The organism is Dongia sp., from assembly GCF_041906375.1.
Lineage (GTDB): Bacteria > Pseudomonadota > Alphaproteobacteria > Dongiales > Dongiaceae > Dongia.
In genome coordinates this window covers 167770-223554 of sequence record NZ_JAYRJJ010000005.1, presented here as the reverse complement: position 1 = coordinate 223554, position 55785 = coordinate 167770, and the positions used below count along the sequence as shown (strand labels likewise).

53 protein-coding genes and 1 other RNA gene (2 of these 54 cut by a window edge) are annotated in these 55785 nt (G+C 61.0%); 33 read left to right on the top strand and 21 right to left on the bottom strand.

Annotated features, from left to right (window positions below):
- The 3 genes from ACE3OA_RS16700 to ACE3OA_RS16690 all read left to right on the top strand — a co-directional run.
- Positions 1–1246, top strand: the 3' portion of a protein-coding gene (locus ACE3OA_RS16700; RefSeq protein ID WP_374312757.1) for a hypothetical protein. It extends 2 nt beyond the left edge of the window; 1246 of the gene's 1248 nt are visible here — the last part of the coding sequence; the start codon is cut by the window's left edge — 1 of its three bases falls inside, at position 1; its stop codon occupies positions 1244–1246.
- A gap of 60 nt (positions 1247–1306) precedes the next feature.
- Positions 1307–2173 carry an amino acid ABC transporter substrate-binding protein gene (locus ACE3OA_RS16695; RefSeq protein WP_374312755.1) on the top strand — a complete coding sequence of 289 codons (867 nt, stop codon included), beginning with the start codon at positions 1307–1309 and terminating at the stop codon, positions 2171–2173.
- A gap of 92 nt (positions 2174–2265) precedes the next feature.
- Entirely contained in the window at positions 2266–2991 is a 726-nt protein-coding gene (locus ACE3OA_RS16690) for a DUF4410 domain-containing protein (protein WP_374312752.1), read from the top strand.
- Positions 2992–3107: 116 nt separating this feature from the next.
- Here ACE3OA_RS16690 and ACE3OA_RS16685 read toward each other — a convergent pair whose 3' ends face one another.
- Entirely contained in the window at positions 3108–3506 is a 399-nt protein-coding gene (locus ACE3OA_RS16685; protein WP_374312749.1) for a hypothetical protein, read from the bottom strand.
- Positions 3507–3878: 372 nt separating this feature from the next.
- Between ACE3OA_RS16685 and ACE3OA_RS16680 the strand changes: the two genes are divergently transcribed.
- The 3 genes from ACE3OA_RS16680 to cysK all read left to right on the top strand — a co-directional run bounded on the left by ACE3OA_RS16680 (position 3879) and on the right by cysK (position 6762).
- Positions 3879–4727 (top strand): alpha/beta fold hydrolase, encoded by an 849-nt coding sequence (locus ACE3OA_RS16680; RefSeq protein ID WP_374312747.1) that lies wholly within the window; start codon positions 3879–3881, stop codon positions 4725–4727.
- A 63-nt stretch (positions 4728–4790) separates the two neighbouring features.
- Positions 4791–5222: a GFA family protein gene (locus ACE3OA_RS16675; RefSeq protein WP_374312745.1), complete on the top strand. Its 432-nt coding sequence runs from the start codon at positions 4791–4793 to the stop codon at positions 5220–5222.
- A gap of 43 nt (positions 5223–5265) precedes the next feature.
- Positions 5266–6762, top strand: a complete 1497-nt coding sequence (gene cysK, locus ACE3OA_RS16670) for a cysteine synthase A (RefSeq protein WP_374312743.1) — start codon at positions 5266–5268, stop codon at positions 6760–6762.
- Positions 6763–6850: 88 nt separating this feature from the next.
- Here cysK and ACE3OA_RS16665 read toward each other — a convergent pair whose 3' ends face one another.
- A complete protein-coding gene (locus tag ACE3OA_RS16665; RefSeq protein WP_374312741.1) occupies positions 6851–7219 on the bottom strand; it encodes a hypothetical protein in 369 nt (122 codons plus the stop codon).
- Between the two features lie 188 nt (positions 7220–7407).
- On the opposite strand from ACE3OA_RS16665, the gene ACE3OA_RS16660 reads away from it, so the two are divergent.
- A complete protein-coding gene (locus tag ACE3OA_RS16660) occupies positions 7408–8658 on the top strand; it encodes an Hsp70 family protein (RefSeq protein ID WP_374312739.1) in 1251 nt (416 codons plus the stop codon).
- Positions 8659–8669: 11 nt separating this feature from the next.
- On the opposite strand, the gene ACE3OA_RS16655 is transcribed toward ACE3OA_RS16660, so the two are convergent.
- Positions 8670–9413 (bottom strand): SDR family NAD(P)-dependent oxidoreductase, encoded by a 744-nt coding sequence (locus ACE3OA_RS16655; protein ID WP_374312738.1) that lies wholly within the window; start codon positions 9411–9413, stop codon positions 8670–8672.
- A gap of 134 nt (positions 9414–9547) precedes the next feature.
- Between ACE3OA_RS16655 and ACE3OA_RS16650 the strand changes: the two genes are divergently transcribed.
- The 3 genes from ACE3OA_RS16650 to ACE3OA_RS16640 all read left to right on the top strand — a co-directional run bounded on the left by ACE3OA_RS16650 (position 9548) and on the right by ACE3OA_RS16640 (position 13179).
- Complete coding sequence (locus ACE3OA_RS16650) at positions 9548–10447, top strand: AraC family transcriptional regulator N-terminal domain-containing protein (RefSeq protein WP_374312736.1); 900 nt, start codon at positions 9548–9550, stop codon at positions 10445–10447.
- A 60-nt stretch (positions 10448–10507) separates the two neighbouring features.
- Positions 10508–11623: a class I SAM-dependent RNA methyltransferase gene (locus ACE3OA_RS16645; RefSeq protein WP_374312734.1), complete on the top strand. Its 1116-nt coding sequence runs from the start codon at positions 10508–10510 to the stop codon at positions 11621–11623.
- Positions 11624–11796: 173 nt separating this feature from the next.
- A complete protein-coding gene (locus tag ACE3OA_RS16640) occupies positions 11797–13179 on the top strand; it encodes an L-serine ammonia-lyase (RefSeq protein ID WP_374312732.1) in 1383 nt (460 codons plus the stop codon).
- 481 nt (positions 13180–13660) lie between these two features.
- Here the strand turns inward: ACE3OA_RS16640 and ACE3OA_RS16635 are convergent, their stop codons facing one another.
- The 3 genes from ACE3OA_RS16635 to ACE3OA_RS16625 form a co-directional block, all read right to left on the bottom strand.
- Positions 13661–14674 (bottom strand): ornithine cyclodeaminase family protein, encoded by a 1014-nt coding sequence (locus tag ACE3OA_RS16635; protein ID WP_374312730.1) that lies wholly within the window; start codon positions 14672–14674, stop codon positions 13661–13663.
- Between the two features lie 4 nt (positions 14675–14678).
- Entirely contained in the window at positions 14679–17027 is a 2349-nt protein-coding gene (locus tag ACE3OA_RS16630; RefSeq protein WP_374312728.1) for a caspase family protein, read from the bottom strand.
- A gap of 97 nt (positions 17028–17124) precedes the next feature.
- On the bottom strand, positions 17125–18078 hold the full coding sequence (locus tag ACE3OA_RS16625) for an autotransporter outer membrane beta-barrel domain-containing protein (RefSeq protein WP_374312726.1): 954 nt from the start codon (positions 18076–18078) through the stop codon (positions 17125–17127).
- Between the two features lie 230 nt (positions 18079–18308).
- Between ACE3OA_RS16625 and ACE3OA_RS16620 the strand changes: the two genes are divergently transcribed.
- From ACE3OA_RS16620 to ACE3OA_RS16610, 3 genes are read left to right on the top strand one after another with little or no spacing between them, the layout of a single operon-like run.
- Positions 18309–18962: a hypothetical protein gene (locus ACE3OA_RS16620; RefSeq protein ID WP_374312724.1), complete on the top strand. Its 654-nt coding sequence runs from the start codon at positions 18309–18311 to the stop codon at positions 18960–18962.
- Positions 18963–19006: 44 nt separating this feature from the next.
- On the top strand, positions 19007–21103 hold the full coding sequence (locus ACE3OA_RS16615) for an adenylate/guanylate cyclase domain-containing protein (protein WP_374312722.1): 2097 nt from the start codon (positions 19007–19009) through the stop codon (positions 21101–21103).
- A 9-nt stretch (positions 21104–21112) separates the two neighbouring features.
- The gene (locus ACE3OA_RS16610) at positions 21113–21862 is read left to right on the top strand and encodes an SDR family NAD(P)-dependent oxidoreductase (protein ID WP_374312720.1); all 750 of its coding nucleotides are present in this window, start codon (positions 21113–21115) and stop codon (positions 21860–21862) included.
- Here ACE3OA_RS16610 and ACE3OA_RS16605 read toward each other — a convergent pair.
- Genes ACE3OA_RS16605 through ACE3OA_RS16585 form a run of 5 tightly spaced genes read right to left on the bottom strand, consistent with a single transcriptional unit; the run spans position 21859 to position 27995 of the window.
- A complete protein-coding gene (locus ACE3OA_RS16605) occupies positions 21859–23040 on the bottom strand; it encodes a Gfo/Idh/MocA family protein (protein ID WP_374312718.1) in 1182 nt (393 codons plus the stop codon). The two genes, ACE3OA_RS16610 and ACE3OA_RS16605, sit on opposite strands and share 4 nt — an antisense overlap.
- Positions 23041–23052: 12 nt before the next feature.
- Positions 23053–24105, bottom strand: a complete 1053-nt coding sequence (locus tag ACE3OA_RS16600; RefSeq protein WP_374313046.1) for a sugar phosphate isomerase/epimerase family protein — start codon at positions 24103–24105, stop codon at positions 23053–23055.
- Positions 24106–24161: 56 nt separating this feature from the next.
- Entirely contained in the window at positions 24162–25487 is a 1326-nt protein-coding gene (gene xylA, locus ACE3OA_RS16595; protein WP_374312716.1) for a xylose isomerase, read from the bottom strand.
- Positions 25484–26941 carry a xylulokinase gene (gene xylB / locus ACE3OA_RS16590; RefSeq protein ID WP_374312714.1) on the bottom strand — a complete coding sequence of 486 codons (1458 nt, stop codon included), beginning with the start codon at positions 26939–26941 and terminating at the stop codon, positions 25484–25486. Before xylB ends, xylA begins: the two co-directional genes overlap by 4 nt.
- A 16-nt stretch (positions 26942–26957) precedes the next feature.
- Positions 26958–27995: a LacI family DNA-binding transcriptional regulator gene (locus tag ACE3OA_RS16585; protein ID WP_374312712.1), complete on the bottom strand. Its 1038-nt coding sequence runs from the start codon at positions 27993–27995 to the stop codon at positions 26958–26960.
- 438 nt (positions 27996–28433) lie between these two features.
- Between ACE3OA_RS16585 and ACE3OA_RS16580 the strand changes: the two genes are divergently transcribed.
- From ACE3OA_RS16580 to dhaK, 12 genes are all read left to right on the top strand, one after another.
- Positions 28434–29750 carry an ABC transporter substrate-binding protein gene (locus ACE3OA_RS16580; RefSeq protein WP_374312710.1) on the top strand — a complete coding sequence of 439 codons (1317 nt, stop codon included), beginning with the start codon at positions 28434–28436 and terminating at the stop codon, positions 29748–29750.
- A 69-nt stretch (positions 29751–29819) separates the two neighbouring features.
- Positions 29820–30773 (top strand): carbohydrate ABC transporter permease, encoded by a 954-nt coding sequence (locus tag ACE3OA_RS16575; RefSeq protein WP_374312708.1) that lies wholly within the window; start codon positions 29820–29822, stop codon positions 30771–30773.
- Positions 30770–31726: a carbohydrate ABC transporter permease gene (locus ACE3OA_RS16570; protein WP_374312706.1), complete on the top strand. Its 957-nt coding sequence runs from the start codon at positions 30770–30772 to the stop codon at positions 31724–31726. Before ACE3OA_RS16575 ends, ACE3OA_RS16570 begins: the two co-directional genes overlap by 4 nt.
- Positions 31723–31941: a hypothetical protein gene (locus tag ACE3OA_RS16565; RefSeq protein ID WP_374312704.1), complete on the top strand. Its 219-nt coding sequence runs from the start codon at positions 31723–31725 to the stop codon at positions 31939–31941. Before ACE3OA_RS16570 ends, ACE3OA_RS16565 begins: the two co-directional genes overlap by 4 nt.
- 3 nt (positions 31942–31944) lie before the next feature.
- Positions 31945–33042: an ABC transporter ATP-binding protein gene (locus ACE3OA_RS16560; RefSeq protein ID WP_374312702.1), complete on the top strand. Its 1098-nt coding sequence runs from the start codon at positions 31945–31947 to the stop codon at positions 33040–33042.
- Positions 33035–34054, top strand: a complete 1020-nt coding sequence (locus ACE3OA_RS16555; RefSeq protein WP_374312700.1) for an ABC transporter ATP-binding protein — start codon at positions 33035–33037, stop codon at positions 34052–34054. Before ACE3OA_RS16560 ends, ACE3OA_RS16555 begins: the two co-directional genes overlap by 8 nt.
- A gap of 38 nt (positions 34055–34092) precedes the next feature.
- The gene (dhaL, locus tag ACE3OA_RS16550) at positions 34093–34704 is read left to right on the top strand and encodes a dihydroxyacetone kinase subunit DhaL (protein ID WP_374312698.1); all 612 of its coding nucleotides are present in this window, start codon (positions 34093–34095) and stop codon (positions 34702–34704) included.
- Entirely contained in the window at positions 34701–35090 is a 390-nt protein-coding gene (dhaM, locus tag ACE3OA_RS16545; protein ID WP_374312696.1) for a dihydroxyacetone kinase phosphoryl donor subunit DhaM, read from the top strand. Before dhaL ends, dhaM begins: the two co-directional genes overlap by 4 nt.
- 36 nt (positions 35091–35126) lie before the next feature.
- Entirely contained in the window at positions 35127–35453 is a 327-nt protein-coding gene (locus ACE3OA_RS16540; RefSeq protein WP_374312694.1) for an HPr family phosphocarrier protein, read from the top strand.
- On the top strand, positions 35341–37044 hold the full coding sequence (gene ptsP / locus ACE3OA_RS16535) for a phosphoenolpyruvate--protein phosphotransferase (protein ID WP_374312692.1): 1704 nt from the start codon (positions 35341–35343) through the stop codon (positions 37042–37044). The genes ACE3OA_RS16540 and ptsP overlap by 113 nt, the downstream gene beginning before the upstream one ends.
- Positions 37041–37466 carry a hypothetical protein gene (locus tag ACE3OA_RS16530; protein WP_374312690.1) on the top strand — a complete coding sequence of 142 codons (426 nt, stop codon included), beginning with the start codon at positions 37041–37043 and terminating at the stop codon, positions 37464–37466. The genes ptsP and ACE3OA_RS16530 overlap by 4 nt, the downstream gene beginning before the upstream one ends.
- A gap of 30 nt (positions 37467–37496) precedes the next feature.
- A complete protein-coding gene (gene dhaK / locus ACE3OA_RS16525; protein ID WP_374312688.1) occupies positions 37497–38498 on the top strand; it encodes a dihydroxyacetone kinase subunit DhaK in 1002 nt (333 codons plus the stop codon).
- Between the two features lies 1 nt (position 38499).
- Here dhaK and ACE3OA_RS16520 read toward each other — a convergent pair whose 3' ends face one another.
- Genes ACE3OA_RS16520 through ACE3OA_RS16500 form a run of 5 tightly spaced genes read right to left on the bottom strand, consistent with a single transcriptional unit; the run spans position 38500 to position 43486 of the window.
- Positions 38500–39420 (bottom strand): carbohydrate kinase family protein, encoded by a 921-nt coding sequence (locus tag ACE3OA_RS16520; protein WP_374312686.1) that lies wholly within the window; start codon positions 39418–39420, stop codon positions 38500–38502.
- Positions 39413–40426, bottom strand: coding sequence for an SIS domain-containing protein (locus tag ACE3OA_RS16515; RefSeq protein ID WP_374312684.1), 1014 nt, complete (start codon positions 40424–40426; stop codon positions 39413–39415). Before ACE3OA_RS16515 ends, ACE3OA_RS16520 begins: the two co-directional genes overlap by 8 nt.
- 4 nt (positions 40427–40430) lie before the next feature.
- Complete coding sequence (locus ACE3OA_RS16510; protein ID WP_374312682.1) at positions 40431–41279, bottom strand: carbohydrate ABC transporter permease; 849 nt, start codon at positions 41277–41279, stop codon at positions 40431–40433.
- Between the two features lies 1 nt (position 41280).
- The gene (locus ACE3OA_RS16505; protein WP_374312680.1) at positions 41281–42165 is read right to left on the bottom strand and encodes a carbohydrate ABC transporter permease; all 885 of its coding nucleotides are present in this window, start codon (positions 42163–42165) and stop codon (positions 41281–41283) included.
- Positions 42166–42220: 55 nt separating this feature from the next.
- The gene (locus ACE3OA_RS16500) at positions 42221–43486 is read right to left on the bottom strand and encodes an extracellular solute-binding protein (protein ID WP_374312678.1); all 1266 of its coding nucleotides are present in this window, start codon (positions 43484–43486) and stop codon (positions 42221–42223) included.
- A gap of 194 nt (positions 43487–43680) precedes the next feature.
- Between ACE3OA_RS16500 and ACE3OA_RS16495 the strand changes: the two genes are divergently transcribed.
- Complete coding sequence (locus ACE3OA_RS16495; RefSeq protein ID WP_374312676.1) at positions 43681–44937, top strand: ROK family protein; 1257 nt, start codon at positions 43681–43683, stop codon at positions 44935–44937.
- Between the two features lie 12 nt (positions 44938–44949).
- On the opposite strand, the gene ACE3OA_RS16490 is transcribed toward ACE3OA_RS16495, so the two are convergent.
- The gene (locus ACE3OA_RS16490; RefSeq protein ID WP_374312674.1) at positions 44950–46068 is read right to left on the bottom strand and encodes a PotD/PotF family extracellular solute-binding protein; all 1119 of its coding nucleotides are present in this window, start codon (positions 46066–46068) and stop codon (positions 44950–44952) included.
- Positions 46069–46339: 271 nt separating this feature from the next.
- Between ACE3OA_RS16490 and ACE3OA_RS16485 the strand changes: the two genes are divergently transcribed.
- From ACE3OA_RS16485 to ACE3OA_RS16475, 3 genes are read left to right on the top strand one after another with little or no spacing between them, the layout of a single operon-like run.
- Positions 46340–47323 (top strand): ABC transporter permease, encoded by a 984-nt coding sequence (locus tag ACE3OA_RS16485; RefSeq protein WP_374312672.1) that lies wholly within the window; start codon positions 46340–46342, stop codon positions 47321–47323.
- Positions 47324–47326: 3 nt separating this feature from the next.
- On the top strand, positions 47327–48130 hold the full coding sequence (locus tag ACE3OA_RS16480) for an ABC transporter permease (protein WP_374312670.1): 804 nt from the start codon (positions 47327–47329) through the stop codon (positions 48128–48130).
- Between the two features lie 4 nt (positions 48131–48134).
- On the top strand, positions 48135–49235 hold the full coding sequence (locus tag ACE3OA_RS16475) for an ABC transporter ATP-binding protein (protein WP_374312668.1): 1101 nt from the start codon (positions 48135–48137) through the stop codon (positions 49233–49235).
- A gap of 4 nt (positions 49236–49239) precedes the next feature.
- Here ACE3OA_RS16475 and ACE3OA_RS16470 read toward each other — a convergent pair whose 3' ends face one another.
- From ACE3OA_RS16470 to tkt, 4 genes are all read right to left on the bottom strand, one after another.
- Positions 49240–50436, bottom strand: coding sequence for a serine hydrolase domain-containing protein (locus ACE3OA_RS16470; RefSeq protein ID WP_374312666.1), 1197 nt, complete (start codon positions 50434–50436; stop codon positions 49240–49242).
- A gap of 179 nt (positions 50437–50615) precedes the next feature.
- Positions 50616–51014 (bottom strand): MAPEG family protein, encoded by a 399-nt coding sequence (locus ACE3OA_RS16465; protein WP_374312664.1) that lies wholly within the window; start codon positions 51012–51014, stop codon positions 50616–50618.
- A 158-nt stretch (positions 51015–51172) separates the two neighbouring features.
- Positions 51173–52180, bottom strand: a complete 1008-nt coding sequence (gene gap / locus ACE3OA_RS16460) for a type I glyceraldehyde-3-phosphate dehydrogenase (protein WP_374312662.1) — start codon at positions 52178–52180, stop codon at positions 51173–51175.
- Between the two features lie 25 nt (positions 52181–52205).
- Complete coding sequence (tkt, locus tag ACE3OA_RS16455) at positions 52206–54203, bottom strand: transketolase (RefSeq protein ID WP_374312660.1); 1998 nt, start codon at positions 54201–54203, stop codon at positions 52206–52208.
- 312 nt (positions 54204–54515) lie between these two features.
- Between tkt and ACE3OA_RS16450 the strand changes: the two genes are divergently transcribed.
- From ACE3OA_RS16450 to ACE3OA_RS16435, 4 genes are all read left to right on the top strand, one after another.
- Positions 54516–54743: a hypothetical protein gene (locus tag ACE3OA_RS16450; RefSeq protein WP_374312658.1), complete on the top strand. Its 228-nt coding sequence runs from the start codon at positions 54516–54518 to the stop codon at positions 54741–54743.
- Position 54744: 1 nt separating this feature from the next.
- A complete protein-coding gene (locus tag ACE3OA_RS16445) occupies positions 54745–55074 on the top strand; it encodes a cell division protein ZapA (RefSeq protein WP_374312656.1) in 330 nt (109 codons plus the stop codon).
- Positions 55075–55087: 13 nt separating this feature from the next.
- Positions 55088–55245: non-coding RNA, 6S RNA (gene ssrS, locus ACE3OA_RS16440), on the top strand.
- Between the two features lie 85 nt (positions 55246–55330).
- A protein-coding gene (locus tag ACE3OA_RS16435; protein WP_374312654.1) for a 5-formyltetrahydrofolate cyclo-ligase crosses the window boundary here: on the top strand, positions 55331–55785 show its 5' portion. Its footprint extends 142 nt past the window's final position; 455 of the gene's 597 nt are visible here — the first part of the coding sequence; the start codon lies at positions 55331–55333; the stop codon falls past the right edge of the window.

Sequence of the window (55785 nt, the reverse complement as noted above, 5' to 3'; positions counted from 1 at the left end):
GTCAAAGCACCGTTTCGAACAAATCGTCATTTGTTTGGCCATGGCGATGTTCATGATAAGCCCCGCGGCGGCAGACGGATATGAAGTAGGCACGAATGTGACCGCGAGCCAGGTTCTGCCCGCCGATGTTCTTTCCGGCCCCCATTACCGTATTGGCGATAAAGTCGTCAGCGACGGATTTCTGTACCGCTACACCGTCGAATCCGATTACGGCACGTTCAGGCCGATTGGCACTTATGCGCTGCAAAAAATTCTGACAGAGATCCAAGTCATTACGGCTCTCAAAGACATTAGTCGCACCGAGGCGTTTGCCGATGCCGTCCTTCATGCAGCGAAGTCGCCGCTACGCTTTGGCGAAAGCATGATCACGGATCCGGTCGATACCATCACCGGAATCCCGCGCGGCCTCTTTGCCATTTTCGAGAATGTTGCCGAGAGCGTGACCACTGATGCCAATCCAAGCGAAGATGGCAGGATGAAGCAGGCGTTGATGGTGTCGTCCTGGAAGCGCGAGTACTGCGCCGATATGGGATGCGACGTCTATTCCAGCAACAAGACGCTGCAGGAAGAACTCAACCGAATCGGTTGGGCGGCGGCGATTGGCGGCCTTACGGTCTCCGGCGCCACGACTGTTGCCTCGGGTGGTGCGGTGATGGCCTTCAGCCTGGTCCGTACCTCTGATCAGCTCAATGAGGCATTGCGTTCCGAGCCCCCCTCGCGCCTACGGATTGAAAACGAAAAGAAACTGGCGGAACTTGGCATCAACGACGAAATCGCGCAGCGCTTCCTGGATGACCCGGCTTTCACACCTCGTCAGGCCACATTAATTGTCGCAGCGCTTCATGACATGAAGGGTGTGAAGGGCCTGGACCGTTTTCTGGAATTGTCCATCCGTGCGCAGGACGAAGTGGGTGCCAATTTCTACCAGAACACCGCAGAAATACTGCGCGGCTATCATACCAAGAACGCGCGCTTGGTGGAACTCATCCCGGTCCTGGGTGTCGCATCGGCGAGTGCAACGAATGGGCGTGTGGTGCTTGCAGTAGCCTGGGACAACGGGGTCTACGATTCTGCGATCGCCAAGCGCATCGATTATGGCCGTGCGCAGTTCGAGAAGGCCGGCTTCAAGAAGGGTATCGACATCTGGACGACAGGGACGGCCAGTCCGCGTCTCAAGGAAGAACTGGCCAAACGGAATTTCACATTGACTGAAAACATTGAACGCAAGGTGCCCATTACGCAGTGAGGCGGAGCCAAGCGCAATTCGCTGTCCAAGAACAACGCGCGGCCACACAGGGAGCCAGATATGAGTCGTTTGACGCACCTCGTCGGATTGATCACGCTACTACAAACCACGCTTCTTGTTTCACTGACCACACCGTCCTTCGCCGATACTCTCGGCAGTATTAAGGAGTCGAAGGTGCTGCGCTTGGCAGTCCGCGAAGACGCGCCGCCATTCTCCTCCAAGAATGCCGACGGCAGGTATGTCGGATATTCTGTGGCGCTTTGCCAGGCGATAGCTAATGCCTTGAAGAAGCAATTGAGCATCGCCGATTTGAAGATCGAGTACGTTCCTGTTACGGCAAGCGACCGGTTCGACATAATGACCGGGCATAAAGCCGATATCTTGTGTGAAGCTACGTCTGCAACCCTGACACGGCGCGAGGCAATCGATTTCTCCATTCCCACCTTCGTGAGTGGCACTGGTCTGGTCATCCGCGAAGGCGGGCCAATGGATATGAAGAGTCTGACCGGTAAGAAGTTGGGGGTACTGGGCGGCACGACAGCTGAAGAGGCGCTCCGCCGGACTTTGAAAGACCAGAAGATCAGCGCGACCATCGTGCCGGCCGTTTCGCATGAAGAGGGGATGTCGGCATTGGAAAAGCAGGAAGTGGAAGCGTACTTCGCCGATCGCACGATCTTGCAATATTGGTTGGCGACAAGGAATTCTCCGCAAAAGTTTTTGCTTGCAGAAGAATACCTGACGATTGAACCCTACGCTCTTGGTCTGCCAGGAAATGATCCGACCTTCAGATTGGCCGTCGACCGGGAACTCAGTCGAATGTATCGGTCCGGCGGGGTCATCAAGCTATTTCGAGGTGCGTTTGGGGAAAAGGCCAAGCCCACCAACTTGCTTAAAGCGCTCTACACAATCTCAGGTCTGCCTGAGTAATGGATTTGCCTCCTGTTTCGGCAGCGCGGCGACATGTGCGGGAGAAAGCGCGATCATCACCAGTCCGGATGATGTTTCAAAGGAGCACGATCATGCGCCGCGTTCTTGTCAGTCTTTGCCTGGGAATGCTGGTCGGTACCCTCGCCGCATGCGGTTCGGATACTGATTCGGAAATTACGAACAAGATGTCGAAGAAAGACCGGGAATCGCTTCCACAACCGACGCAGATTCTCGTTTACGATTTCGCCGTCTCACCTGGCGAGGTTTCCGCAGATAGCGCTGTGGCGGGACGGCTCCAAGGCGCGGGTGATGATCCGAACAGTAACGCTGCCCGCTCATCGCTGGAGCATCAGATCGCCGCAATCGTGGCCGAGAAACTGGTTGAAGAACTTCGGGATCTGGGTCTACCGGCGAGACGCTGGAATGGTCCTGCGACTGCAGGCGCAGGCGTCTATACAATCGAAGGGCAGTTCGTCACGCTCGACGAAGGCAATGCCGCAATGCGCCTGATCATCGGCTTTGGCGTGGGCGGGACTGAGATGGAGACCCTTGTCCAAGCTTATGCCGCCGAGCCAACCGGCAAGCGACTGCTGGCAGAAGCAACGGTCAGTTCGGAGAGTTCCAATATGCCGGGCCTTGCGGCGACGTTGCCGGCTGGTGCGGCCATCTCCGGTATCGGCGTCGCGACTGCGATAAGCACCGGTGTTGGCGTTATTCGGGAGATCAACACCGATGTTCGCGAAGGCGCCGAAGAAACCGCCGAGGCGATCGTGGAGTTGATGGAGCCGCGCTTTGAAAAGCTCGGTTGGATTGATTAATGGTTTTTGGGCAGGAGCGGGGTACTTGTCACTCTGTCCGATGCGTGGCCCGGCCGGTCTTCAAGGCAATGATATTTCGCTGATACTCAGGCCATTGTAATCGCTTGATCGGCGGTTCAAATCCGTCCGGTGCTACCATTTCTCTTTGCAACTGCGGCCCCCTTTTTTATCTGCCCGGCTAATTTCCTAATTCGACGCATCTCAGTCGAGAGCTTAGCTTTGCCGAATACTGGAGCGTGCCAGTAGGCTTCGGTGTTTTGCGCAAACCAATCGGCATTTCTGGCAGTCTTCAATGCTGCCAACGGCTTCATGTCCATCTGATATCGATAGAGGAGTGCGATTAACTCTCTCAGATCAGTGGCACTAGGCGGGCGTTTCAAACGAATGTGAAGGTCAGTCAACTGACCACTGACACTCTCTACACATGAGATCGATTGAAGCCAGTGAAAGAATGAACCCTCGTCACGAGGTGAGAAGTAAGTGGGGCCGGTCACTATCAGTAATTTTCCGCCCATGATTCCCGCTTCCTATTCGAGAGAATTTAGTACCAAAGCCTCTAGCAAGGCGTGTAACGGCTACATTCCGGCTGTAGCGGCGTCAAGTCATTCGGCTCGTCTTGGCTGTCGGGACGCATGCCTCGGCACATTGTCCACCTTCTGTCACCCGCGTACGAAGCACATGATTTTCCGAGCGAAAATCGCACCGTCATAACCACTTGATCGGTGCCTCAAACGGGCCCCTTTCCCTATATCTGCCCGCGATCCGCCCAAAGCGCCTCCCTTGCCAAAAATAGGGAGGACTCCCGATGTGCCCCATAGGCCGTCCGCTTAATTTGCCGCCCGGATGCCGGAGGAGAGGGCATCCGCGAAATTTGGCGGAGAGTGGCGATGGTGGCGAGTTATGCCATTGATAGAATTGAGGGTACGGGGCCGGCTGCGGCCACGGTCATTGCCTTGCCGTGCTCGGGTGCCGGCGGGGCTATGTGGCAGGCTTTGCGCGCTGCGTTAGGTGGCGATTTTAACCTGCTGACACCGGAGTTTTATGGCGCGGCAAGCGGCCCGGTCTGGCCAGGCGCGCGCGCCTTCACCTTGGAGGATGAGGCGGCACCGATCGTCGGGCTGATCGATGCAGCCGAGGAGGCCGTTCATCTGGTCGGCCATTCCTACGGTGCCGCCGTCGCTTTGCAGGTGGCGCTGGCGCGGTCCGAGCGGGTTGCGGGTTTGACACTCTTTGAGCCCGCCGCCTTCCAGCTGTTGCAGCCGATTGACGGCATTGAATATGCCGAGATCACCGCGCTCGCGCGCGATGTCGAGGCGACGCTCGCCCGCGGTGACGCGCGTGGGGCGATGCGGCGCTTCGTGAACTATTGGGGCGGTGCCGGCGCCTGGGACCAGATGACGGAAGAGGCGCAACGCGCCCTGATGCGCTGGGCGCCTAAGGCGCCACTCGATTTCCGCGCCCTGCTGGGCCGGCCGGTGCGGGCCTCGCGCTATGAAGATCTCGGGATGCCGTGCCGGATTATTTCCGGCGACCGCTCACCCGATCCGGTGCGTGAGATCGCCGGCATCCTCTGTGAACTGATGCCGCGTTGCTCGCTCCAGAAGATGGCCGGTGTCGGCCACATGGCGCCGTTCACGCATGGCGTCGAGGCGGCGGATCTCATCGCCGACCATGTCCGATCGCTTCGTCCGCGGGCGACGCCCGATGTCGCGCGATTGGTGCGGGCAGGGCGCTGATCGGCACAACGGAAATTCAAGACGCGCTTAGACAACATCAACAACCAAATGAGGAATGAAACCATGACCAACTCTGTTCAATCCGGGAAATGTTTTTGCGGTTCGGTGGAGATCGAGGTAACGGGCGAGCCCGCGGCGATGGGGTACTGCCATTGCGCCTCGTGCCGCGAATGGTCGGCCTCGCCGGTCAACGCCTTCACGCTGTGGCAGCCGGCCTCGGTCAAGGTGACCAAGGGCGACAAGCAGCTCGCCAGCTACAACAAGACCCCGGGCAGCACGCGGAAGTTCTGCACCAAATGCGGTGGCCATGTGATGACCGATCATCCGGGCCTCGGCCTTGTCGACGTCTTCTCGGCCATGCTGCCCAATCTCGCGTTCAAGCCGGGCGTGCATGTGAATTACGGCGAGACCGTTCTGCGCATGAAGGACGGCCTGCCCAAGCTGAAGGATTTCCCGAAGGAATTCGGCGGATCGGGAGACATGGTCGCTGAATAAGCGGCGCGTGACATCGCCGGCCTCGTTGCGGAAGGGAACTGACATGGGTGGGAAGTACCAGAACATCACCGAGACCATCGGCCGGACGCCGGTCGTGAGGCTGTCGCGCCTCGCGCTGGTGGGGGTCGAGATCTTCGTCAAGGTAGAGGCCTTCAACCCGATGGGTTCGGTCAAGGACAGGTTCGCTTTGGCCGCCATCGAGGATGCGGAGCGGAAAGGCCTGCTGAAACCCGGCCAGACGGTGATCGAGGCCACCAGCGGCAATACCGGCATCAGCCTCGCCATGGTCTGCGCGCAGCGGGGCTATCCCTTTGTTGCGGTGATGGCGGAGAATTTCAGCGTCGAGCGTCGGAAGCTGATGCGCTTCCTCGGCGCGAAGGTGGTGCTGACGCCGGCCGCCGAGCGCGGCAGCGGCATGCTGGCCAAGGCCGTGGAACTCGCCGCCACCCATGGCTGGTTCCTGACCCGGCAGTTCGACAACGAAGCGAATGCGGAAATGCACTCGCGGACGACGGCGCAGGAGATCCTTGCCGATTTCGCGGGCGAGCGGCTGGATTTCTGGGTCACCGGCTATGGCACCGGCGGCACACTGAAGGGTGTTGCCCGCACCCTGAAGCAGGCGCGCCCGGAGACCCGGATCGTCGTCGCGGAACCGGACAATTCGCCCTTGCTGGGTAGCGGAATCCGCTCGCAGCGGAACGCCGACGGCAGCGAGGCCGGGGCGCATCCCGCCTTCCGGCCGCATCTCATGCAAGGGTGGACGCCGGATTTCATCAGCCAGCTGGTCGAGGACGCGGTCGATCTCAACCTCATCGACGAGGTCGTGGGGGTCGCCGGCAATGATGCGCTGAAGACGGCCCAGGACCTTGCGCGGCTTGAGGGCATCTTTGCCGGAACGACGGCCGGGGCGACCTTGGCCGGTGCCATTACCGTGGCACGGCGGGCACCAAAGGGCAGCCGGATCCTCTGCATGCTGCCCGATACCGGCGAGCGTTATCTCAGCACGCCGCTCTTTGCCGATGTTCCGGTCGACATGACGGACGAAGAAAAGGCGATTTCACGTTCGACCCCGTTCGCCCGGTTCGACAATGCCGGTGGCACCCCGCCGAAACCGGCCACGGCGCCGGTCGAGCCGCCACCGGTCACGCCGGAAGCAGCGGCCTTCGTTGCGGCGGCACTGCAGGACCCGGCCAATCCCGTGGTGATGTTCGCGCTGGAATGGTGCGAATTCTGCTGGTCGGTGCGCAAGATGTTCAAGCATCACAGCATTCCCTACCGCTCGATCGATCTCGATTCCGTGGCCTACCAGAAAGACGATTGGGGCGGGAAGATCCGTGTGGCACTGAATGCCCAGACCGGCATGCGGACGATTCCGCAGATCTTCATCCGGGGCCAGCATATCGGCGGCTGCACCGACCTGTTCGACGGCTGGAAAGCCGGCCGCCTGCAGGGCCAGATGAAAGCGGCCGGCGTCGCTTTCGGCGGCGACATGGTCGATCCCTATGGCTTCCTGCCGACCTGGCTGCATGCCAGGGGGTGATTGTTGGGCGAAATAGACGGAGTAACAGCCGTCGGCGATCTGGTGGGTTCGTCGTCAGGACGGCGCATAGTCAATGTGCGCGGCGTCATCACTGCGCGCCGAACCTTTGCTCACAAAGACCCACGGCGCGCTTGGCTTTGTCGAGGAAGGGGGCCTCGCCGATGGCTTCCATCATCTCGCTTTCGCTGAGGTCGCTGAACTGTGGCAATTCCTTCAGGATGGAATCAGCGGCGCAATCGCAGACCTTATAGAGCTTGGCCCTTGCACTGTTGTCGACCAGGTAGCCGGCAGCGGTGGCAGTATTTTCGGCGCTGGCGACGCATTGGTGGATGAAGCGTCCTCTGTATTCGGTGGAACTGGCCAGTTTCAACATATCTGCCTTGTCTTGTTCCCTAATCATAAACCCGATCGCTGCCAACACGATCAGCCCACTCACCGCCCAAATTCCCCAATCCATCTAGGTCCTCTATTCCGTTCAAGAAGAGGAGAGCAGCTTATAATAGCAAAAAGCAAATATCAATATATGGATGGTTGTTGCTAAAGTCTTTGATTACCCTGGTCAAGCCGGCAGACCGGCTTTATTAAGGCGCCCAACATAAAGGGAAAAAATGGCGCATCTAGCGTGCGCCAGCTGAGAGTTCGGTCATGACACATTTCTGCGGTCTCGATTTCGGCACGTCGAATTCGACGTTGGGCCTGAGTTCCGGCAATGGTGTTGCACTCTGCCCGCTGGAGGGCGAGAGCGTCACGCTGCCCAGCGCCATCTTCTTCGATTACGAAGATCACAAGGTGCGCTTCGGGCGCGATGGCATCGGCGCCTATATCGAGGGGACGGAAGGCCGGCTGATGCGGGCGCTGAAAAGCGTCCTCGGCTCGAGCCTCATCGACGACACGACGCTGGTCCAGCGCAAGCGCGTGGCGATGCGCGACGTCATCGGCATGTTCATGCGGCATCTGAAGGCCCAGGCCGAGCGCAAGCAGGGTCATGATATCGACCACGTGGTGTTAGGGCGCCCGGTGCGTTTCGTCGACGATGATGATATGGCGGACCGGCGCGCGGAAGCGGAACTGATCGGCATCGCCAAGGCGCAGGGTTTTCGTCATGTCGAAATGCAGTTCGAGCCGGTGGCAGCGGCGCTTGCCTATGAACAGTCTTTGACCCGGGAAGAACTGGCGCTGATCGTCGATCTGGGCGGCGGCACGTCGGATTTTGCCGTGGCACGCCTGTCCCCGGAAAGATCTCTACAGCATGACCGGTCGGCCGACATTCTGGGTCGCAGCGGCGTTCATATCGGCGGTACCGATTTCGACCGGCGCCTCAGCATCCATCACGTCATGCCGCATCTCGGCTATGATGCGCTGATCGGGCCGAAGAAGCTGCCGATGCCGAGTCATCTCTATCACGACCTCGCCACCTGGCATCGGATACCGACACTCTACACGCCGCAGAATATCAATTACCTGCGCTCGATCCTCTCCCAACTCGACCGGCCGGATCTGGTCGAACGCTTGATCAAGGTGTTTGCCGAGCGCAAGGGCCACCGCATCGCCGCCGAAGTGGAAGCCGCCAAGATTGCCCTCTCGGAACAGGCTGAAGTGGTCTTGCACATTCCGCTCGATCCGGAGGTGGAGACGGTCCTGCATCAGGGCGACCTCGACCATGCGGTCTATGACGATGCGGTGCGGATTGTGCACGCCATCGATTTGTGCCTGGGGGCGGCGGGGGTAGGGCGGGCCGATATCCAATCGGTGTTCCTGACCGGCGGCTCGACGGCGGTGCCGGAAATCCGACGCCAGGTCCTTGGCCATCTGCCGAACGCGGCGCCGGTTTCCGGCGACATGTTCGGCAGCGTCGGGCTGGGCCTGGCCATGGATGCGGCCCGCAAATTCGCCTAAGCGAATGCGCGTCAGATGAAGTAACCGCCGGCGACTTCGATCGACTGGGCGTTGATCCAACGATTGTCATCCGAGAGAAGCCTGGCGATGACGCCGCCAACTTCGTCCGGTTCGCCGATGCGCCCCAATGCGGTCTGCGAGGCCAGCAACTTTTCGAATTCTCCGCTAAGTCCGCCGCCGAGATCGGTTCGGATCGCGCCGGGAGAAACGGCGTTGGCGCGGATGCGGCGCTCACCGAATTCCTTGGCCATGTAGCGCGTCAGCACCTCAAGCCCGCCTTTGAACGCCGCGTAAGGAGCGACGCCGGCCGTGGCGACGCGCGTCGTCGCACTGGTGAGGTTCACGATCTGGCCGCCGTCCGCCATCAGGGGCAACAGGGCCTGGGTGAGGAAGAAGGGGCCTTTCAGATGCACGTTGCAGAGGCCGTCAAATTCCGCCTCCGTCACCGTGGCGATCGGGTTGAAGCGCCCATAGCCGGCATTGTTCATCAGGAAGTCGAAGGTTGACCGTGCCCAGGTCTTCTGCATTTCCGCGCGGACGGCCTGTGCGAAGATCGGAAATGTCGCCGTGGCCGTAACGTCGAGCTTGAGGGCGACGGCTTTGCCGCCTTGGGAAGCAATATTGTTCACGACCTCAGCAGCGGCCTGCGGATGGTTGTTGTAGGTGATGATGACACCCATGCCGGCCTCGGCACATTTCCGGGCCGTGCTGGCGCCGATGCCGCGGCTGCCGCCGGTGATGATGACGATTTTCATGGCTTCTCCTGTGCGTGACATGAGCCGAGGTGATAGGGCGAACAGGTTCGCCGCCGCGCGCCCGATCCTCCCTGAAACTTGCCTATTTCTGCTTTTGACTTGTGCGGGGGAGGTTGCTCTGGCAATGCTCCGGCATGGACGAACAGCTGCAAGAACTGCGGAAGCTGGCGGCGCGGGCCGAGAACCGGAAGACCGAGACGGGTATCCCGCGCGTCGCCATGGTCCAGGGCGCCATCCCGGCGCACCGGCTTGCCGCCATCTATGATCCCATGGTCAATCTGATCCTGACCGGCGGCAAGACGATGACGGTGGGCGAGCGGACGTTCCACTACGATCCGGCGACCTATTTCGTGATGTCGGTCGACCTGCCGGCCATCGGGTCCGTTCACCCGGCTGCCAGCGGCGAACCCTATCTGGCGGTCAGCCTGACGCTGGAGCCGGCGATCGTCGCCAGCCTGCTTGCGGACCTGCCCAAACCTGCCGGCGGCGGGCTTTATGAGTTGGGCTTCTCGGTGGCCCCGGCCACGGAGGAATTGCTCGATGCCTGGGTGCGCATGATGCGCCTGATGGACCGGCCCGCAGAGGTCGCGGCGCTGGCACCAGCCTATGAACGGGAGATCCTGTTCCGTGTGCTGCAGGGTCCGCATGGCTGGATGCTGCGGGACATCGCGACGCCCGGCACGGCACTCTCGCGCATCAGCGCTACTATTCACTGGATCCGGCGGCATTTCGACAAACCGCTGCGGGTGGAGGCGCTGGCGGAGATGGCGGCATTGAGCGTTTCCGCCTTCCACCGGCATTTCAAGGCGGTGACGGCGCTCAGTCCGCTGCAATACCAGAAGCGCATCCGGCTCCTGCAGGCACGCGCGCAGCTGCTGGCGGGGGCGGGGAATGCGACGACCGTCGCCTTTGCGGTCGGCTATGAAAGCCCAACCCAGTTCAGCCGGGAATATGCGCGCCTCTTCGGCCTGCCGCCCTCGAAGGACGTGGCGCGCATCGCCCGGAACCTGCGGGTGGGGTCGCCAAGGGCGTAGGATCCTGGCCCTTTCCAGAAACTTGTCGAAGTCCAGGGGCCCAGGCGATATACACACGGCATGACTAAAGACAGCGATTTCGAGATCTTCCTGGTGGCCGCACCCGGCTTCGAATCCGTGCTTTGCGCAGAGGCGCTGGAGAAGGGTTTCGTCGACCCGAAGGAAGCGACGGGCGGGGTCACGATCCAAGGCGGTTGGCCGGAGGTATGGCGGGCCAATCTGAAGCTGCGCGGCGCCAGCAGCGTCTTCGCGCGCATTGGCGCATTCCCTGTCTTCCATCTGGCGCAACTCGACAAGCGGGCGCGAAAGATGGCCTGGGGCTCGGTCCTGCGCAAAGACGTGCCGTTCCGTGTCGAGGCCAGCTGCAAACATTCGAAGATCTATCATTCGGGGGCGGCGAAGCAGCGCGTCGAGACGGCAATCGTGGAAACGCTGGGTGCGCCGATATCTGCCGAGGCGGAGGTCTGCGTGAAGGTGCGGATCGAGGACGATCTCTGTACCATCAGCATCGATACGTCCGGTGAATCGCTGCACAAGCGCGGCCACAAGGAAGCTGTCAACAAGGCACCCATGCGCGAGACGCTGGCGTCGCTCTTCCTGCGTCAATGCGGCTTCGACGGTACCGAGCCGGTGCTGGACCCGATGTGCGGGTCCGGCACGTTCGTCATCGAGGCGGCTGAAATCGCGGCGCATCTTGACCCCGGCCGGTCGCGAAGCTTTGCCTTCGAGAAGCTCGCGGGTTTCGACGCGGCGGCATCGGCGAAGATGCGTGGCGGCAGCGTCGGCAGCAAGCCGGCGGTCAAATTCTATGGCTGCGACCGGGATGCCGGTGCCATCACCATGAGCCGCGCCAATGCCGAGCGAGCGGGTGTCACCGAATTTACCTCGTTCCGCCATTGCGCCATGAGTGCAGCGACCGCGCCGAACGGGCCGCCGGGCCTGGTCATCGTCAATCCACCCTATGGCCAACGCCTTGGCGACAAGAAGCGGCTCTATCAGCTCTATGGCGCGCTCGGCCAGACGATGCGGTCACGCTTTGCCGGTTGGCGCGTGGCGGTGGTGACGAACGACATGTCGCTCGCCAAAGCCTGCGGCCTGCCGTTCGGGCCACCGCAGGGGCCGGTTTCCCATGGCGGACAGCGCGTGTCGCTGTACCTGACCGACCGTTTGCCGTGAGCGCTTCGCGAACTCTGCCGGGTGGGGCTGGGGAGGCGCGGGATGGTTGGCGCTGACCAGTTGGCGTCGCTCGGGCGCTTGCGCTAGCATGGTCGGCAGGCGACGAATACCGTGGGGACGGTTACCGAGGTACAACCCTCGGGGCAGCCGAAAAAAGAAACCGAGATCACCAGATGTTCCTGAGCGTCTTCGATATTTTCAAGATCGGCATCGGGCCGTCTTCGTCCCATACGATGGGGCCGATGACCGCGGCGGTGCGCTTCCTCGAACAATTGCGCGGCCAGCCGGCGACGCCTGCCAGGTTGCGCGTGACGCTGCATGGGTCGCTGGCTTTCACCGGCAAGGGCCATGCAACGGACCGCGCTGTCGCGTTAGGGCTCATCGGCTATACGCCGGCCGGGATCGTGCCGGGCGAGGCGGAGCAGCGCCTGGCTGATTTGCAGGCGGAGATGGTGGTACGGCCCACCGGGCTGCCGGCCCTGAGCTTCAACCCGGCAAGCGACATCGTGTTCGATTATGGACCTTCGCTGCCCGGGCATTCCAACGGCCTTATCTTCGAGGCCTTCGATGCCGCCGGCAAGTCGGTCCTGCGCGAGGTCTATTACTCGATCGGCGGTGGCTTCGTCGTCACCGAGGCGGAGCTAGCCAATCCGACCACAGTCGACAGTAGCGCCCAATCGGTAATGCGGCCCTATCCCTTTGATTCGGCGGCGGCGATGCTGGAGATGGCGCGCGCTAGCGGCAAATCCATCGCCGTGATGAAGCGCGAAAACGAACTGAAGACGATGTCTTCTGCGGAACTCGACAGCGGCATCGGTCAGATCTGGCAGACGATGAACGGCTGCATCGAGCGCGGCCTGTCGCAGCAGGGTGAACTCCCCGGTGGGCTTCACGTGAAGCGCCGCGCCATGTCCATTCGCGGACAATTGGAGAAGGAGAAGGGCACCAACCGGGCCCAGCCGCATGTGACGTCAGACTGGCTCAGCGTCTATGCCATGGCGGTGAATGAGGAGAATGCGGCCGGGGGAAAGGTCGTGACCGCGCCGACCAATGGCGCCGCCGGCGTCGTGCCTGCCGTCATTCGCTACTACCTCGATCATTGCTTCGGTGCCGATCCGGCGCGGGTTTCTGAGTTCCTGCTGACGGCCGCGGCGATCGGCGGCCTGATCAAGCACAATGCCTCGATCTCCGGCGCCGAAGCGGGATGCCAGGGCGAAGTCGGCTCCGCTGCCGCAATGGCGGCAGCCGGTCTCTGTGCCGTGCTGGGCGGATCGCCGGAGCAAGTGGAGAACGCGGCAGAGATCGCGCTGGAGCATCATCTGGGCATGACTTGCGATCCGGCGGCGGGCCTGGTGCAGGTCCCCTGTATCGAACGCAACGGCATTGGCGCGATCAAGGCAGTGGCGGCAGCGTCGTTGGCCTTGCGCGGCGACGGTTCGCATTTCATGCCGCTCGACAATTGCATCGAGGCAATGCGCCAGACCGGCGTCGAGATGAGTGCCAAATTCAAGGAAACGAGTCTCGGCGGCCTCGCGGTCAATCTGCCGGAATGCTGAAAAGAAAGAGCCGGACAAACCTGGTGGGACTGTCCGGCCAAGTGAGGCTTGGTTCTGGGAGGCCGGATCCCGCTGCGGAGGAAAACAGGTCCGGGTGTGCGACCGACGTGTCGTTCTGATGAACAGAGTGACTGTCTAGCCATCTTCATATGACTGCAATGTCGAGCAAGTCGCAATCGAGGCTTCCTTGTGATCCATAGAGATTTTCTGCGGCCTCGGCGGCATTAGAATTTCTGTGCAGCGCGCCAGTTAAGCTCGTTTGTCGATATCTCGACGCCTCCCCTAACATCATCTGGCGGCAGGGATTCGCGGCACATGGCTGGTGCGGGGGAGAAGTTCCCTCTCATACCCGAAACAGCATGGACCTAGATGAGGAACCGCAGGGCGACGGCCGGCGATTTGCATGCGCAGCAGAGTGAGCGGCAATGTCTGCGGCGGGGTAGATTGCCGGCCGCGCGACTTTTTGAGATCACGTGCAGGGTCAGATAAACCTGAGACTCTGCCCGACCCCTTGTGCCGCCGCCTTGGTCAGCAGCGCATGGCCGAGGGCGATATCGCTGAGGCTCAAGCCACGGTGCCAGAAGAGATTCGTTTCAGCATCGCTCTCGCGCCCGGGCTTCAACCCAGCCACAATCTGCCCCAACTCGGCATGCAGATTTTCCTCGGTCAGCCGGTCGCTCTCGACATGCTGTCGGAGTGCCCCAAAGGGCAGCCCCTTGCGACACTGGCCCCAATCGTCGACCACGACCTTGTCCATGATGTCGGTCAACGATAGTTCGACGGCACTCATAGTGCCATATGGGACCACCAGTGCGCCGCGTTTGATCCAGTCGGTCTTCAGCATCGGTTGCGGCTTGGGCAGGCGCGAGGCCTCTACAACAATGTCGGCCCCGCGTACGCAAGTTTCCCAGTCGGTGGTGACGATGATTTTCTTGCCGAGATCGGCAGACAGCCGCGCCGCAAAAGCCTCGCGGCTTTCCGGCCGGCGCGAATGCACGCGGATCTCGTCGAAATCGAAGAGATGATCGAGCAGGCGCACATTCCAATAAGCGGTCCCGCGTGCACCGATATGCCCCAGGGTTCTGGAATTTCGGCGCGCCAGATGCTTGGCGCCAAGCGCGGTGATGGCGCCGGTGCGCATGTCGGTGATGGCGGTGGCATCCAGGATCGCGCGAGGCATGCCGGTTTCAGGGTCGAACAGGTTGAGCACGGCCATTTCGGAAGGCAGGCCGCGCTCGAAATTGTTGACGAAGTCGCCCACCACCTTGACGCCAGCAAGGCCGAGAGGCTTCACGACTCCACGCAGGACATTGAAATGGCCCTTGGCCGAATCTTCCGGCACCAGATGGACGCGCGGCTCGATCACGGTCTGCCGATTGCCTTGCGCGCGCAAGGCGTCCTCGACCGCTGTCAGAATCTCGTCGTCGGTGAGGGCGAGGCGGGACACATCCTCGCTGTTGAGGAAGGTGATATGGATGGGCTGGCTGGATGTCATTGCGCTATTGAGCTGCTTTGGCAATCAGGAGATCGGCGCCGACGGTATAGATGTCAGGCTGTTGCACGTCGGCGCCATAGACGGCACGAAAGGCCTTCGGGTTCTTTTCGCGCTGGGCGAGAAACAGTTCGGGCAGAGCTGCATATGTGAATTTGGCAACCTCCTGCGAGGAGATCCAACCATCGCGCGGGTCGACATCGCCTTTTCCTTTCAGGGCCTGATCGACCAGATAGGTGAGGAAGCCGGCGCCGAGTTCGGCACTTTCCGGCGCCAGCTGGTCGCGCCTTGTGGCGGTCAGGACCTGGATGCCGGAGCTGCGCAAGCCGTTGGTGAGGAAGCGCTTTTGAAACGAGGTGACGGCATAGAAATTTTCCACGGTGCCGCCGGAATAGCAGGCATCAATGATGACGAAGACGCGCTGGGCACCGGATCTTTCCAGAGCGCCGCGAATCTCGCTGGCGGAGATCCAGCTGTCCGAATCGTCTTCGGTTGCGTCGCTGGGAAGGAAATACCAATCGCTTTCATCCGTGACCCCGTGGCCGGAGAGAAAGAGGATGACGGAATCCTCCGGTTTGGCGGTTTTGAGGCCGTCGAGGGTATGGAGGATCTGTGCCTTCGTCGCCTTGACATCGGTCAGGTCGGCAGCGGCGATATCCGTGAAGAGCGCCTTGGAATAGGTCGAGACAGCGGACTTCACGCGCCCGGCGTCATTGGCGGCGACCTTCAGCTGATATTCCTTGGGCAAGCGGCTGTATTGCGAGACGCCGACGGTGATGAGGTTGAGCTGTCCTTTGCGCGGCTCACCGGAGAAGGTCTGGCGCATTTCGGCCTGATCGCCCGGGTTGTCATAGGAACCCGTGGCCGCGGCCTGGAACACATTTGGCCCCGGCACGGGCCAGACATTGTAGCCGATGACGCGCACATGCTTGCCGTCGACCTCGGCATCCTTCTGTTCGAGGATGGCGCCCACGTCGACGATCTTGCCATTGTGATAGAGGCGCACGTCCTTGATGCCGCCACCCTGGTCGGTGGCGATGACCATCAGCTGATAGGGTTTGTCACCGGCGAGTTCGGTTGAGATCGGTTCGATTTCGGCCTTGGGCGGCATCGGGTATTTCTCGACCGGGTTGCCGGGGACGGTGCGCAGCTCACGCTTATCCTTGTCGAGGACGGCGGAGAGCATGCCCGGATCCGAAAAGGCCTGGGTGAGTGAGGAGATCGGGAAATTCGATTTCTTGACCGCCCAGCTGATGCCGCGCAGGCCGCTGCCCGACCCGTCGAAGCGGCCTTGCCGGTCGACGAGGGCCCAGCCTTGGGCGGAAATGAAGATCGACAGCACCATCTCCTTGGTCACCGTGTCGAAGACCTGCAGGGTGCCGGCGGCATCGATGACGATCACCTTGGCGGCGGCCTCGTCGTAGATGACGCCGATCGCTGGGGTCTTGAGTTCGGTGATGGTGTGTTTCGTCTTGCCCGATTCCAGGTCGATCAATTCGACGACTTTGCCATCGCGCAGGACAGTTGCGCTATCACCGGTGAGGCCGATATCGGCACGGGTGAGACTGCCAAGGTCGGTGGTACTGGCTCGCTTGCCTAGGCTGAGAGCCTTGCCATTGCCGCCGATCGCAACCAATTTCTGGCCGCCGGGCGCAATATAGAGGGCGGCAGCGGTTTCGCCCAGGTTGCCCCTCAAAGCGGTCGGCTTGCCGGTCGCAGCATCCAGAACGACGAGTGCGCCGCCGGCATCGGCAATGGCCAGAAATTTGCCATCAGCAGAGGCGCTCAATCTGGCGATGGCGCCGGATGATACCGGAGCGGCCCATGCCGGCTGGCGCGTATCCAAGGGCCAAGCGCTGACCGTCCCTGTTGCATGAGCGACGAACAGGACGGAATCGTCGGGCGAGGCGGCCAACGCCGTGACGGCGCCGCCCTTACCGGGAAGTGTCGCGAATGTCTTGCCACTGTGCGGGTCAATCAGCAGCACGCTGCCGTCGGATTGGCCGATGAAGAAGGTGGTGCCGCCGCTGGACGGGGCGAAGGCCGTACCGGCTGGCGCCTTGATCACGGCTTGCTGGCTGCCGGCCTGCAGGTTCCACAGGCGGTAGGCGCCGTCGCTTCCCTTCAGCACGAAACTGTTGCTCCCGGTCCCGAGGGCGACATCATCGAGCTTCAAGAGCGGGGTGCTGATTTTCAGCTGCGCCTGGGCGTAGAGGACGTTTTCGAACAGGTGGTCGCTGATGGCGTCGAAGACAGCGTCCTGCGCCGCAGCCGGTGCACCGTGAAGTGCCAGCGGCAGCAGGCACAGCGGCAACAGCTTGGCCATCGTCCTCAGTCTGGGTGCCAGGAAAATCATGTGAGCCAACTCCCGTTAAGCACCGTCCCAACAAAAAGGGGCGCGCCCGCCTCGGCGAGCAGCGCCCCCATTCTATGTCATCCCAAACCGTATTGGATCAGAAGCGTGCTTTGAACTCCAGCTGGCCACCGATCTGGTTGGTTTCCTGGTTGACGACTTCGGCGCGCACACCGGCGCCGAGCGACAGCCAATCGTTCACCTTGCCGCGCACGCCGCCCGAGAGATACAGGAAGTCCTGATCGCCTTCGTCGACTTCGGGGACGTTTTCGGGCCAGACATGCTCGTACTGGACACCGAGATAGGGAACGAAGGGATCGAGATTGTAGCCGACCTCGAACGAGGCGACGGCCGTGTGGGCGTCGCTGTCATCGTCGCCTTCGGCCTCGAAGTCGAGCAATTCGGTGTAGGAATAGCGCCAGCCGGCCTTGCCCTTCAGGATGAAGTCGCCGACCGGGGCGGCGGCATTGAGGGCCAGTTCGCCGGAGAAGGTCTGGCTGTCGGAATCGACCGATTCGGTGTCATCCGCCGTGCTCTTGCCATCGCTGTAGGAATAGCTGAACAGGCCGGTGGCGAAGAAATAGTCGGCGAAGCGGTAGGCGATATAGGGCGAAACCGTGAAGGTGTCGCTGTAGAAATCGGAATCCACGTCGCTGCCCTTGGTATCGATATCGGTCGCCGAATTGGCATAGGCGCCGGAGATACCGAGGAAGAAGGAATCGCCGAAGCGGTGATCGATGCCGAACGGAATGGTCCACAGGTCGGTATCGAACTCGCTGCCGGCCTTCTCGATCAGGCTGCTATTGTCGCTGGTGACATTGGCATAGGAGGGGGTCAACCAGACGCTGTTGGTGTAGCCCGTATCCGGCATGCCTTCCATGTCGGAAGTCACGTCGTCGCCGATGCGCTTGGAAATCGCGTCGGTCACCCGACGGCTGACTTCGTCGCGGATCTTCTTTTCGATTTCGTCATCGGCTCGTGCCAGAGCGACGGTGGTGCCGCAAAAGACGGTCGCCGTCAGGGCAAGCCGCAATGATTTTGCCAAAAAAGCCATTATCGTCCCTCGTAAATTATCGTTTCTCCGGGTGCGACTAGCTCCATCACCCGAAAATGTGTCTTTTTGTACAGGTGGTCGAATACCGCTTCTAGCGAGCCCCGCCAAGAGCGTCAACACCGGCTTGTGACGGGAATCACAAACCATGCGTTGCCCCATAGCGTCTAATTCACCCACATGCTTATGATGCCTGCGAATGGCCCGGCCCGGAAAGCTAAGAAGTTGCTAAAATGACGAGCAAGTTTAATAAAATCAGATATTTGCTGTGCAGCGGCCTAGTCGCCGTGGTGGCGGTGATTCTTTCCGGACATTCGTCGGAAGCGGCGCCGAAAGCGGTTGCGATTGTGGAAAATTCCGCGCGAAACGAAGGGCTGGGCCAAGCATTCGACATGCTGCCGGAGAATACAATCCTGGATCTCGCGCAAGGCGAAACGATCGTGCTCGGCTATCTAAAATCCTGCGTCCGAGAGACGATCACCGGTGGCAAGGTGACTGTGGGCCTGAAGGAATCGGCCGTCGAGGGCGGCACGGTCGCCCGGGAAAAGACCGAATGCACGGAGACGCGCCTGGCCCTGACCGCCGACGAATCGCAGCAGAGCGCCACCATCGCCTTCCGCGGCCAAATCAAACATATCTTCACCCGCCAGCCGATCATCATCGCGCGCAAGAGCGCCGGCGTGATCATCGAGCCGATCAACGGCGGGGAGACCTGGAAGATCGAGCCCAAGAACGAGCGCATCGATTTCCAGGCGGCCAAGCTGGAAATGCAGCCGGGCGTTGCCTATCGCGTGAAGGGTTTCACCCAGACCGTGATCGTCGAGGTTGACCGGAATGCCACCAAGGCCAAGACTGGCACGCTTGAGCGTGTCGTCATTCTAGATTAACAGCTTGGCTCTCTTTCGATTCCTGGCCGCCAAGACAATTTCAAATGCGAGGCAGCTTGCGGGGGCGGCGGAACCTCATCATCAGTCTGGGTCTGGCGGCGCTTATCGGCGCCGCCTCGCTTTCGTCCTGGGGAATGGCACTCGACCGGCTGTCGATCGACCTGCTGCATCTCGTTCATTTCCGCATCTGGGGCCCGCCACCGCTCAGCGATGAGATCGCCATCGTCGCGGTCGATGAGGAAACCTACCGGGACGAGCATTTCAGCAACCTGCCCCAGGCGCTGTGGACGCCGGAACTCGGCAACGTTCTCGATGCGGTGCTGGCCGCCGAGCCGAAAGCCGTGGGCATCGACATCATCATCGGCACCACGGCAGACAGTATTTCGCCGGGTTATGACCGGGCCTGGCTCAAGGCCCTGCAAAAGGGCGCCAAGAGTGGCAAGATCGTCCTCGGCTATACCAAGCACCAGACCGATCCGGTGCGGCCGACCATTCAGCAGCGCTGGGCCGTCGGCGCCAAGGACATAAGGGATCTGAAGAACCAGAACCCGGCGAACATCCAGACGGATGAGGATGGTGTCGCGCGCAGCGTGCCGATTTCGATCGCAACCACGACCGGCAAGAGCGAGTTGGGGCTTGCGGCAGCTGTTCTCGAACGGGCGACGGGCACCGATCCCACTTTGGGGCAAAGCCGCGATGAATTGCTTCTGAACTTCGCGGCGTCTAAGCGTGCGCCGGTCTATTCGCTGGCCGACCTGCGCGCCTGCGCTGAGGCCGGCGACAGTGCTTTCTTCAAGGATAATTTTGCCGGACGGATTGTGTTGCTTGGCGGCGTTCTTGATGTCGAGGACCGTGTCCTCACTTCCGGGCGCTTTGCGACATTGCCTGACGGCCAGGATTTGGGGCCGCGCTGCCGGATTCCGGCAGACATGTCGAAGTTCTCAGGCGTGGCCCGCAATGCCATGCCAGGCGTCCTCATTCATGCTGCAGCGCTGGACAATCTGCTGCACGAGAACGGGTTGCAGAAGCTCACCCCGAATGCGCGGTTCGGGCTGCTGAGCCTGCTCGCCTTTGTTTCCATGTATTTGTTCGTCATGGCGAAGCCTTGGCGCGCCTTGCCGGTTTGGCTTGTCTTTGTGGCAATCTGGGTGACCGCCGCACTGGCCGCTTTCGTAAACTTGCTGGCGGCGCCGCTCGTCACCGGCGCCATCGCGATGTCATTGGCAGCGCCGGCGGGACTTGCCCTGCGCATGGGCAGCATGGACCGGGCCAGGCGGCAATTGCGCAACGCGTTCTCGCTCTATCTGCCCAAGAGCGAGGTGGATCGGCTGGTCAAGGAGGAGAAACTGCCGTCCCTGGGCGGCGAACTCCGTGACGTGACGATCCTCTTTTCCGATATTGCGTCCTATTCCACCTTGTCGGAGCGCGTGGAGCCGGGTCCGCTGGTCGACGACCTCAACCGCTATTTCGGGCGCATGACGGATATCGTGCAGGCGCATGGTGGCTTCGTCGACAAATTCATTGGCGACGGCGTGCTGGCGATTTTCGGGGCACCCTTGGCCCGGCCGAACTCGGCGGTGGATGCGGTGCGGGCAAGCCTCGCCATGATCAGGTCGCTGGAAGATGATCCCCTTTATATCGGTGGCGACGGTCAAAATGGCGGCGGGCGTATTGCCATCCGCATCGGCCTTCACCGTGGCGAGGCGATCGTCGGCAATATCGGTTCCTCACAGCGCTTCAACTACACGGTCATGGGTGACGCCGTGAATGTCGCCTCGCGCCTGGAAGGTGTGGGCAAGCATTACGGTATTCCCATCGTCGCCAGCGAACACATCCAGGAATCGGCCGCGCAGGACTTCACTTTCCGCGAGCTCGATTTCATTCGTGTCATCGGGCGGGACCAGCCGGTACGCTTGTATCAGCCACTGGGGCCCGAAGCCGCGGCGAAACTCGATCTGCCAGCCTTCTCCGCTGCGCTCACGCTGTGGCGAGACGGCAGATTTGCCGAAGCGGCAAAGGCATTCGCTGCATTGGCGCAAAACGGCGACGAACTCGCTGCCCGCTACGTCACGTGGGCGCAAGGCTATGCAGAAACGCCGATGTCGGGTTGGGAAGGCATCATTCAGCAAGGAACGAAGTAGATGACGGGCATGAGCGATCTGGTTGGCAAGCGCGTGCTGGTCACGGGCGGCGGCACTGGAATTGGTGCGGCGATGGCCCGCGCCCTGAGTGCGGCGGGTGCAAGGGCCGCCGTGCAATACCATTCCGGAAAGGCTGCCGCTGAAGCGCTGGTCGCAGAGCAGGGCGCCGCATTTGCTCTGGGTGCTGATCTGACGGCGAGCGGTGCGGCAGATGGTCTCGTCAAAGCTGCGGTCGCGGCGCTGGGCGGGCTAGATATCCTGGTTAACAATGCCGGCGGCATGGTGGCGCGCAAACCACTGGCCGAGATTGACGATGCATTCATCGACGCGGTCTTCGACCTTAATGTGCGATCCACGGTGCATTGCTGCCGCGCGGCGCTGCCGCATCTCAAATTGAGTGGCAAGGGTGCCATCGTCAATGTGAGCTCCGTTTCGGCGATCACCGGCGGTAGTCCTGGATCCAGTATCTATAGCGGCGCCAAGGGATTCATCTCGACCTTCACGCGGTCGCTGGCGCGGGAACTCGCACCGGACGGCATTCGCGTCAACGCAGTCTCACCAGGCACGATTCATACGGACTTTCATGTGCGCCATTCAACGCCGGAAAAGTTGGAAGCGACCCGAAAGACGATTCCGCAGCAGCGCTTGGGCACGGCGGAAGATTGCGCCGGCACCGTCCTCTATCTCGCCTCGGAGAACCTGTCCGGTTATGTCACCGGACAGGTCATCGAAGTGAATGGCGGGCAGTTGATGGTCTAGATCCTCGGCAGTTTGACCCAGGCTGCATTGCGGGCGGAGGATTTCACCGCCGCTTCGACGAAGGCGACACCGCGGGCGCCGTCGGCAACCGTGGGGAAGGTGACGGCGGGATCAGCCCGCCGGCGCTGGCGCGAGGCGCGGATTGCCGCCGCCACTTCCGTATAGATATTGGCAAAGCCTTCGAGATAGCCCTCCGGATGGCCCGGCGGCACGCGGGTCATGCGGGCGGCGGCGGCATTCGCAGCGCCCGTCCCACGCGAGATGACGCGGGTCGGCTCACCATAGGGTGACCACAACAGCTGGTTGGGATGCTCCTGATGCCACTCCAACCCGCCTTTGGCGCCATAGAGGCGCAGGCGCAGATTGTTCTCATTGCCGGGGCTCACCTGGCTGGTCCACAACATGCCCTTTGCACCGCCGCGGAAACGCAGGAGGACATGGGCGTTGTCGTCAAGCTTGCGGCCCGGCACGAAGCGGGAAAGATCGGCGGCGAGTGACTCCAGGGTGAGACCACTCACGAAACAGGCAAGATTGTAGGCATGCGTGCCGACATCGCCTAGAGAACCGCCGACACCCGATTGCTTGGGGTCGGCGCGCCATGTGGCCTGCTTCTGGCCGGTGGCTTCGAGCTTCTCGGTCAGCCAATCCTGCGGATATTCGACTTGAATGACACGCAAGGACCCAAGCGCACCATCGGCCACCATCTGGCGGGCGTGCCGCACCATGGGATAGCCGGTGTAGTTATAGGTGACGGCCAGCAACTTGCGCGCCTTCCTGGCGCGCCGCTGGAGGTCGAGGGCATCCTTCAGCGAGGTGGTCAGCGGCTTGTCACAGATGACATGAATACCAGCATCGAGAAAGGCGCGAGCGGCAGGCGCATGGAGATGGTTCGGCGTCACGATCGCGACGGCCTCAATGCCATCCTCGCGGGCGGCCTCTTTGATGGCCATGGTCTCGAAATCGCTGTAGACACGATCGCGCGCGAGTCCCAGGGCCGTGCCGGAGCGCTTCGCCTTGGCAGGCGTCGAAGAGAGTGCGCCCGCCACAAATTCGAACTGGTCGTCCATGCGGGCCGCCAGACGGTGCACAGCGCCGATAAATGCGCCTTCGCCACCACCGACCATGCCGAGGCGGATGCGGTCGCGACTTGCCTTTTCTTTGCTTCCCTCGATAGCCATGTCGTTTCCTCCTCAGATGCCGAGCATACGGCGGTTGGCGGCCTTGTCAGCACCGCCGCCGGCGAAATCGTCAAAGGCCTTCTCGGTCACACGGATGATATGGTCGCGGATGAAGATGGCGCCTTCGCGGGCGCCGTCTTCCGGGTGCTTCAGGCAGCATTCCCATTCCATCACCGCCCAACCTTTGAAGCCATATTGGGCGAATTTGGAGAAGATGCCTTTGAAATCGACCTGGCCATCGCCCAGCGAGCGGAAGCGGCCGGCACGATTGACCCATGTCTGGTAGCCGCCATAGACGCCCTGGCGGCCGGTCGGATTGAACTCGGCATCCTTCACATGGAACATCTTGATGCGCTCGTGATAGATGTCGATGTATTCGAGATAGTCGAGGCATTGCAGAACAAAGTGTGATGGATCGTAAAGGATGTTGCAGCGGGGGTGGTTCTTCACCCGCTCCAGGAACATTTCGAACGTGACCCCGTCATGCAGGTCCTCGCCCGGATGAATCTCATAGCAGACGTCGACGCCCACCTTGTCGAAGGCATTGAGGATCGGCAGCCAACGTTTCGCAAGCTCCTCAAACGCGGTATCGGTGAGGCCCTTCGGGCGTTGCGGCCAAGGATACATGAAGGGCCATTCGAGTGCTCCTGAGAAGGTGACATGGGCGTTGAGACCAAGGTTGTGCGAGGCCTTGGCGGCCAGTATCATCTGATCGACCGCCCATTTCTGCCGTGCTTTCGGATTGCCGCGCACTTTCGGCGGCGCGAAGCCGTCGAAGGCCTGATCGTAGGCGGGATGTACGGCGACGAGCTGACCCTGCAGATGCGTCGAAAGTTCAGTGATGGCAATGCCGTGCTTGGCTGCGGTGCTTTTTAGCTCTTCGCAATAGGTCTTCGACTTCGCCGCTTTCTCCAGGTCCATCATGCGGCTGTCCCAACTCGGCACCTGGACACCCTTGAAGCCGAGCGACGCCGCCCATTTGCAGATGGAATCGAAAGAATTGAACGGCGCTTTGTCGCCGGCAAATTGCGCCAGGAAAATGGCAGGTCCTTTGATGGTGGTCATGGCCATGGTCGCTTCTCCCCTTGCTGCGCCTTGTTTCCGGCGCGTTGCCTTTGTGATCAGAGATAGGAATTGACGAGGTTCTCCAGAAATTCCTGCTGGCCCGAACGCGGCGTGGGCTCGGCATTGCGCGCTTCGACGCCAGCGGCAATTTCCGCCAGCGACTTCTTGCCGTCCAAGATAGCCTGGCCCTCGGCGCTGTCCCAGCCGGCATAGCGGCCTTTGACATGGCGAGCGAGGGCGCCGTCGGTAATCATCCTTTCGGCGATCAGCAGCGCGCGGGCGCTGACATCCATGCCGCCGACATGGGCGTGGATGAGATCGTCCGGATCAAGCGATTGCCGGCGGATCTTGGCATCGAAATTGAGGCCGCCGGTGGTGAAGCCGCCACCTTGCAGAATGTAGTAAAGGGCCAGGGCCGTATCCTGGATATTGTTGGGGAACTGGTCCGTGTCCCAGCCCAATTGCGGATCGCCGCGATTCATGTCGATCGAGCCGAAGATGCCAAGCGCCCAAGCGAGCGAGATTTCGTGCTCGAAACTGTGGCCTGCCAACGTGGCGTGGTTGGCCTCGATATTGACCTTCACCTCCTTCTCCAAGCCATAGCGGGCGAGGAATCCATAGACGGAGGCGACGTCGAAATCATACTGGTGCTTCGTCGGCTCGCGCGGCTTGGGCTCAATGAGGATGGTGCCCTTGAAACCGATCTTGTGCTTGTGCTCGACGACCAGGTTGAGGAAGCGCCCGAGCTGATCCAGTTCACGGCCGAGATCGGTGTTGAGCAATGTCTCATAGCCCTCACGACCACCCCAGAGGACGTAGTTCTCGCCGCCAAGTTGATGGGTGATTTCGAAGACATTTTTCACCTGGGCAGCGGCGTAAGCGAAGACCTCAGGGTCAGGGTTGGTAGCAGCCCCGCTCATATAGCGGCGATGCGAGAAGAGATTGGCTGTGCCCCAGAGCAGCTTTGCCTTGGCGCCCTCCATCTTGCGGGCGATGACATCCGACATTTCGCGCAGATTGCGATTGGATTCAGCGAGGTTGGCCCCCTCGGGCGCCACATCCCGGTCATGGAAGGTGAAGTAGGGGACATTCAACAGGCGATAGAGCTCGAAGGCGACATCCGCCTTTTGCTTCGCCAGTTGCATTGCGTCGCCGGGCTGCATCCAGAACCGCTGCAGCGTGTCGCCGCCGAAAGGATCCGTTCCCGGCCAGCAGAAGCTGTGCCAGTAGCAGACGGCAAATCGCAGATGGTCTTCCATGCGCTTGCCGAGCACGATCTGGTCGGGATTGTAGTATTTGAAGGCCAGTGGATTGCGCGACGTCGGTCCCTCGAATTTCACTGGCTGGCTGGTGGAAAAGAAGGGGCGGATCGGAGCGTTCATGATGCAATCTCCTTCAAGCTGGGATAGAGCTTCCGGTAGCGCGCATAAGAGGCGGCATAGCCGTCGCGCAGAGCGGGTTCGGGTTGGATAGTCCTGCCGCGCGATGGCGGCAGGCAGACGCTTGCTGGGGCCTCGCCGGTGACGGCCAATCGGCCGAGACGTGCAGCCCCGAATGCGCCGCTCACCTCTGCGCCGGTGACTTCGGTCAAGGGCAGGTCGAGGATGTTGGCGAGGATGGCGAGCCATAGCGCCGAGCGGGCGCCGCCGCCGATGACATCCGCGGTCGTGATACGTGTGCCGGCGGCCGAGAGGGCATTCAGGCAGTCGCGGAGGGCAAAGGCAACGCCTTCCATGACGGACTGGACCAGGGCGGCACGATCCGTCTCATGCGCCAACCCGATGAAGGCGCCGCGGATCGCGGCGTCATTGTGCGGGGTGCGCTCGCCGGAGAGATAGGGGAGGAACAGGGTCCGGCTTGGCGCCGTAGGCTTTTCCGCAAGCCCTGCCAGCAAGGCGCTTTCGCTTGCGCCGAGAGTCTGCGCAAGCCAACTGAGACAAGAGGCAGCGGAAAGGATGACCCCCATCTGATGCCAGCTTTGCGGCAGGCAATGGCAAAAGGCATGCACGGCAGCGGCAGGGTTGGGGGCAAAGCCAGCGGTCGTCGCCCATAAGACGCCCGACGTGCCGAGCGAAACGAAAGCGTCGCCGGGTCTTACCGCGCCGAGGCTGACGGCGCCGGCCGCATTGTCACCGGCACCGCCGGCAACAATGGGGGCGCCAGTCATACCCCAGCGCCGGGCAAGCTCACCGCGAATCCGGCCGGATGGTCGCGACCCTTCGACCAGGCGCGGCATGTGCCCACGGGTAAGGCCGGTTGCGGCGAGCGCGGCATCGGACCAGTCGCGTTTGGCGACGTCGAGCCATAGCGTGCCCGCGGCATCGGACATTTCCTCAACATGCTCGCCGGTCATCAGCAGGCGGAGATAGGCCTTGGGCAACAACACCTTTGCTGTCGCGGCAAAGTTGGCGGGCTCGTGTCTCTTCACCCAAAGAAGCTTCGGTGCCGTGAATCCCGGCATCGCGATATTGCCGGTAACAGTTCGGAGCTGCGGCCAGGCCGACTCCATTTCGGCACACTCTGCGGCGGCGCGGCCGTCATTCCACAGGATGCAGGGGCGCAGCACCCGGTCCTTTGCATCCAGCAAGGTGGCACCGTGCATCTGTCCGGAAAGGCCGATGCCGGTAACGGCCTGCATCGATTTGGGTGCCTCGGCCGCGATGCGGTCGAGAGCTTTCAGGGTCGCTTGCCACCAACTGGCCGGATCCTGTTCCGAATGTGTGGGTGCCGGCCTGGTGACCTCGAGGGGTTCAGAGGCAGTCGCCAGCACATTCTGGTCGGGATCGACCAGAATGCATTTCACCGACGAGGTGCCAAGGTCGATACCGATGAACAAAAATGTCTCCTGGCGGTCAGGGCAGGTTGTCGCGCAGGAAGATGTCGATGCGAATGCGCTCCTGGTCGTCGATCATGGGCTGACTACTGCAATAGGCGAGCAGTACGCGCGCGGCCGAACGGGCTTCATGGCCGGCATCCTGATTGATGACCGCATCCATGCTACCCTGAATGAGGTAGCGGCGCGAGAATTCGGTTAGTTCATGCCCGATGAAGATGACGGTACGCGCCCGGCCGGAACCTTCAAGCGCCTCGACGATGCCGCGATTGCCGGCGCCGATGCTGTAGATGCCGATGAGATCGGCATGGTCCTGCAAAAGAGACTGCGCCAGTACCTTGCAGCGGAGGGCGTCGTCATTGCCTTCGAGCGTGGGCAAAGGCGTCAGGCCCGCAAATTCCGCCGCGAGGACCTGCTGAAAGCCGAACAATCTTTCGGCGTGATCGCGCAAGCTCAGATTGCCGGCGATGAGACCGAGCTTGCCCCGGCGATTGCCTGAAAAGCGGCCCATCAAGGTAGCCGCGGTTCGTCCAGCGGACGAATTGTCGATTCCGATATAGCGGTGGCGTCGTGATGATGGCACGTCGGAGACCAGGGTGACGACAAAGATGCCGCTGTCGACCAGCGCATTGATGGCGTCACGCACGGCCGGATGGTCGAGGGCCACGACGGCGACGCCGTGATAGCGACCGATGAGGCTGCGCAATGTATCGGCTAAGACCAGCGGATCGAACACATCGACGCGCAACAGGTCGCCATAGGTATTCTGGTCATCGAGCCATTGCAGGGAGCGCTCAACCTGAGACGCCAGCATCGACATGAAGGTGTTGGTGCCGGTCGGCAGGACAAAGCAGAAGTTGAACTGGATGCCACGGGCAAGACGTACCGCCGCTGGGTCGGGACGGTAGCCCAGCTTTACAAGAGCCTGTTCGACCCGTTCGACGGTTCGGACGCTGACGCCAGGGCGGCGGTTGAAGACACGGTCGACGGTGGCAAGGCTCACCTGCGCATGTTCGGCGACGTCAACGAGAGTGGGGCGGCGGGGGCGATCATTCATGTTGAGCAAATTGCCGTCAAAAAATGAGGTGCGCAACGCAAAAAATGAGGTATCACGCGGAGAATGGCAGCAACCGCCATCCAAAATGATGTTTATTGTGTTTAGTAATGCATCCATGTGAGATGTCACTTTGTGCGCTTCTTCGCGCTTGCAGAAAAATTAATGTCCATAATGCTGCATTGCAGCGCATTTTAACTGCCAATCAACGTCGAATTTCTTCTTCAGCCTACTTGTGATGTTTAGTGTATTGAATTATTACTGAACACCGCGATCCGGCATTTAAACACCTCAAGAAAAGCCCCGGAGCGGAATCCATCAAATGAAATGCCGGGCAGCGCGGGGAGCGCGACCGGGACCCACAGGGCCATCACGATCGAGCGATGCAATCGGCCGATCCGACCCTTGGGGGAATGGATGCAACATTGGGAGGAGATCGGAATGAAGAAGTTCCTTGCGGGCGCAGGTGCATTGGCGGCTGCCATTGCCTGTGCACCACTGTCGCAGGCTAAAGCGGATTCGCTGACACTGTGCTGGGCAGCCTGGGATCCGGCCAACGCGTTGGTCGAACTGTCGAAGGATTTCACCGCGCAGACTGGCACCGACATGAAGTTCGAGTTCGTGCCCTGGCCGAACTTCGCCGACCGCATGCTCAACGAGCTCAATTCGGGCGGCAAACTGTGTGATCTGCTGATCGGCGATTCGCAATGGATCGGCGGCTCGGCGGAGAACGGCTACTATGTGAAGCTCAATGATTTCTTCGACAAAGAAGGAATCAAGATGTCGGACTTTGCACCGGCCACCGTCTATGCCTATTCGACCTGGCCGAAGGGCACGCCGAATTATTGGGCGCTGCCGGCAATGGGCGATGCCAATGGCTGGTTCTATCGCAAGGACTGGTTTGAAAATCCGGACCTGCAGAAAGAATACAAGGCCAAGTACAACCGCGACCTGGCGCCGCCGAAGACCTGGGAAGAGCTGAAGGAAACAGCGGAGTTCTTCCAGGGCCGCGAGATCGACGGCAAGAAGGTCTATGGTGCGGCGATCTTTACCGAGCGTGCCTCGGAAGGGATCACCATGGGCGCCACTTCGGCGCTCTACCCCTACGGCTTCAAATACGAAAACACGCCCGGCAAGTATGACATGGAGGGCGCCGTCAATTCCGCCGATGCGGTTGCAGGCCTCGAAATGTACAAGGCGATCTACAAGTGCTGTACACCTCCGGGCTATACGGACAGCTATATGGGTGAAGGCCTCGATGCGTTCAAATCGGGCCAGGTCGCCATGATGATGAACTGGTTCGCCTTCATGCCCGGCATGGCGAAGGACGAGACCGTCGGTTCAAAGACCGGCTTCTTCGTCAATCCAAGTGCCAAGGTTGCCGCGTCCACGCTGGGCGGGCAGGGCATCTCGGTTGTCGCCAATACCGACAACATGGATGGGGCGCTGGCCTATATCAAATGGTTCGCCCAACCCGACGTGCAGAAGAAGTGGTGGTCGCTTGGCGGCTATGCCTGCCACAATGCCGTCCTGAACGATCCGGGCTTCAAGGACTCGCAACCCTTTGCTGCCCAATTCCTCGAAGCGATGGGTGGCGTGCAGGATTTCTGGCAGGAGCCCTCCTATGCCCAGCTGCTTCAGGCCATGCAGAAGCGTCTGCATGACTATGTCGTGGCCGATCAGGGCACGGCCAAGGAAGCCCTGGATGGTCTGATTCAGGACTGGACCGCCATCTTCAAGGAAGAAGGCAAGCTGTAACGACCTGTTAGCGTGTCACGGCGTCTCCGCCGCAGTTTGACGGAGACGCCGCTTCTTCCAGAGAGACTCATGCCTGATATTGAAGCCATTGCCGATCGCGCAGCTTCAGCGACACCGCATGGTGTTGCCAAGGTCGTGCGCGGCCTGTCGGACCGGTCCATCGCCTGGCTGTTCGTTGCGCCGACGATGGTCCTCTTGCTCGCGATCAACATCTTTCCGCTGATCTGGACCGTCTACCTGTCCTTCACTAACTTTGCCTCGAACCGACCCAATCGTCCGGTCGTGAATGTCGGCCTCAAATGGTATCAAGACATTCTGAGCTCGCCTGAAGTATGGGCAGCGATGCAGGCGACGGCTCATTTCGTCTTCTGGACCATCTTGTTCCAGACATTGATCGGGTTCGCCCTGGCCTACCTCATCGACCGTAAGTTTCGCGGCCACGCCTTCTGGACGACCATCATCCTCATTCCGATGATGCTGTCGCCGGCGGTGGTTGGTAATTTCTGGAAATTTCTCTATCAGCCGCAGATCGGCCTCTTCAACTACATCGTTTCGTTTTTCACCGGCATCCCGCCATCCTCCTTCGAGATGCTGGGGTCGGTGACGCTGGCGCCCTGGGCCATCATCATCGTCGATACCTGGATGTGGACGCCCTATGTGATGCTGATCTGCCTCGCCGGCTTGCGTTCCATCCCGGATTACATCCTGGAGGCGGCCGAAGTTGACCGTGCGTCGCGCTGGCGTCAGTTCTGGTCGATTACGCTGCCCATGGCATTGCCGTTCATCATGCTGGCGGTACTGTTCCGCGGCATCGAGAACTTCAAGATGTTCGACATGGTGATGCTGCTGACCGGTGGTGGTCCCGGTTCAACGACTGAATTGGCTTCGATTACCCTGAAGCGCCAGGCTTTCGAAGCTTACCGGACAGGGTATTCATCGGCCTTCGCGATCATTCTATTCGTGGTCGTCTTCGGGCTTGCCAATGTCTATGTGAAGGCCCTCAACAAGGTGAAACAGAGATGAGCGGCGCGCCGACAACTGCCCATTCTGTCGTTGAGCCGTCGGCGAATTCCAAGCGGATCGCTGGCTTCCTGGTGGTGCTCTATGCGGTGATCTCGATGGTGCCGCTGGGTTGGATCTTTGCAACCGGCTGGAAAACACCGCCGGATTCGATTTCCTATCCGCCCAAGATCGTCTTCGAGCCGTCGCTGGAGGGCTATTGCAACCTCTTCACGACGCGAACGAGGCAGACCAACGAATATATCGAAGCGCTCGGTCCGCCACAGGGTGAGTGCGACGAAGTGACGAGGCGCCGGGAGATGGTCATTGCGGGCACGTCGAACTATGTGCCGCGTTTCGTCAATTCACTGATCATTGCCTTCGGATCGACTTTCCTCGCCGTTTCGCTCGGCGTCTTCTCGGCCTATGCCTTTTCCCGTTTCAAGATCCCCCTGGCTGACGATCTGCTGTTCTTCATCCTGTCGACGCGTATGATGCCGCCAATTGCCGTGGCAATTCCCATCTATCTGATGTACCGCGAGCTTGGCCTCTCGGATTCGGCGCTCGGCATGATCCTCCTTTATACGGCGGTCAACGTGTCGCTGGCTGTCTGGCTGCTCAAAGGCTTCATTGACGAGATTCCGCGCGAATATGAGGAAGCCGCCATGATCGACGGTTACACGCGCCTGCACGCCTTTTTCAAAGTCGTGCTGCCGCAGGCGGCCACCGGTATCGCGGCGACGGCTATTTTCTGCATGATCTTCGCCTGGAATGAGTACGCCTTCGCGGTCTTGCTGACCTCCGGTGAGGCCCAGACGGCACCGCCCTTCATTCCAACCATCATCGGCGAGGGGGGCATGGATTGGCCGGCAGTCGGTGCCGGTACGACGCTGTTCCTGATCCCGATTGTCTTCTTCACCATCCTGCTGCGGAAGCATCTGCTGCGCGGCATCACTTTCGGCGCGGTGCGCAAATGAGCATGGGACCCTTGCTGAAGGAGCGGACGCCACCGCAGCGCAATTGGCCCGGCTGGGCCAGGCGCGGCCGGCTTGAGAACATTGCCATCGGCCTTATCCTGCTGGGCGTCTTCATGCTGGTGCAGCCGTTTTCGATCACTCTCTATGGCTGGTCATTCATTACCGTGCTCGCAGGTATCGTGATGTTCACCGTCGTCAGCAAGTTCCCGGAGTAGACGATGGCTGAGATCAGGGTTGAAAATCTGCACAAGAGTTTCGGTGACTTCGCCGCGGTGAAGAATTCGAACTTCACTGTCGAGAACGGCGAGTTCTTTGTCCTGCTCGGACCGTCCGGCTGTGGCAAGACGACCACGTTGCGCATGATCGCTGGTCTGGAACTGCCGACTTCCGGGCGCATCCTGCTGGGGGGAAATGACGTCACGTTTAAGCGCGCCGCCGAACGCGATATTGCTTTCGTGTTCCAGCTGTTCGCGCTCTATCCGCATATGAATGTGCGCGAGAACATTGGTTTTTCGCTGAAATGCCAGGGTATGCCGCGAGCCGAGATACGGCGCCGGGTCGACGAGGCGGGCCGGATTCTGCGCATCGAGCATATCCTGGAAAAGTCGGTTTCCGGGCTATCGAGCGGCGACCGCCAGCGCGTGGCTCTGGGCCGAGCCATTGTGCGCGAACCGATGTGCTTCCTTATGGATGAGCCATTGGGAGCGCTCGATTCCGAATTCCGCCATGTCATGTGCGGCGAATTGCGCGGGCTTCACAACCGGTTGAAGGCAACGACGGTTTATGTAACCCATGATCAACTCGAAGCCATGTCCATGGCCGACAAGATCGCCGTGATGAGCGGCGGGCTGATCGAGCAGTTCGGAACGCCGCAGGAAATCTATCAACGTCCGATCAGCATGTTTGTGGCCGATTTCATCGGCTCTCCACCGATGAATTTCCTGCGCTTCGAGGCCGGCGTGGCACGTGGCACGGCGGAGGCGCGGCTTGGCGATGCCGTGGTGCCGATGCCCACTGTTCACGAAGACATTGCGCCTTCCAAGCTCGTCCTCGGCGTACGACCGGAGCATATCCGATTTGACGACGGCTCGCCGCTGCGGGGCGCTGTCTATGGCACGGAATATCTCGGAACGACCCAGATCATCACGGTCGATACCGTATTCGGTCAGGTGAAGGCACGCACCAATTCGCATGTCGCTGTCACGCCCGGCGCCCATGTCGGCCTCCGCCTCAAGTCGGAACGGCTGTCTCTTTTTCGGGGCGAGGGCGGCCGTGCGGTCAATACCGCTTTGTTCGATGGAGCGGCCCATGGCTGAGATCCGCCTGGAAGCAGTAACCAAGCATTTCGGGGATACGACCGCCGTGGAAGGCGTCGACCTTACCGTGCATGACGGCGAGTTCGTCGTATTGCTGGGGCCGACCGGAGCCGGCAAGACGACGACCTTGCGTCTCATCGCCGGTCTGGAAAAGCCAGACGCAGGCCGCATCTTTATCAATGGGCGGGATGCCGCGCCCTTGTCGCCCGCTGAGCGGAACGTCGCTTTCGTGTTCCAGCAATATTCGCTCTATCCACATCTGAGTGTGTTCGAGAATCTGGCCTTTCCACTGCGATCCCCGGTTCGCCGGGTGGATGAGGCGACAATCAAGGCGACGGTCGAGCGTGTGGCTGCTTTGCTGCGCATCGAGAAAAAGCTGCAGAACCGCGCGACTCGTCTCTCTGGCGGTGAAATGCAGCGTGTTGCCATCGGCCGGGCCTTGGTGCGGTCGCCATCGATCTATCTGATGGATGAGCCGCTGTCCTCGCTGGATGCCAAGTTACGCTCCGACATGCGGCTGGAATTGCAGCACATCCAGCGTGACCTCGGCGCCACCATGCTCTATGTGACCCATGACCAGATCGAGGCGATGACGATGGCGACGCGCATCGGCGTGCTTGACCATGGTCGTTTGGTGCAGGTTGGGACGCCGCGGGAAATCTATGAATCGCCACGCAATATCTATGTAGCGACACGCCTCGGCATGCCGTCGATCAATTTGCTGCCCGCAGCGGCATTTGCCAGCCATCCGATGCCGGCGGGAACTGCGACGATCGGTGCGCGGACCGAGCATGTCGTCGTGGGTAGGGTGGCGCAGGCTCGCAGCAACGCTGCAAGGGTTGACTGGATCGAGCATCTCGGCGATCAGAACCACCTCCATCTCAGCCTCGGGGAACATAAGCTCGTGACCTTGGTGGACCCGGATATGGACTTGTCGGTAGGCGATGCGGTGGATCTCGGCCTCAAGGGCGCACTGTTTTTCGGGCCCAGTGGCGAGCGTATTGCGTCTTAGGAGAGGAATGTGAGTTGCTGGCGTATGGAAGCATGGGCATGAAACAGGGTGCGGAACTCCGCCAGGCTCTGGTTGCGGCCGTAGCCAAAGTGATCGAGCAGCATGCCGAGGAGTTGACGGCCCTCGATCAGGCGATCGGCGATGGCGATCATGGCATCAATATGAAGCGCGGCTTTGAAGCTGTTGCCGCGGATGCCGCGAGCTTGGCAGCAAAGCCACTGCCGGAATTCCTCAAGGGTGCCGGTATGACCTTGGTCATGAAGGTTGGTGGTGCCTCGGGGCCGCTCTTTGGCACGCTTTTCATGACGTTGGGCAAGGAATTGCCGATTGAGCCGACTGCCGCCGACATCGTGAAGGCCTTCCGAGCCGCCATCGTCGCGGTGCAGGCGCGCGGCAAGGCGGAGGCGGGGCACAAGACGATGCTCGACGTGCTCATTCCCGTTGCCGAGCAATTGGAATCCGGCAACCTCGATCTCGATGCACTCGCGGCGAGGGCTCATGCGGCGAGCGAGGCGACTAAGCCGCTCAAGGCCATCCGCGGCCGAGCGTCTTTCCTGGGTGATCGGTCGATCGGTCATATGGACCCTGGCGCCCGCTCCTCGGCGCTGATGATCGGCGCAGTGGTGGATGTGTTGAAGGAAGTGGCATGAGCAGGGTTGGTATCGTCATCGTTTCACATTCGCCCAAGGTGGCGGAAGGTGCTGCCGACATGGTGCGTCAGATGGTCGGAAATGAGGTTCCCCTGGCCTGGTGCGGAGGCGATCCGGCAGGCAATCTTGGCACGTCGGTCGAGCGCATCCTCGAAGCGATCGACAAGGCCTGGTCGGATGCCGGTGTCGCCATCCTGGTCGATCTCGGCGGTGCGGAGACCAATTCCGAAATGGCGGTTGAAATGCTGCCGGCTGATCGACAGGAAAAGGTCGTCGTATGCAATGCGCCGATCGTTGAAGGCGCCGTCATAGCGGCAACGGAGGCGTCCGGGGGGTCTTCTCTGGACATCGTGCGGCGGACGGCCGAAGAACTGTCGCCGCAATGATGGCGGCATTCGAGTCGGGAACGAAACTGGGTGAGCATGACTGAGACGACGATCAAAGCGGCGATCGAGATCACCAACCCCACCGGCCTGCATGCGCGGCCAGCGGTGAAGATGACCAAGCTTGCCAAGACGTTCGCGGCCAGGGTCCAGCTTGCCTTCGATGCTGCCGGACCCTGGATCGATGCCAAGAGTGTCGTCAAGGTGATGGCGCTGAAGGCCCCCAAGGGCGCGGTCCTGCATTTTTCCGCCAATGGGACGGATGCGGCGGAGGCGATCGCGGCGCTGTCTGATTTGGTGCGACGCGACTTTGACGAGAATCACGAGGGCGTTGCGGCGAATGTCGGTCCGGGGCATGGCGCCTGACACATGGCATAGTGGCCGCGCGGCGTCGCCCGGGCTTGCGGCCGGGCCTCTCTTTATTTCGCGTCCGGTGACGGTGCAGAGGCATGCCGCTGGTTCGCCGGTCCAGGAGGCTGCCAAGTTGCGCGACGCTATCGCGCTTGCTATTGGCGAGATCGAGAAGCTGCAGCAGCAGGCAAGTGATGACGCCGCCGAGATCCTGGAGTTTCAGGTGGCGATGCTGGGCGATGATGCCTTGGCCGAGGCTGCTTTCGCGGCGATTGCCGAAGGTGCAGCAGTCGATGCCGCCTGGAGCGAAGCTCTGAACGAGCAGATCGCGGAGTATGAGGCCGCCGATGAAGAGTATTTTCGGGCCCGCGCCAGCGACATGATCGATATTCGCGACAGGGTTCTGGAACATTTGTTCGGTACGGCCGCTGCGCTTCCGCCGGCCGGTGCGATTATCCTCGCCGAGGATATGCCGCCGTCTCGATTCCTTGCCTGCGACTGGTCGGCGGGCGGCGGCATCGCCCTCACCGGTGGGAGTCCCAGTTCCCATGTTGCCATGCTGGCACGGACGCGTGGTGTGCCTATGGTGGTTGGGCTCGACCTTGATCTCGCCGACATTCAGCCGCTGGAATCCGCCCTGCTAGACGGGGAAGTGGGCCGGATCAATCTCGCCCCGACCGTGCAGGCAGCGCAGGCGTTTCAGCACCAATTGCAACACGCTGCAACGGAGGCGGCGCAATGGGCACAATACCTGATGCAACCGGCTGTCACTGCCGACGGGCAGCGGGTGTTCACGCAGATCAACGTGGCGGCACCCACGGAACTCGACAAGCTCGACCCGGCGATCTGCGATGGTATTGGGCTGGTCCGTACCGAATTCCTGTTCCACGACCAGCCGCAATTGCCGGACGAGGACCAGCAATTCGCGGTCTATCATCGCATCGTCACCTGGGCGGCTGGGCGCCCGGTCACTATCCGCACGCTTGACGCCGGCGGCGATAAACCGATCGAAGGCCTGTCGATGGCTGCCGAATCCAATCCATTTCTGGGCTTGCGCGGCATTCGCCTGTCGCTGGCGCATCCTGACGTCTTTCGCGTTCAGCTGCGTGCCCTGGCGCGGGCAGCCCATTTCGGCCCACTCAAGGTGATGCTGCCGATGGTGACCGTTCCGGCGGAAGTCGCCGCTGCTGCTGCGCTTCTGGCCGGGGAAGTCGCCGATCTGGAGCGGGCTGGCGTGCCCTGCCGGATGCCGGCCCTCGGCATCATGGTGGAAGTGCCGGCTGCCGCCCTGGCGATTGATCGTTATGACGCCGCATTCTTTTCCATCGGCTCCAACGATCTCACACAATATGTGACGGCGTCGGCGCGTGATATTTCCGCCGTCGCCGGCCTCAACGACACGGCGAATCCGGCAGTCTTGATGCTGATCGAGCATGTAGCGCGCTTTGGGCGCGAGGCCGGCCGGGAGGTCAGCCTGTGCGGTGATGCCGGCGGCGACCCACGCCTGCTTCCCTTGCTCCTGCAGGCGGGTGTACGTAACGTCTCGATGGCGCCGACCATGCTGGCCCGCGCAAAGGCCGTGATCGCAAGGTGGCAATCGACATGAATGCCGAGACTGAAAGTGTCACCAATGAAGCCTCTGCCATGGCCGAGTATAAGGGCATCCTGCAGCGGCTTCTGGACAATCGGCCGTCCGGTACGCGCCAGCGGCTGGCGCATGCGCTGGGCAAGAACCGCAGTTTCATAACGCAGATTACCAATGCAAGCTATGCGGTGCCGATACCGGCGCCGCATATAGAGACCATTTTTGAAATCGTCCACTTTCCGACTCACGAGCGACAGGCCTTTCTGGAGGCCTATGGGCGCGCGCATCCGGGCCGGCTGCAGCGCGCGCAATCGAGCCGCCGCATCCGCACGACGACCTTGCACGTGCCCGATCTGGGCGATGAAGAGCGCAACCGGCGCCTTGATCATATGCTGAGCGAGCTTGCTGTTCAGGTAGCCAGGATTGTTGAAGACGGCCAGTAACAGCCGCGTGAGTATATTGGGGAGCAGAACATGAAGAAGCTGATCAACGGAACTGATACGGTCCTCGCTGAGACGCTGGACGGCTTCGCGGCGGCCCATGCCGACATCGTCGAATTGGGGGAAGAACGCAAGTTCATCCGTCGCCGCAGCCTCAAGAAAGGCAAAGTCGGCCTCATCTCCGGCGGCGGTTCCGGGCATGAACCACTTCATGGCGGCTTTGTCGGCCATGGCATGCTGGATGCCGCCTGTCCGGGTCAGGTTTTCACATCGCCGACACCTGACCAGATGCTGGCAGCTGCCCAAGCGGTCGATACCGGCGCCGGTATTCTTTTCATCGTCAAAAATTACGAAGGCGATGTGATGAATTTCGCCATGGCCGCAGAAATGGCCGGTGACATGATCGGCGGACCCGTTGCTACCGTGATCACTGACGATGATGTGGCTGTCGAAACATCGACCTATTCGACCGGCCGGCGCGGCGTCGCGGGCACATTGATCGTCGAGCGTCTGGTCGGGGCCGCAGCCGAGCAGGGACGGGATCTCAACGCGCTCCAGGCCTATGGACAATCTGTAAACGGCCGCACCCGATCGATGGGCGTCGCGCTCAGCAGTTGCACGGTCCCGGCTGCCGGCAAACCGACATTCGCTTTGGCGGAGGACGAGATGGAGATGGGCGTCGGCATTCATGGCGAGCCTGGCCGGCGGCGGGTAAAGCTTGCCTCGGCCGATGCCATCGCCGCGGAAATGGTCGGTGCCATCACGGGCGATCTGGCGCCGAAGCCCGGGCAACAGGCAATCCTCCTGGTCAACGGTTTCGGCGGCACGCCGTCAATGGAACTCTATCTGATGTGCAATGCCGCGCGGCGCATCCTGGCCGGCCAGAAATTGCTGGTCGCCCGGTGCCTGGTCGGGCCCTATGTGACTTCGCTGGAGATGGCGGGTTGTTCGATCACACTGTCCCTGATCGAGGATGCCGACCTTGCCTTGTGGGATTCGCCGATACACACCGCTGCATTGCGCTGGGGAATGTAGCTTATCCTTCGACGCGGTAAGCACGCGGCAGTGTCGCCACGGCGCGTGAAGCCGTATTGACGCCCGCGGTGATGGCATCCTTGAAAGGTCTGCCCTCGGCTATTTCAGCGAGATAGGCGGCATCGAAGACGTCGCCGGCGCCAATCGTGTCGATTGGGACGATCTTCGGCGCTGCGATCTCCACGCGTTCTTCGTAATAGAGCCCAACCGCACCGGCGGGGCCGCATTTGACCACGCAATGGCAATCGGGCGGCGTTATACCGCTGAGCGCGGTCAGTGCGGCATCGACGGAGCCGGTTGAGGTAAGTGCGGTCGCTTCAACCTCGTTGAGAAGCAGATGCGTGCAATGTGCCAGCCAGCTGCGTGTGGTGGCTATAGTTGCCGCTGTCCAGCCGCTGATAGGCCATCCGGTATCCAGAGCAACTTCAACCTGATGCGTCTTGAGCCACGTGAACAGGGACGCATACTCGGCCGTCAGCGCATCGGTAAGATAGGAACCGACAAACAAGGCAATGCCGCCTTGCAAGGTGTCGATATCGATCATGTTGCGGACTTGTTGCGCCGTCAGCAGCGGCATATGGCCCGGTATCGTGAAAAAGGTGCGTTCGCCGTCAGGATGTGTAACGCCAACCGAGAAAGTCGTGGCTGTCTGGGCAATGGGCCAACGTCGCGCGTGATCGGAGAAGGTGTCGCGCAACCAGCGGCCGAAATGATCATGGCCGGTATTGGCGGCCATCTGATAGTGAATATCCAGGGCGTTCCAGGTCAGCCCGACATTGCCTGCAGCGCCGCCGACGCGAATCTCGCCATGGTCCACCAGGACTTCGGTGCCTGGCATAGGCCAGGGAGCTGCGGGGCCGATAATGATGTCGACATTCACATTGCCGATGACGGCCAGGGAGCGACGCGGCCTGTCACTCATCGCGGGTGATCTTGCCACTGCGGATTGGCGTGCCGACGTTTTCAGTCCGTGCATCGGCCAACTCGATCACCAGTTTCTGAGCTGCCGGCAGCAGCGAAAGGGCGGCCGCGATGCCGGCAGACTTCCGTGCTGCAATCTGACAGGTGCCTGGGACGGCAGGCTGGCCGCTGGAATCGACTAGAATTGTCGGTGATCCGGCAGCGACGCAGAGCTGCGCCAGGCTGTCGATAAGAGGTGCCGTCGGCTCGTCTGATTTGGCCAAAACAACGCCAATCTTAGGCCCCAGGATTTCCATCGGGCCATGGCGGAACTGACCGCCTTCGAGGGCGAGCGCCGGCAGGCGCCCCAACTCCATGGCGCCAAGGGCTGCGGCCTCGGCAAGGCCGCGCATGGCGCGGCCGGAGAAGACGAGGGCGCTGCTATCTCGCAAGGCAGCGAGTGCCGAACTAAGATCCGGTGTGCTCGTGTCGGCGAGGGCTGCGAGGGCAGAAGTCGGATCATCGCCCAGAGCAGTCAGCACCCGCTGATGCAAAGCAAGGCTGATCAGCAGGCTGCGGGTGGCGGCAAAGGCGCGTTCGGTTCCACCACGTCCGATGAGCGACGGGGAGGATTGCGCCAGGGTGGAACCACCCTCCAGAGTGAGGCCAAAGACGCTGTCGTGCCGGCCGAGTGCGCTGAACAGCCGATGGACTTCGACTGACTCACCCGATTGTGACGTGACAATGACGACGCTGCCCGCGAGATCAAGTGGCGCATAAAGATGCTCGGACAAAGGCAGCGAAATCGCCTGTATGCCCAAGGCGCGATAAGTTGGCTCGACCATGCGATTGACGGCATGCGACGCTCCCATGCCAAGCAGGACCAGCCGGCGATTGCGCCGTAGTGCTCCGGCTATAGTCGTCGCGATCTCACCATTGGCGTCATAGGAGTCTCGCGCATCCTGGTGCTGGCGCGCCATTTCGGCCCGCAATGCCAACAGGCCTGGCCCGGCCGTACGCATAGTCATTTGGTCATCCTTTTACACTGCCGGCGGTCAGGCCGGACACGAGGGATTTTTGCAGGAAAAAACCGATCAGAACCGGCGGCAATGAAGCCATGACACCCGCTGTAGCGATGAGGCCGTAATCGGCAACACGCCCGCCGGCGAGATCGGCTATGAAGACAGGAAGCGTTTTCGAATCCTTGGCCGTAAACAGCAAGGCATAGAAAAATTCGTCCCAAGCCAACAGAAATGCGAAGAGCCCGGCAGTGGTGAGGGCAGGGGCCGCCAGCGGCAAAGTGATGCGCCGCAATATCTGGTCGAGCCGTGCGCCGTCGATCATGGCTGCCTGTTCTATTTCAGCGGGCACATGATCGAAATTGCTCTTCAACAGCCAGGTGGTGAAGGGCGCCAGGATGCTAAGATACACGATGGCGAGGCTGAAGACCGAATTGAGTGCTCCCATGGCGCTGAGTGCAAAATAGATCGGCACCACCAGCGCCACGGGCGGCAGCATGTAGGTGCCAACAACAACATAGAGCGAAAAGTTGAGGCGACCATTGGCGCGGGAGACGGACCATGCGGCCGGAATGGCGACGGCAAGCGCTCCCAATGAAGCGAGTATTGCTACGGCCAGACTATTGCGGAGTGCGGTGAGGAAGGCGGACCCGACACTGTTCGCGGTCAGCGAAATGATCTCGTGGTAGCGGTGCAGGTCGAACGTCTGGGGTATCCAGCGCAAGGGAATGGTAGTGAGGTCGTTGGTGTCGCTGATGCTCATGATGAGAAGCCAGGCGATTGGCGCCAGGATAAATATCCCGAGCAGCAGGGCACCCGTGTGAATGAACATGCTGAAGGCGAGGCTGCGGCGTTCCATCATGTCAACGGAACTCTCCTTGCCGGCGCAGCAGGCCGACATAGCCGGCGATCAGGATGGAACTCACCAGTACCATGATGAGTGCCACCGAGGCGCCGATGCCTGCCTTCTGAAAGGAAAAAGCCTGCTCATAGACCAGCATGCTGACGGTCTTCGTACTGTTTGCGGGACCGCCGCGCGTCATGACCCAGATGATGTCGAATACTTTGAAGGCCTCGATGGTTCGCAGAACGATGGCGACTGTGAGCGGGCCGATGAGATAGGGGAGCACCACCGCCCGGAACCGCGACCAGGGGCCGGCCCCATCCATGACGGCTGCAGCGTGCAATTCGCGCGGCACCGATTGCAGGGCGGCGAGTGCGATGAGGGTAACGAGAGGAAAATTCTTCCAGACGTCGGCCAGGCAAACGGCAAGAAGCGCCGAACTCGGCTCGCCGAGCCAGGAACGGTAGGTATCGATCAGGCCGGTCTGGGTGAGCAATGCGTTGAAGGCCCCGAAATCGGGATTGTAGATAAGGCGCCACATGGTGGCGTTAACCACCGTTGGCAGCGCCCAGGGCAGGATCATGAGGGCGCGCAGGAGATTGCGGCCGACGAATTTCTGATCAAGCAGCAAGGCTGCGGCCAGCCCGATGGCGAATTCGGCGGTGACTGAGATGAGCACGAAGCGGATGGTGGTCCAAACCACGCTGTAGAATGCGCCGCTGGAGAAGACTCGGCTGAAATTGTCGGTTCCGACCCAGTTGACCGCACCGCCGATAAGCTTGGCGTCGGTGAAGCTGACGCCGACAGTCTTGGCGAGGGGCCATCCGATGATGAAGGTCATGATGGCGAGAAGGGGGGCCAGCAACAGCCAGCTCCGCAGCATCATCCATCGTCCCATCATCATCGGTGACCTGATCTCTCGTGTTCAGCCGGATGTGTGGTCCGGCCGGTTCGTGCTATCAGAGACCGCCGCTGGCGCTCTCGGCCGCAGCCTTCAGGGCTTCCTCCGGTGTCGATTGCTTCAGCAGGGCTGCATGGATCGCCTGCTGCAGCTGGGTGGAAAGCTGTTGATACGTCGGCGTGGTTGGGCGCGGGAACATCAGGCCCAGCGATGTCTTGGCCGCAGCCACGAGTGCTTCCTGCCCGGTCGTGACGGCCGGCTGGCTGTAGGAATCCGCCCAGATCGGAAGGCTTAGCTTGGCAAACTTCTCCTGCTCGGCCTTTGAGGTCATGAAGGCGATATAGTTCCAGGCCTCATCCGGGTGCTGGCTGGTGCTGGTAATGCCAAGGCCCATCGATCCATTGACGGCCGAGGCCTCGCTCTTGCCTTCGACTCCCGGTGCCGGGACAACGCCGACCTTGCCGACGATCTTCGATTCCTTCGGATCGTTCGCCATATTGTACATATAGGTCCAGTTCATGGCGAAGGCAGCCTCGCCACTGGAAAAGACACGGCGGACATCTTCCTCGAGATACTCCTTCGAGTTCGGGTTGCTGAGGCCCTGCTCGATCGAATCCGTCATATAGGCAAGCGCGTCGACGCCGCCACCGTTCTGGAAGGCGGGCTTGCCGTCGGCGTCAAGGAAGAAGCCGCCGAAGGCTGCGACGAGCGTTGTGTAGTCGCAGATGGCCGCTTCAGCTTGGGCCCAGCTCCACACGATCGGGAATTCGGCGAGCTTCTTTTCCTTGATGATCTTGGCCTGGTCGAGCAATTCGGCCCAGGTTTTGGGCGGAGTCTTAATGCCGGCTTTTTCCAGGATCTCGGTGTTGTAGAAGAGATATTTCGTGTCGAGGATCCAGGGCAGCCCATAGCGCTTGTTCTGATATTCGACCGTAGTCCAGGCGCCTGGCAGGACACCATCCTTCATCTCCGGCGTGATCTTATCGGTGACGTCGAGGAGCACCTTGTTCTCGGCGAATTCGGCGGGCCAGATAACGTCGAACAGCACCACGTCGTAGCCGCCGCCGGCACCCTGGGCCAGCGTGGTTTTATCATGGAGCCCTTCATATGGAACGAATTCGAGGTTGATCTTGACACCCGGATTGGCGGCCTCGAAATCGGCGGTCATGGCGCGCACATTGTCTTCGCTGTAGGCGGCTTGCGCCATGAAGAGGGCATTCAAAGTGGTGTCGGCGAAAGCGCCGATCGTGAGTGACTGGGCGCCGGCCAGAATGGCGCCACCGACGATCGCCTGCAGCAGGCGTGTGCGATAGTTGTTCGACATTGAAACCTCCCTTTGATGCATGCCGGTTGGCAGCAACGTTCCACGCTCCCGATGGTGGCGTGCTGGTTCGTGATTGTCGAACCAGTTATCTCGGACGCCGTGCTGTTTGCTCACTTGCGCCCAGGATCGTCACCGGTGATAATAAATCAAATTGGTTGACTTAATGAGTTTCGGGCAAAATCCGGGACGTGTCAATGGAGTTGCGGACGGTGCAAGTGAAGCGCGCGATCGTTGCCACGGCCGGTACCAATCTGGGCGGTGCCAGCGCCCATAACCGGCGGGTCGTCTTCGATGCGCTGCGGCTCAACGGCGCCTTGTCGCGGGCCGAGATTGCGCGGGCCACCCAGCTGACGCCCCAAACGGTGAGCAATATCATCGACCAGTTCGTGCAGGACGGCCTGGTTGCTGCGGATGAGCCCGTGCGCGGCGCACGTGGTCAGCCGGCAACGCCCTATCGCATTCTGCCGGGTGGCGCCTGGTCGATCGGCATCGAAATCGACCGCCACCGTGTGCTGGGTGTAGGGGTCGATCTTGCCGGCGCGACCTTAAGCCAGCGCCATTGCCGATTGCCGACAGGTGGGCCGCAGCGAGGCCTCGCCGTCGTATTGGATCTCATCGCCGATATTCGCAAGGATTTGAAGAACGTCGCCAGGAACCAAAGGGGCAGGTCGGTACCGTTGCTGGGCCTCGGCGTTGCCATGCCAGGTCCTTTCGGCATGAGCAACGCAGCGGCGCCGCACGATCCCTTGCTAGATCCCTGGGTCATGCGCGAATGGCACAGTTTTCCCTTGATGGCGGAACTGACCAAGGCGACCGGGCTGGAAGCGCGGTTGCAGAATGATGCCAGCGCAGCTGCCATGGCCGAGAAAATGTATGGCGTCGCTCGCGGCCTCGACAATTTCGTCTATCTATTCCTCGGCTACGGACTTGGCGCCGGAATCGTCATTCAGGGCGAGATCTATGCCGGCATGGCCGGCAATGCGGGTGAAATCGGGCAGCTTCCGGCCATGGCTCACGGTCCGACCGAACCACCCCGTTCGCTGGAGGAATTCGTCTCGATCCTGTCGCTCTGCCGTGCGATCGGCCTCGATCCATCCAGCGGCGATCTGTTCGAACAGATGCAGGTGCAGGGCGATTTGGGTGGGCCTCGCTTGCAGAAATGGGCGGAGCAGGCCGGCCACCATCTGCGCCAGGCAGTGCAGATCCTCGAGGCCCTGTTCGACCCGCAGACGGTCGTGCTTGGTGGGCAGGTGCCGGCGCCACTGCTGGTGGAGATTGCGCGGCATATCGAACCGCTCCTGCCGTCGGTTTCAGCCAGGCGCGATCGCGACCGGCCGCGTCTGACGCTGGGCAGCGCCGACCTTTGGGCGGTGGCGCAAGGGGCCGCGATGGAGCCGATCGCCCGGACCTTTGATCCTCAGTTCCGGGCGATCTTCAAATCCATCGAGTGAGCAATGTCGAGGTTATTGCTTCAACGCTTTCACTTCTTCCCACAGCTTGATGTATTTCTGGTTCCGTGCCGTCTCGACTGGCTCGAACAGAATGCCGTTGTTGAGGTGCTGCACCGGATCGGTGATGCCCAGCGCTGAAATTTGCGCCGGATCGGCGATTTCAAACGCCTTGCGGTTGCTGTGGCCGTAGCCATAGGCTTCAATCATATATTTCCCGGTCTCTGGCGAGAGCCAGGCGTCGAGGAAATCGTAGGCGGCAGCTTCGTCCGCCTTGCCGGTGTTGAGCAAGGTCATGCCGCACAGCCAGGTGAAGATACCTTCCTTGGGCTGCGCATATTTGATCGGCACGCCTTGTTCCTTGAGGCTCTTCACCGTCTCGTTCCAGGCATAGGCCGCGACGATCTCGCCAGAAGCGAGGGCTTGGTTGATCTCGGTATTGTCCTTCCACAGGAAGCGGCTGTTCTTGACGATTTTCTCCAGCAGCGGGCGGGTCGCTTCCAACTCAGCATCCGACATTTCGAAGATCTTCTTCTTGTCGTAGCCGAGCAGCAGGCCGACGATTTCGGCAGCGCCTTCGGTATCCGACATCGACAGTTTTCCCTCATAGCGATCATCAGTGAAGATCGCCCAGGATTCGTTGGCAGCGTAATCAGGCTCCACCAGGTCGGTCCGATAGGCGATGCCGGAATTGCCCCAGTCACAAGGCACCATCACGACATTGCCACCGACGACCACGCCGACGCCCGTCTTCAGCGGCTCGAACACATCGTTCCAATGGCTGAGGCGCGCCGTATCGATCGGTTTGGTGAGGCCGGCTTCGACGAAATAGCCGACCGAATAGGTGCAAGGATGGACCGCGTCGGCATTGAAACCGGAGCGCACTTTCTGCAAGGCCTCGTCTTCATTGGCGAAGATCGAGAAGGCGGGCGCGGCGCCGTGCTTGTCGACATAGGCCTTGAAGAAATCCGGTTGGTCGTAGCCGCTCCATTCCATGACGACGAGTTGTTCCTCGGCACGCGCGCGGGTCGGCATCATCATCATGCCGACCCCGAATGCAGCAGCCGAGCGCATGACGTCACGGCGCGAAACGCGCCCCTGTGCCATGCGATCGATAAATTTTACGCGGTTCATTCCCATAGCCCCCTATCCGATTGAAACGTTATTTGATTGTAGGATGGTCTAAACCCGGGAATTTGACGACCGGCTATATGTGGCTGTCAACGACCTTTGCTGGATTGTGCGCTCGCTCACGAAGGTCTGAACGCGACGCATGAACTGAGGTCGCTCATACATGAATTGCCTTGCGCTTGACAGCCGCGTCGCTGCCATTTGACACTCGGGGCAAGGCGCGGCGACAAGACCGTGCCAAAGGGATGGTGGGCGTGATTGGGAATTTCTCGAAATGAGTGACGCTGCGCCAAGCAGTTCCGTCACTGAGATGGACCGTGGAGAGGCTGCCAGAAGCACAATTCTGCAGCGCTATCCGTGGTTGCGCGGCTATCTGCTCATGTCGCCGACCCTGGTTGTCATGCTGGCGATGCTGGTCGCGCCAATTATCGCATTGGTGGTGCGCAGCTTCTGGACACAGAACGTGTTCGAGATCGATACGACCTTCACCTTGCGCAATTACGGCCAGATTTTCGGCCTGGGAGAGAAGCTTACCTATTGGATGGGCATCCCCTTTCCCTTTGCCAATCCGGTCTATGTCATCCTGCTGGTCAAATCGATCCTGATGTCGCTGGCGGTGACTGTTTTCGTCCTACTGCTGGCCTATCCGATGGCCTATTTCATGGCCTTCCGCGTGCACCGGCACAAGATTCTATGGCTGATCCTCATCACGGTGCCGATCTGGACCAGCTACCTGCTGCGCGTCTTTGCCTGGAAGATCATGCTGGGCTTCAACGGTGTCATCAACTCAAGCCTCATCAAACTGGGGCTGATCGACAAGCCGCTTGATTTCCTGCTCTACAGCCCGACTGCGGTGATGCTGACCCTGGCTCATGCCTGGGTCGCCTTCGCAATTCTGCCCATCTATGTGAGCCTGGAGAAGATCGACCGGTCGCTGCTCGAAGCGGCGACGGATCTCGGCGACAAGCCCTGGGAACGGTTCTGGCACATCACCCTGCCGCTCTCGGCACCGGGCAGCATCGCCACCGCGTTGATGGTCTTCATCCCCACCGTCGGAGACTATGTAACACCGACGCTGGTCGGTGGCTCGGGCGGCAGCATGATCGGCAACAGCATCCAGATCCTGTTCGGCAGGCAGAATGATGCGCCCCTGGGCTCGGCTGTCTCCGTCGTCATGATGGCGCTGATCACCGGTATAGTGTGCCTGTTCCTATGGGCGGTCGGGTACCGCAAAATCCGCGCGCGCGGGGCAATCTGACACATGCGCAAACGCTTCGACTTCCTGCCGCTCTACGCCGTCCTGTTCCTGGTGTTCCTCTATGGACCCGTCTTGCTGCTGCCGCTGTTTTCCTTCAATGACGCGACCTATGCCGTCTTCCCCCTGAAAGGCTTTACCTTAAAAGCCTATCAACAGATGATCCACGATCCGTCGTTGATTGCTTCCTTGAAGAACAGCCTGATGGTGGCCGTCGGCGTTTCGATCGTCAGCACCGCCTTCGGCCTCCTCGCCGCGATGGGCGTCACGCGCTACAAGATGCCGGGGCAGGGACCTGTGATGGGCGGCATCATGCTGCCATTGGTGGTGCCTAGCATCATCCTCTCGGTTGCCTTGTTGGTGATCGTGCGGCAGGTCTTCGACATTCCGCTGACCTTGTGGACAGTCGGCGCGGGCCACGTCCTGCTCTGCGTGCCATTTTCGATGATGGTGCTGATGGCGCGCCTCGAAGGTTTCGACAAGAGCCTGGAAGAGGCTTCTGGCGATCTCGGCGAGAATGGCTGGATGACATTCTGGCGCGTGACTTTTCCCCTCGCGTTGCCCGGTGTCGTCTCCAGCCTGCTCATGTCCTTCACCATATCGCTCGATGAATATGTGATGGCCTTCTTTCTCAGCGGCCTTGACCAGACTCTGCCGATCTTCCTCTATGGCCAGCTTCGCTTCCCGCAGCGCCTGCCCATGACCCTGGCGCTGGGCAGCACCATCCTGGTCGTTTCGACCATCATCGTCGTCTTCTCCGAAATCCTGCGCCGTCGCGGCGTCCCAACGACCAAACCAAGCGGATTGTGAGACCATGCCTGGCGCCGATACCATCATCTCACTCAACAATGTCTCAAGGCATTTCGGTCCGGTCCGTGCCGTTGACGATGTCAGCTTCGAGATCAAGCGCGGCGAATTCTTCTCCCTGCTGGGCCCGTCCGGTTGCGGCAAGACCACCTTGCTCCGAATGCTGGCCGGCTTCGAAGTACCGACGGCCGGTTCCATCCTGATCGACGGCCAGGATGTTTCGACCGTGCCGCCCTATGCGCGGCCGACCAATATGGTGTTCCAGAACTACGCCATCTTCCCGCATCTCAATGTCGGCGAGAACATCGCTTATGGCCTGCGCAAGAAGGGACTGTCGAAGGCGGAAATGGCGCGGATCGTCGATGAGGCGCTGGAGCTGATCAAGATGCCGGGCTATGGCGCCCGCGGTGCTCATCAATTATCAGGCGGCCAACGCCAGCGCGTGGCATTGGCGCGTGCGCTCGTGTGCAAGCCCAAAGTTCTGCTGCTGGATGAACCATTGGGTGCGCTCGATAAGAAACTGCGCGAAGAGATGCAAATCGAACTGCGTCAGATCCAGCGCTCTGTTGGCGTCACATTTGTCTTCGTCACTCACGACCAGGAAGAGGCGCTGGCGCTCTCGGATCGTATTGCGGTCATGTCTGGCGGCAAGGCGCTGCAGATCGACAGTGCCAATCACCTCTATGAAGCGCCCAATTGCCGTGAGGTGGCGGCATTCATCGGCTCAATGAACTTCTTCCCCGGAATTCTGAAGTCTGTTGCGGGCGGTATCGCTCACGTCGATGCCGGGGCGCTTGGCAGTCTTTCCATCGCGGCCGGCGGCTCTGCACCCGCAGCGGGAGCAGCCGTGACCGTCGCCGTCCGACCGGAGAAAATGCGCCTCGCCTGGGTCAAGCCGGATGTGGGCGGCAATGCGCTCACCGGCACTGTTGCTGCCGAAGCCTATTTTGGCGACCGCAGTCACTATCATATCGCGGTCGACGGGCTGTCAGCGCCGATCGCCGTTGCGCATCAAAAAGCCGACCGCAGCCTCGACGATGCAAGCTCGATCGGCCGTCCGGTTTGGCTGAGTTGGCCAGATAGTGCTGGCGTGTTGCTGGGCGCCTGAAGAATCAGCCGTAATGCGCCGCGATTGCGCGCAAGGCCGCCAGGATGTGGCGGTCCATGCCTTCGTCAACCGGCAATGGCTGCGATGAAACCTTGACTACGACCAGTTCGGCCTGGCGGTCGATGAATATCCATTGGCCGTGAATGCCGACGGCGCAGAATGCCTCGCGCGCTTCATCGACGATGTACCATTTGCTGCGGTACTTGCCGCCCTGAAGGAAGCCGGCCATGTCGCCGCGCGCCCAGGCCCCGGCATCGCCATTTTTTAGGATATCGTCGACCCAGTTTCGCGGGATGACGCTCTTGCCGGCGACGATGCCGTGTTGACGCATCATTTCACCGAAACGGCCGAGGTCGCGCAACGTTGCGCTGATGCCGCCCGCTGTGCGCGCGGCACCGAGGCGGTCGACCGTGACATAGGCCGGCATTTCGGCACCGATATGCTGCCAGATGCCGTCGCTGAGAATATCGGCAAGCTTGCGACCCGAGGCACGTTCCAGCAGCCAGCCAAGCAGATCCGAATTCGGCGAAACATAATGAAAGGCATGCCCGTGTTTGCCATCGGCACGCCGGGTCGTGGCGAGGAAGCTGCGGAGATCGCCACCGCTTTCCGGGCTCTCGACCGGGTTCCAGCCGCTGGCGCGGCGATAGCGCATGAAGTCGCCCTGTGGGTCGAGATAGTCTTCCGTGAAATCGATGGCGACGGTCATGTCGAGCACATGGCGAACGGTGGCATCGCCATAGGCCGAGCCTTTGGTCTCCGGCAGATAGTCCGACACCAGTGCATTGGGGTCGAACTGTCCGTTGGCGACCAGGAGCCCGGCGAGGCTGCCCGTGATTGATTTGCTGACCGAAAAGACGATATGCGGCCGATTGGCGGCGAGGGCCGCTGCATACTTCTCGGTTGTGATGCGCCCTTGATGCAGCACAAGGAAGCCGTCGGTAAAGGTGTCGGCCAGCATGCCGGCGACCGATCCGGCCTTGCCGTCGACGGTGCGGTAGGAGATGCCGCCGAGTTCGGCCGGCGCCATCGCAAGCGGGATCATTCGCGCTGGATCGTGTGCGATGATGGCGCTGGGAATGATCTCCGAGACATGAGAGAAAGACCATCGATTGAACGGTGCGAGGCGCCAGTTGGCGAGTGTAACCTGATCCTCGGCGCTGGCCGGGGAAGCTTGCATCAGCGCGGTTTGAAACGGCATCCCATCCATCGCAGCACCCATCTTATTTTTCATTCGTTCAAATGGTGCTGCAATCTAACTCTGGCCGTTCGGTATGCCAAGAGGCGCCGAGGATGGGCGGACCGCGGGTCGCGGTGCAAGAAAGCGATGGTGCTCGACTTCCCGTAAGAGCTTCTGGGCCAGCGCGTGGCCCCTTCGCCTCAGAACAGTTGGGTAAGGATCAGCACCAATCCAGCCATGGAAATGGCCCAGGATCCCGTGCGTACCCAGGGAAGGCCGATAAGGTAGACGACGGCATAAGCGGCCCGACCCCAGAAGAACAGCTGCGCGCCCAGCGCGGTCATATCATTCCCGAGCATGCCGATTTGGGTAACCAATGCGAGGGCTGCAAAGAGCGGCAGGTTTTCCAGCATGTTGCGGTGGGCGCGGGTGGCGCGGCCGGCAAGACCGGTCAGCGGCGGCATGTCGTCGCGATTGCCGGCGAGGGTTGGCAATCCCACCTGCATCTGTGTCGCCATAACCGCGATCAGCATCTGCGCGATGCAGAGAACGACGCTCCAGATCAGCAGGGTAAGTTCGGTCGACATTTCACCCGGCATGACGTTCTCCCTGGACAGGTGGCGCTACGTGGTGGCTCACGAACGTAATAGGCGCATGATAGCGCGAATGTAGACCTCGACCTAGGGCAGAATTGCGGCAAGAAAAAACCCCGCGCCGATCAGGCACGGGGTTCTTTTGCCAACGCTCGAAAGGCGGCTTAGCCGAGCTTGCCGACGGCGACCAGCGTGTCGCACATGCGGTTCGAGAAGCCCCATTCATTGTCGTACCAGCTCAGCACGCGGACGAAGGTGCCGTCGATGACCTGGGTCTGCGACAGATCGAAAGTCGAGCTGTTCTGGTTGTGGTTGAAATCGATCGACACCAGCGGCTGGTCATTGACACCAAGAACGCCCTTCAGGGGGCCATTGGCGGCCTTAATGATCGCTTCGTTGACCTTTTCCTTGGTCGTGGCCTTTTTGGCGACGAACTTGAAATCGACGACCGAGACGTTCGGCGTCGGCACGCGGATCGACGAGCCGTCGAGCTTGCCGGCGAGTTCCGGCAGCACCAGGCCCACCGCCTTGGCGGCGCCGGTGGTGGTCGGGATCATGCTGAGAGCCGCCGCGCGGGCGCGGTAGAGGTCCTTGTGCATGGTGTCCAGCGTCGGCTGGTCACCCGTATAGGAATGGATCGTCGTCATATAGCCGTGCTCGATGCCGATCGCTTTGTGGAGAACAGCGGCAACTGGCGCCAGGCAGTTGGTGGTGCAGGAAGCGTTCGAGATGATCTTGTGCGACTTCTTCAGCTTGGCGTGGTTGACGCCGTAGACGACGGTGAGGTCGGCATTGGTCGCCGGGGCCGAGATGACGACGCGCTTGGCGCCGGCATTGATATGCGCCATCGCCTTTTCACGGTCGGTGAAGAGGCCGGTGCATTCGGCGACGATGTCGACCTTCAGGTCTTTCCACGGCAGCTTGGCGGGATCGCGCTCGGCGCTGACATTGATCCAGCCGCGGCCGACATCCATGGCGCCTGCCTTGGTCTTCACATTGCCGGGGAATGCCCCATGCACGGAATCACGGCGGAACAAATGGGCGTTGGTCTCAACTGGGCCAAGATCGTTGATGGCGACGATATCGAGGTCCTTGCGGCCCGATTCCATCATCGCGCGGAGGACGAGGCGGCCGATGCGGCCGAACCCATTGATCGCAACCCGAATTGCCATGTTAGTACCTTTCTTCTCTTCGTAATCAGAGTTTCGCGGTGACGGCGTCGACGATCGCCGCCGGCGTAATGCCGAAATTCTTGTAGAGGTCGGCGATGGGAGCCGAAGCGCCAAACCCCTTCATGCCGATAAAGATCCCATCGGTCCCGATGTAACGCTCCCAACCGAAGCCGATCGCGGCTTCGACGGCGACCTTGAGGCCGCTGCCGAGCACTTCCTGTCGATAGGCGGCCGATTGCTGGTCAAAGAGTTCGCAGCTTGGCATCGATACGACGGCGGTGCCGATGCCCTTTTCCTCAAGCAGCTTCTGCGCGTCGATGGCGATGGCGACTTCCGACCCGGTGGCGATCAGCGTGACCTTGCGCTCCTTCTGCGTCGGGCGGATGACATAGCCGCCGCGGGCGCAATGGTTGGCGTTGGCAGCGTCCGCGCGAAGATGCGGCAAAGCCTGGCGGGTGAGGGCCAGGACCGACGGACGGTCCTTGGTGGTCAGCGCCAGCGCCCAGCATTCCGCCGTTTCCATCGTGTCGCACGGACGGAAGACGAGGAGATTGGGGATCGCGCGCAAGGCGGCCAGATGTTCCACCGGCTGGTGGGTCGGACCGTCTTCGCCCAGACCGATCGAATCATGGGTCATGACATATACGACCCGCTGGTTCATCAGCGCGGAAAGGCGAATGGCCGGACGGCAGTAATCGGTGAAGACCAGGAAGGTGCCACCGAACGGAATGATGCCGCCATGAAGTGCCATGCCGTTCATCGCTGCCGCCATGCCGTGCTCGCGGATGCCGTAATAGATATAGTTGCCGCCGTAGTTTTCGGCGTTGACCGGCTTGGCCACCTTGGCCTTGGTATTGTTCGATCCGGTGAGGTCCGCTGAGCCGCCGATGAGTTCCGGCAGGGCCGGAACCAGGGTATCCAGGACCATCTGCGACGACATGCGCGTGGCCAGCTTCGGCGCATCTTTTGCAATCGCGGATTTGAGATCGCCCAGTACCTCAGCGAAATTGGCAGGCAGCTCACCGGCCATCACGCGTTCGAACTCGGCCTTCTGCTTGTTGGCGTCCAGGCGCTTGCTCCAGCCGGCCATCGCTTCATTGCCGCGGCTGCCGATTGCTTCCCAGGCAGCTTTGATGCTTGCCGGAATGTCGAACGGTGCATGGCTCCAGCCAAGCTTCTCGCGGGCACCGGCGACTTCGTCCTTGCCGAGCGGCGAGCCGTGGGTGGCCGAGGTGCCTTCCTTCTTCGGGGCACCGAAGCCGATCACCGTCTTGCAGGCGATGAGGCTGGGTTTGCCCGATTTCTTGGCAGCGGCAATGGCGGCTGACACGGCTTCCGCATCATGACCATCGACCCGCGCTGTGGCCCAGCCGCTCGCCTGGAAGCGCATGAGCTGGTCGTCGGAGCAGGAGAGGGAGACAGCGCCGTCGATCGAAATGCCATTGTCATCGAAAAGGACGATGAGCTTGTTGAGCTTGAGATGGCCCGCGAGCGAGATTGCCTCGTGGCTGATACCTTCCATCAGGCAGCCGTCGCCGGCGATGACATAAGTATGGTGGTCGACCAGGTCGTCACCGAAGCGGGCATTCAGGATGCGTTCGGCCAGCGCCATGCCGACGGCATTGGCGAGACCCTGGCCGAGCGGACCGGTGGTCGTCTCGACGCCCGGCGTATGGCCGAATTCGGGATGGCCTGGCGTCTTGCTGCCCCATTGGCGGAAGCGCTTCAACTCATCCAGGGTAACGCCCGGCACGCCGGTGAGGTGCAGCAGCGAATACATCAGCATCGAGCCGTGGCCGGCCGACAGCACGAAGCGGTCACGGTCGGGCCAGGTCGGGTTGGCGGCGTTGAACTTCAAATGCCGCTGGAACAGCACGGTGGCCACATCAGCCATGCCCATCGGCATGCCCGGATGTCCGGAATTGGCTGCCTCGACCGCATCCATCGACAGAGCGCGGATGGCATTGGCGAGATCGCGGTGAGGGATTGTGCTCTTGGCGGCAGCAGCCGAATTGGCGTCCATTATCATTCCTTGGCCAGAATCATCTGTAGGATCAGCCGGCAAGTACCGGGGAATCCTAATGTGGCGGCCAACCGATCCGGCCGCCGGATCGCGCCGGAACATGCCCGCCCGGGGCCGTGAGGTCAACAACGGATTCCCGCCGAATTTGTCGCAAAGTGCCAAGTTCTTCCGGCTCTGCGTCAGTTTGGCGGGCCGCATCGGTTGACGCCGCTTAAAGAGGTCGAGTAAACGAGAAGAAGCAGGTAATCAAACCGGCCCCGGAGGCCGGATTCAGAATCGGACCGTCGCAACCGGGGGCCAGGAACCGACAGCATGTCCAGATTGGATTCAGCACTCAGCCGCCTCGATGCGGCCATGGCCCGCTTGGATTCGGCCGTCGAGGAAAGTTCGTCCCGGGGGTATCGGGACCGCGATCTGCTGCAGACGGAACTGGCCGTGCTGCGCCAGACCTACTCCTTGCTGCAAACCGAGGCGCGTCTGGTATCCGACCGATTGGATACCGTGATCGGCCGCATGCATTCCGTGACCGAGGGGGCCTGATATGCCAACTGTCACCATCGGACTGAACGGCCGCAACTACGACATCGCCTGCGGCGAGGGCGAGGAAGCAAGGGTCCAGGAATTGGCTGGCGAGTTGCGCCGCCGCATGGAAGGCCTGGCCAAGAACGCCGGCCCGGTGGCCGAGAATCTGCTGTTCACCCTCACCGGGTTGCTGCTCGCCGATGAACTCGATCAGAAGAACCGCCAGATCGCGCAGCTCAAGGGACAGCAGGAAGATCTCGTGCAAAGGCGCGAAATAGCGCTCGCCGACACGATCGAACGGCTGGCCGTCAAGATCGAAGCTATTGCAGCGCGGCTGGAAGCAGCCTAAGTACCAACCGGGCGGAGCGCTGCAGGGTGCGTAAGCCGGGTAATCCCTGAGGCCAATTCTAACCTCTAGGGAGCTGTCCCTGCCAAGACCGTGGTCTTGGACATACGGCGCCCACCTGCTTAGGCAGGCCACGGAGGATTCATACGTGCGAACGGCCCAGGTGGCACCGCCCACCTCATCCACAGCCGCATCATTGATCGAACCGATCGATCGTTGATGCGGCTGTTTGCTATTCAGTCGATCAAAGAACCGCTTTATGGATTCTCAGGAACTTGCTGATTTTAAAGCTGATTTGCGCAAGGAAGCGTTTGCGGTGCGTGAAGCGGCATGGCGCGCGGCACCTGATGCCGGCGAGGCCCTGAGGCAGCGCCTGATCGAGGCTTTGGCCATGCCCCCGGGCATCGCCATCTCAGGTTATTGGCCGCTGCCGGGCGAAATCGACGTGCGCCCGGCGCTGCTGCATTACCACGCCGAGGGGCATCCAATCGGCCTGCCGGTCGTGACGGGCAAGAATGAGCCACTGATTTTCAGGCGCTGGAACCCGGCGGTCGCGCTGGTGCAGGGCAGTTTTCGGGTCATGACGCCCCCTGCAGAGGCACCGGAGGTGCGGCCCACGATCCTGCTGGTGCCGTTGCTGGCCTTCGATCCGGAAGGATACCGCCTGGGCTATGGTGGCGGCTTTTACGATCGCACGCTGGCCAAGCTCCGCAG

Excerpts from the sequence above, each read along its gene's own strand:
- ACE3OA_RS16570 (WP_374312706.1), top strand. The coding sequence starts at position 30,770 with ATGAGCGGCGCGCCGACAACTGCCCATTCTGTCGTTGAGCCGTCGGCG.
- ACE3OA_RS16555 (WP_374312700.1), top strand. The coding sequence starts at position 33,035 with ATGGCTGAGATCCGCCTGGAAGCAGTAACCAAGCATTTCGGGGATACG.
- ACE3OA_RS16485 (WP_374312672.1), top strand. The coding sequence starts at position 46,340 with ATGAGTGACGCTGCGCCAAGCAGTTCCGTCACTGAGATGGACCGTGGA.
- ACE3OA_RS16625 (WP_374312726.1), bottom strand. The coding sequence starts at position 18,078 with ATGGCTTTTTTGGCAAAATCATTGCGGCTTGCCCTGACGGCGACCGTC.
- ACE3OA_RS16620 (WP_374312724.1), top strand. The coding sequence starts at position 18,309 with ATGACGAGCAAGTTTAATAAAATCAGATATTTGCTGTGCAGCGGCCTA.
- xylA (WP_374312716.1), bottom strand. The coding sequence starts at position 25,487 with ATGAACGCTCCGATCCGCCCCTTCTTTTCCACCAGCCAGCCAGTGAAA.
- ACE3OA_RS16575 (WP_374312708.1), top strand. The coding sequence starts at position 29,820 with ATGCCTGATATTGAAGCCATTGCCGATCGCGCAGCTTCAGCGACACCG.
- ACE3OA_RS16695 (WP_374312755.1), top strand. The coding sequence starts at position 1,307 with ATGAGTCGTTTGACGCACCTCGTCGGATTGATCACGCTACTACAAACC.
- ACE3OA_RS16515 (WP_374312684.1), bottom strand. The coding sequence starts at position 40,426 with ATGACTATGCGTACGGCCGGGCCAGGCCTGTTGGCATTGCGGGCCGAA.
- ACE3OA_RS16660 (WP_374312739.1), top strand. The coding sequence starts at position 7,408 with ATGACACATTTCTGCGGTCTCGATTTCGGCACGTCGAATTCGACGTTG.
- ACE3OA_RS16680 (WP_374312747.1), top strand. The coding sequence starts at position 3,879 with ATGGTGGCGAGTTATGCCATTGATAGAATTGAGGGTACGGGGCCGGCT.
- ACE3OA_RS16665 (WP_374312741.1), bottom strand. The coding sequence starts at position 7,219 with ATGGATTGGGGAATTTGGGCGGTGAGTGGGCTGATCGTGTTGGCAGCG.
- ACE3OA_RS16565 (WP_374312704.1), top strand. The coding sequence starts at position 31,723 with ATGAGCATGGGACCCTTGCTGAAGGAGCGGACGCCACCGCAGCGCAAT.
- ACE3OA_RS16495 (WP_374312676.1), top strand. The coding sequence starts at position 43,681 with ATGGAGTTGCGGACGGTGCAAGTGAAGCGCGCGATCGTTGCCACGGCC.
- ACE3OA_RS16600 (WP_374313046.1), bottom strand. The coding sequence starts at position 24,105 with ATGACCACCATCAAAGGACCTGCCATTTTCCTGGCGCAATTTGCCGGC.
- cysK (WP_374312743.1), top strand. The coding sequence starts at position 5,266 with ATGGGTGGGAAGTACCAGAACATCACCGAGACCATCGGCCGGACGCCG.
- ACE3OA_RS16500 (WP_374312678.1), bottom strand. The coding sequence starts at position 43,486 with ATGTCGAACAACTATCGCACACGCCTGCTGCAGGCGATCGTCGGTGGC.
- ACE3OA_RS16685 (WP_374312749.1), bottom strand. The coding sequence starts at position 3,506 with ATGGGCGGAAAATTACTGATAGTGACCGGCCCCACTTACTTCTCACCT.
- ACE3OA_RS16610 (WP_374312720.1), top strand. The coding sequence starts at position 21,113 with ATGAGCGATCTGGTTGGCAAGCGCGTGCTGGTCACGGGCGGCGGCACT.
- ACE3OA_RS16530 (WP_374312690.1), top strand. The coding sequence starts at position 37,041 with ATGAATGCCGAGACTGAAAGTGTCACCAATGAAGCCTCTGCCATGGCC.
- ACE3OA_RS16630 (WP_374312728.1), bottom strand. The coding sequence starts at position 17,027 with ATGATTTTCCTGGCACCCAGACTGAGGACGATGGCCAAGCTGTTGCCG.
- ACE3OA_RS16465 (WP_374312664.1), bottom strand. The coding sequence starts at position 51,014 with ATGCCGGGTGAAATGTCGACCGAACTTACCCTGCTGATCTGGAGCGTC.
- ACE3OA_RS16445 (WP_374312656.1), top strand. The coding sequence starts at position 54,745 with ATGCCAACTGTCACCATCGGACTGAACGGCCGCAACTACGACATCGCC.
- tkt (WP_374312660.1), bottom strand. The coding sequence starts at position 54,203 with ATGGACGCCAATTCGGCTGCTGCCGCCAAGAGCACAATCCCTCACCGC.
- ACE3OA_RS16450 (WP_374312658.1), top strand. The coding sequence starts at position 54,516 with ATGTCCAGATTGGATTCAGCACTCAGCCGCCTCGATGCGGCCATGGCC.
- ACE3OA_RS16540 (WP_374312694.1), top strand. The coding sequence starts at position 35,127 with ATGACTGAGACGACGATCAAAGCGGCGATCGAGATCACCAACCCCACC.
- ACE3OA_RS16605 (WP_374312718.1), bottom strand. The coding sequence starts at position 23,040 with ATGGCTATCGAGGGAAGCAAAGAAAAGGCAAGTCGCGACCGCATCCGC.
- dhaM (WP_374312696.1), top strand. The coding sequence starts at position 34,701 with ATGAGCAGGGTTGGTATCGTCATCGTTTCACATTCGCCCAAGGTGGCG.
- ACE3OA_RS16490 (WP_374312674.1), bottom strand. The coding sequence starts at position 46,068 with ATGAACCGCGTAAAATTTATCGATCGCATGGCACAGGGGCGCGTTTCG.
- ACE3OA_RS16505 (WP_374312680.1), bottom strand. The coding sequence starts at position 42,165 with ATGATGATGGGACGATGGATGATGCTGCGGAGCTGGCTGTTGCTGGCC.
- gap (WP_374312662.1), bottom strand. The coding sequence starts at position 52,180 with ATGGCAATTCGGGTTGCGATCAATGGGTTCGGCCGCATCGGCCGCCTC.
- ACE3OA_RS16690 (WP_374312752.1), top strand. The coding sequence starts at position 2,266 with ATGCGCCGCGTTCTTGTCAGTCTTTGCCTGGGAATGCTGGTCGGTACC.
- ACE3OA_RS16635 (WP_374312730.1), bottom strand. The coding sequence starts at position 14,674 with ATGACATCCAGCCAGCCCATCCATATCACCTTCCTCAACAGCGAGGAT.
- dhaL (WP_374312698.1), top strand. The coding sequence starts at position 34,093 with ATGAAACAGGGTGCGGAACTCCGCCAGGCTCTGGTTGCGGCCGTAGCC.
- ACE3OA_RS16585 (WP_374312712.1), bottom strand. The coding sequence starts at position 27,995 with ATGAATGATCGCCCCCGCCGCCCCACTCTCGTTGACGTCGCCGAACAT.
- ACE3OA_RS16640 (WP_374312732.1), top strand. The coding sequence starts at position 11,797 with ATGTTCCTGAGCGTCTTCGATATTTTCAAGATCGGCATCGGGCCGTCT.
- ACE3OA_RS16615 (WP_374312722.1), top strand. The coding sequence starts at position 19,007 with ATGCGAGGCAGCTTGCGGGGGCGGCGGAACCTCATCATCAGTCTGGGT.
- ACE3OA_RS16655 (WP_374312738.1), bottom strand. The coding sequence starts at position 9,413 with ATGAAAATCGTCATCATCACCGGCGGCAGCCGCGGCATCGGCGCCAGC.
- ACE3OA_RS16475 (WP_374312668.1), top strand. The coding sequence starts at position 48,135 with ATGCCTGGCGCCGATACCATCATCTCACTCAACAATGTCTCAAGGCAT.
- ACE3OA_RS16645 (WP_374312734.1), top strand. The coding sequence starts at position 10,508 with ATGACTAAAGACAGCGATTTCGAGATCTTCCTGGTGGCCGCACCCGGC.
- ACE3OA_RS16470 (WP_374312666.1), bottom strand. The coding sequence starts at position 50,436 with ATGCCGTTTCAAACCGCGCTGATGCAAGCTTCCCCGGCCAGCGCCGAG.
- ACE3OA_RS16560 (WP_374312702.1), top strand. The coding sequence starts at position 31,945 with ATGGCTGAGATCAGGGTTGAAAATCTGCACAAGAGTTTCGGTGACTTC.
- ptsP (WP_374312692.1), top strand. The coding sequence starts at position 35,341 with ATGGGACGGATGCGGCGGAGGCGATCGCGGCGCTGTCTGATTTGGTGC.
- ACE3OA_RS16675 (WP_374312745.1), top strand. The coding sequence starts at position 4,791 with ATGACCAACTCTGTTCAATCCGGGAAATGTTTTTGCGGTTCGGTGGAG.
- dhaK (WP_374312688.1), top strand. The coding sequence starts at position 37,497 with ATGAAGAAGCTGATCAACGGAACTGATACGGTCCTCGCTGAGACGCTG.
- ACE3OA_RS16510 (WP_374312682.1), bottom strand. The coding sequence starts at position 41,279 with ATGATGGAACGCCGCAGCCTCGCCTTCAGCATGTTCATTCACACGGGT.
- ACE3OA_RS16650 (WP_374312736.1), top strand. The coding sequence starts at position 9,548 with ATGGACGAACAGCTGCAAGAACTGCGGAAGCTGGCGGCGCGGGCCGAG.
- ACE3OA_RS16580 (WP_374312710.1), top strand. The coding sequence starts at position 28,434 with ATGAAGAAGTTCCTTGCGGGCGCAGGTGCATTGGCGGCTGCCATTGCC.
- ACE3OA_RS16480 (WP_374312670.1), top strand. The coding sequence starts at position 47,327 with ATGCGCAAACGCTTCGACTTCCTGCCGCTCTACGCCGTCCTGTTCCTG.
- ACE3OA_RS16520 (WP_374312686.1), bottom strand. The coding sequence starts at position 39,420 with ATGAGTGACAGGCCGCGTCGCTCCCTGGCCGTCATCGGCAATGTGAAT.